The 56,208-nt window shown below is 69.6% G+C and carries 49 protein-coding genes and 3 tRNA genes (1 of these 52 only partly in view); 30 read left to right on the top strand and 22 right to left on the bottom strand.

From position 1 onward, the window contains the following. A protein-coding gene (locus FIF60_RS09890) for a GGDEF domain-containing protein (protein ID WP_144185911.1) crosses the window boundary here: on the top strand, positions 1-543 show its 3' portion. Its footprint begins 132 nt before the window's first position; 543 of the gene's 675 nt are visible here — the last part of the coding sequence; the start codon falls outside the window, past its left edge; the stop codon is at positions 541-543. Positions 544-567: 24 nt separating this feature from the next. On the opposite strand, the gene aspS is transcribed toward FIF60_RS09890, so the two are convergent. Beyond that, positions 568-2,361: an aspartate--tRNA ligase gene (gene aspS / locus FIF60_RS09885; RefSeq protein WP_144185910.1), complete on the bottom strand. Its 1,794-nt coding sequence runs from the start codon at positions 2,359-2,361 to the stop codon at positions 568-570. Positions 2,362-2,494: 133 nt separating this feature from the next. On the opposite strand from aspS, the gene rnd reads away from it, so the two are divergent. Continuing rightward, positions 2,495-3,676 (top strand): ribonuclease D, encoded by a 1,182-nt coding sequence (rnd, locus tag FIF60_RS09880; protein ID WP_144185909.1) that lies wholly within the window; start codon positions 2,495-2,497, stop codon positions 3,674-3,676. Here rnd and FIF60_RS09875 read toward each other — a convergent pair. After that, positions 3,657-5,054, bottom strand: coding sequence for a hypothetical protein (locus FIF60_RS09875; RefSeq protein ID WP_144185908.1), 1,398 nt, complete (start codon positions 5,052-5,054; stop codon positions 3,657-3,659). The genes rnd and FIF60_RS09875 overlap by 20 nt on opposite strands. A 209-nt stretch (positions 5,055-5,263) precedes the next feature. Between FIF60_RS09875 and FIF60_RS09870 the strand changes: the two genes are divergently transcribed. Continuing rightward, positions 5,264-5,743: a GNAT family N-acetyltransferase gene (locus FIF60_RS09870; protein ID WP_158639155.1), complete on the top strand. Its 480-nt coding sequence runs from the start codon at positions 5,264-5,266 to the stop codon at positions 5,741-5,743. 31 nt (positions 5,744-5,774) lie between these two features. On the opposite strand, the gene FIF60_RS09865 is transcribed toward FIF60_RS09870, so the two are convergent. Together FIF60_RS09865 and FIF60_RS09860 are read right to left on the bottom strand one after the other, a co-directional pair. Further along, entirely contained in the window at positions 5,775-7,721 is a 1,947-nt protein-coding gene (locus FIF60_RS09865; protein WP_158639154.1) for a hybrid sensor histidine kinase/response regulator, read from the bottom strand. Between the two features lie 5 nt (positions 7,722-7,726). Beyond that, complete coding sequence (locus tag FIF60_RS09860) at positions 7,727-8,443, bottom strand: response regulator (protein ID WP_144185905.1); 717 nt, start codon at positions 8,441-8,443, stop codon at positions 7,727-7,729. A 226-nt stretch (positions 8,444-8,669) separates the two neighbouring features. On the opposite strand from FIF60_RS09860, the gene FIF60_RS09855 reads away from it, so the two are divergent. Genes FIF60_RS09855 through FIF60_RS09845 form a run of 3 tightly spaced genes read left to right on the top strand, consistent with a single transcriptional unit; the run spans position 8,670 to position 12,025 of the window. Beyond that, positions 8,670-8,876, top strand: a complete 207-nt coding sequence (locus FIF60_RS09855) for a DUF1127 domain-containing protein (protein WP_158639153.1) — start codon at positions 8,670-8,672, stop codon at positions 8,874-8,876. 44 nt (positions 8,877-8,920) lie between these two features. After that, the gene (locus FIF60_RS09850) at positions 8,921-10,258 is read left to right on the top strand and encodes a tetratricopeptide repeat protein (RefSeq protein ID WP_144185903.1); all 1,338 of its coding nucleotides are present in this window, start codon (positions 8,921-8,923) and stop codon (positions 10,256-10,258) included. 27 nt (positions 10,259-10,285) lie between these two features. After that, the gene (locus tag FIF60_RS09845) at positions 10,286-12,025 is read left to right on the top strand and encodes a tetratricopeptide repeat protein (RefSeq protein ID WP_144185902.1); all 1,740 of its coding nucleotides are present in this window, start codon (positions 10,286-10,288) and stop codon (positions 12,023-12,025) included. On the opposite strand, the gene FIF60_RS09840 is transcribed toward FIF60_RS09845, so the two are convergent. From FIF60_RS09840 to FIF60_RS09805, 8 genes are all read right to left on the bottom strand, one after another. After that, the gene (locus FIF60_RS09840; RefSeq protein WP_144185901.1) at positions 12,026-13,291 is read right to left on the bottom strand and encodes a hypothetical protein; all 1,266 of its coding nucleotides are present in this window, start codon (positions 13,289-13,291) and stop codon (positions 12,026-12,028) included. Next, positions 13,288-14,259 carry an ABC transporter ATP-binding protein gene (locus tag FIF60_RS09835; RefSeq protein WP_204251157.1) on the bottom strand — a complete coding sequence of 324 codons (972 nt, stop codon included), beginning with the start codon at positions 14,257-14,259 and terminating at the stop codon, positions 13,288-13,290. The genes FIF60_RS09840 and FIF60_RS09835 overlap by 4 nt, the downstream gene beginning before the upstream one ends. After that, entirely contained in the window at positions 14,256-15,449 is a 1,194-nt protein-coding gene (locus FIF60_RS09830; protein WP_144185900.1) for a CaiB/BaiF CoA transferase family protein, read from the bottom strand. Before FIF60_RS09830 ends, FIF60_RS09835 begins: the two co-directional genes overlap by 4 nt. Continuing rightward, positions 15,446-16,381, bottom strand: a complete 936-nt coding sequence (locus FIF60_RS09825; RefSeq protein ID WP_144185899.1) for a hydroxymethylglutaryl-CoA lyase — start codon at positions 16,379-16,381, stop codon at positions 15,446-15,448. Before FIF60_RS09825 ends, FIF60_RS09830 begins: the two co-directional genes overlap by 4 nt. Positions 16,382-16,473: 92 nt before the next feature. Beyond that, positions 16,474-17,442, bottom strand: coding sequence for a Bug family tripartite tricarboxylate transporter substrate binding protein (locus FIF60_RS09820; protein ID WP_144185898.1), 969 nt, complete (start codon positions 17,440-17,442; stop codon positions 16,474-16,476). Positions 17,443-17,475: 33 nt separating this feature from the next. Then, positions 17,476-18,114, bottom strand: a complete 639-nt coding sequence (locus FIF60_RS09815; protein ID WP_158639152.1) for a TIGR04282 family arsenosugar biosynthesis glycosyltransferase — start codon at positions 18,112-18,114, stop codon at positions 17,476-17,478. Positions 18,115-18,144: 30 nt separating this feature from the next. Then, a complete protein-coding gene (locus tag FIF60_RS09810) occupies positions 18,145-19,539 on the bottom strand; it encodes an amidase family protein (protein WP_144185896.1) in 1,395 nt (464 codons plus the stop codon). Then, entirely contained in the window at positions 19,536-20,522 is a 987-nt protein-coding gene (locus tag FIF60_RS09805) for a nitrile hydratase subunit alpha (RefSeq protein ID WP_158639151.1), read from the bottom strand. The genes FIF60_RS09810 and FIF60_RS09805 overlap by 4 nt, the downstream gene beginning before the upstream one ends. Positions 20,523-20,604: 82 nt before the next feature. Here FIF60_RS09805 and FIF60_RS09800 point away from each other — a divergent pair, with 82 nt between their 5' ends. Genes FIF60_RS09800 through FIF60_RS09790 form a run of 3 tightly spaced genes read left to right on the top strand, consistent with a single transcriptional unit; the run spans position 20,605 to position 23,223 of the window. Then, on the top strand, positions 20,605-21,591 hold the full coding sequence (locus tag FIF60_RS09800; protein ID WP_158639150.1) for a Bug family tripartite tricarboxylate transporter substrate binding protein: 987 nt from the start codon (positions 20,605-20,607) through the stop codon (positions 21,589-21,591). A 13-nt stretch (positions 21,592-21,604) separates the two neighbouring features. Next, positions 21,605-22,297 carry an isochorismatase family protein gene (locus FIF60_RS09795; protein WP_144185893.1) on the top strand — a complete coding sequence of 231 codons (693 nt, stop codon included), beginning with the start codon at positions 21,605-21,607 and terminating at the stop codon, positions 22,295-22,297. A gap of 5 nt (positions 22,298-22,302) precedes the next feature. Next, complete coding sequence (locus FIF60_RS09790; RefSeq protein WP_144185892.1) at positions 22,303-23,223, top strand: polysaccharide deacetylase family protein; 921 nt, start codon at positions 22,303-22,305, stop codon at positions 23,221-23,223. Between the two features lie 72 nt (positions 23,224-23,295). On the opposite strand, the gene FIF60_RS09785 is transcribed toward FIF60_RS09790, so the two are convergent. Further along, positions 23,296-24,870 carry a gamma-glutamyltransferase gene (locus FIF60_RS09785; protein ID WP_144185891.1) on the bottom strand — a complete coding sequence of 525 codons (1,575 nt, stop codon included), beginning with the start codon at positions 24,868-24,870 and terminating at the stop codon, positions 23,296-23,298. A gap of 134 nt (positions 24,871-25,004) precedes the next feature. On the opposite strand from FIF60_RS09785, the gene FIF60_RS09780 reads away from it, so the two are divergent. Together FIF60_RS09780 and FIF60_RS09775 are read left to right on the top strand one after the other, a co-directional pair. Next, positions 25,005-25,481: a (2Fe-2S)-binding protein gene (locus tag FIF60_RS09780; RefSeq protein ID WP_144185890.1), complete on the top strand. Its 477-nt coding sequence runs from the start codon at positions 25,005-25,007 to the stop codon at positions 25,479-25,481. 3 nt (positions 25,482-25,484) lie between these two features. Next, complete coding sequence (locus FIF60_RS09775; RefSeq protein WP_144185889.1) at positions 25,485-27,725, top strand: xanthine dehydrogenase family protein molybdopterin-binding subunit; 2,241 nt, start codon at positions 25,485-25,487, stop codon at positions 27,723-27,725. 39 nt (positions 27,726-27,764) lie between these two features. On the opposite strand, the gene FIF60_RS09770 is transcribed toward FIF60_RS09775, so the two are convergent. Genes FIF60_RS09770 through FIF60_RS09750 form a run of 5 tightly spaced genes read right to left on the bottom strand, consistent with a single transcriptional unit; the run spans position 27,765 to position 32,373 of the window. Continuing rightward, positions 27,765-28,700, bottom strand: a complete 936-nt coding sequence (locus FIF60_RS09770; RefSeq protein ID WP_144185888.1) for a branched-chain amino acid ABC transporter permease — start codon at positions 28,698-28,700, stop codon at positions 27,765-27,767. Between the two features lie 2 nt (positions 28,701-28,702). Then, positions 28,703-29,587, bottom strand: coding sequence for a branched-chain amino acid ABC transporter permease (locus FIF60_RS09765; RefSeq protein WP_144185887.1), 885 nt, complete (start codon positions 29,585-29,587; stop codon positions 28,703-28,705). A 47-nt stretch (positions 29,588-29,634) separates the two neighbouring features. After that, complete coding sequence (locus tag FIF60_RS09760; RefSeq protein ID WP_144185886.1) at positions 29,635-30,876, bottom strand: ABC transporter substrate-binding protein; 1,242 nt, start codon at positions 30,874-30,876, stop codon at positions 29,635-29,637. Between the two features lie 46 nt (positions 30,877-30,922). After that, a complete protein-coding gene (locus FIF60_RS09755) occupies positions 30,923-31,615 on the bottom strand; it encodes an ABC transporter ATP-binding protein (protein ID WP_144185885.1) in 693 nt (230 codons plus the stop codon). After that, positions 31,615-32,373, bottom strand: coding sequence for an ABC transporter ATP-binding protein (locus FIF60_RS09750; protein WP_144185884.1), 759 nt, complete (start codon positions 32,371-32,373; stop codon positions 31,615-31,617). Before FIF60_RS09750 ends, FIF60_RS09755 begins: the two co-directional genes overlap by 1 nt. Before the next feature lie 235 nt (positions 32,374-32,608). Between FIF60_RS09750 and FIF60_RS09745 the strand changes: the two genes are divergently transcribed. Together FIF60_RS09745 and FIF60_RS09740 are read left to right on the top strand one after the other, a co-directional pair. Then, positions 32,609-33,673, top strand: a complete 1,065-nt coding sequence (locus tag FIF60_RS09745) for an acyltransferase family protein (protein ID WP_158639149.1) — start codon at positions 32,609-32,611, stop codon at positions 33,671-33,673. Then, positions 33,670-34,722: an SGNH/GDSL hydrolase family protein gene (locus FIF60_RS09740; protein ID WP_144185882.1), complete on the top strand. Its 1,053-nt coding sequence runs from the start codon at positions 33,670-33,672 to the stop codon at positions 34,720-34,722. The genes FIF60_RS09745 and FIF60_RS09740 overlap by 4 nt, the downstream gene beginning before the upstream one ends. A 140-nt stretch (positions 34,723-34,862) precedes the next feature. Here FIF60_RS09740 and FIF60_RS09735 read toward each other — a convergent pair whose 3' ends face one another. After that, entirely contained in the window at positions 34,863-35,309 is a 447-nt protein-coding gene (locus FIF60_RS09735; RefSeq protein ID WP_144185881.1) for a hypothetical protein, read from the bottom strand. Between the two features lie 177 nt (positions 35,310-35,486). Between FIF60_RS09735 and FIF60_RS09730 the strand changes: the two genes are divergently transcribed. After that, positions 35,487-36,197 (top strand): S1 family peptidase, encoded by a 711-nt coding sequence (locus tag FIF60_RS09730; protein WP_144185880.1) that lies wholly within the window; start codon positions 35,487-35,489, stop codon positions 36,195-36,197. 52 nt (positions 36,198-36,249) lie between these two features. Here the strand turns inward: FIF60_RS09730 and FIF60_RS09725 are convergent, their stop codons facing one another. The 3 genes from FIF60_RS09725 to rlmB are packed head-to-tail and all read right to left on the bottom strand — an operon-like array spanning position 36,250 to position 38,698. Next, positions 36,250-37,092: an LOG family protein gene (locus FIF60_RS09725; RefSeq protein WP_144185879.1), complete on the bottom strand. Its 843-nt coding sequence runs from the start codon at positions 37,090-37,092 to the stop codon at positions 36,250-36,252. Next, positions 37,089-37,880 carry a 2-keto-4-pentenoate hydratase gene (locus FIF60_RS09720; protein ID WP_144185878.1) on the bottom strand — a complete coding sequence of 264 codons (792 nt, stop codon included), beginning with the start codon at positions 37,878-37,880 and terminating at the stop codon, positions 37,089-37,091. Before FIF60_RS09720 ends, FIF60_RS09725 begins: the two co-directional genes overlap by 4 nt. A gap of 14 nt (positions 37,881-37,894) precedes the next feature. Next, positions 37,895-38,698, bottom strand: coding sequence for a 23S rRNA (guanosine(2251)-2'-O)-methyltransferase RlmB (rlmB, locus tag FIF60_RS09715; protein WP_144185877.1), 804 nt, complete (start codon positions 38,696-38,698; stop codon positions 37,895-37,897). Positions 38,699-38,821: 123 nt separating this feature from the next. Between rlmB and FIF60_RS09710 the strand changes: the two genes are divergently transcribed. The 16 genes from FIF60_RS09710 to tuf (FIF60_RS09635) all read left to right on the top strand — a co-directional run. Then, positions 38,822-38,907 (top strand) — tRNA-Tyr (locus tag FIF60_RS09710). Between the two features lie 57 nt (positions 38,908-38,964). Further along, positions 38,965-39,038 (top strand) — tRNA-Gly (locus tag FIF60_RS09705). A 64-nt stretch (positions 39,039-39,102) separates the two neighbouring features. Continuing rightward, positions 39,103-40,293, top strand: coding sequence for an elongation factor Tu (tuf, locus tag FIF60_RS09700; RefSeq protein WP_144185876.1), 1,191 nt, complete (start codon positions 39,103-39,105; stop codon positions 40,291-40,293). 203 nt (positions 40,294-40,496) lie between these two features. Next, positions 40,497-40,573, top strand: a tRNA-Trp gene (locus FIF60_RS09695). 117 nt (positions 40,574-40,690) lie between these two features. Continuing rightward, positions 40,691-40,888 carry a preprotein translocase subunit SecE gene (gene secE, locus FIF60_RS09690; protein WP_144185875.1) on the top strand — a complete coding sequence of 66 codons (198 nt, stop codon included), beginning with the start codon at positions 40,691-40,693 and terminating at the stop codon, positions 40,886-40,888. A gap of 13 nt (positions 40,889-40,901) precedes the next feature. After that, positions 40,902-41,495 carry a transcription termination/antitermination protein NusG gene (gene nusG, locus FIF60_RS09685; protein WP_144185874.1) on the top strand — a complete coding sequence of 198 codons (594 nt, stop codon included), beginning with the start codon at positions 40,902-40,904 and terminating at the stop codon, positions 41,493-41,495. Beyond that, complete coding sequence (locus FIF60_RS09680) at positions 41,492-42,463, top strand: metallophosphoesterase (RefSeq protein ID WP_204251156.1); 972 nt, start codon at positions 41,492-41,494, stop codon at positions 42,461-42,463. The genes nusG and FIF60_RS09680 overlap by 4 nt, the downstream gene beginning before the upstream one ends. A 170-nt stretch (positions 42,464-42,633) precedes the next feature. Beyond that, on the top strand, positions 42,634-43,068 hold the full coding sequence (gene rplK, locus FIF60_RS09675) for a 50S ribosomal protein L11 (RefSeq protein ID WP_144185873.1): 435 nt from the start codon (positions 42,634-42,636) through the stop codon (positions 43,066-43,068). Between the two features lie 3 nt (positions 43,069-43,071). Continuing rightward, a complete protein-coding gene (gene rplA, locus FIF60_RS09670) occupies positions 43,072-43,788 on the top strand; it encodes a 50S ribosomal protein L1 (protein WP_144185872.1) in 717 nt (238 codons plus the stop codon). Positions 43,789-44,185: 397 nt separating this feature from the next. After that, entirely contained in the window at positions 44,186-44,704 is a 519-nt protein-coding gene (gene rplJ, locus FIF60_RS09665; protein WP_239451576.1) for a 50S ribosomal protein L10, read from the top strand. A gap of 105 nt (positions 44,705-44,809) precedes the next feature. Continuing rightward, on the top strand, positions 44,810-45,196 hold the full coding sequence (rplL, locus tag FIF60_RS09660) for a 50S ribosomal protein L7/L12 (RefSeq protein ID WP_144185870.1): 387 nt from the start codon (positions 44,810-44,812) through the stop codon (positions 45,194-45,196). A gap of 141 nt (positions 45,197-45,337) precedes the next feature. Beyond that, on the top strand, positions 45,338-49,531 hold the full coding sequence (rpoB, locus tag FIF60_RS09655; protein ID WP_144185869.1) for a DNA-directed RNA polymerase subunit beta: 4,194 nt from the start codon (positions 45,338-45,340) through the stop codon (positions 49,529-49,531). 79 nt (positions 49,532-49,610) lie between these two features. Then, the gene (gene rpoC / locus FIF60_RS09650; RefSeq protein WP_144185868.1) at positions 49,611-53,780 is read left to right on the top strand and encodes a DNA-directed RNA polymerase subunit beta'; all 4,170 of its coding nucleotides are present in this window, start codon (positions 49,611-49,613) and stop codon (positions 53,778-53,780) included. 326 nt (positions 53,781-54,106) lie between these two features. Beyond that, entirely contained in the window at positions 54,107-54,478 is a 372-nt protein-coding gene (gene rpsL / locus FIF60_RS09645) for a 30S ribosomal protein S12 (RefSeq protein ID WP_144185867.1), read from the top strand. Between the two features lie 17 nt (positions 54,479-54,495). After that, complete coding sequence (gene rpsG / locus FIF60_RS09640) at positions 54,496-54,969, top strand: 30S ribosomal protein S7 (RefSeq protein ID WP_144185866.1); 474 nt, start codon at positions 54,496-54,498, stop codon at positions 54,967-54,969. Positions 54,970-55,024: 55 nt separating this feature from the next. Then, on the top strand, positions 55,025-56,208 hold a 1,184-nt coding region (tuf, locus tag FIF60_RS09635; protein ID WP_144185865.1), incomplete at its 3' end, for an elongation factor Tu.

Here is a 56,208-nt window from a genome sequence, read left to right as displayed (position 1 = left end):
ATCGCGCGGGCCGCGGGCCAGGTGATCCGCGGCCAGGCCGCACGCATCCGCATGCTCGAGCATCTGGCCGACACCGACCCGCTGACGGGGCTGCTCAACCGCCGCGGCCTCGCTTCGCGGCTCGCCGAGCGGCTGGCCGAGGCGCGGCGGCACAGCGAGCCGGGCGTCGTGCTCTTCATCGACATGGACGGTCTCAAGCGGATCAACGACCGCTTCGGCCATGCCGCCGGCGATGCCGCCATCCGCATGGTGGGCGAGGGTCTTCGCAACACGGTGCGCGCGCATGACAGCGTCGGGCGAATCGGCGGCGACGAGTTCGCCGTGCTGGTCAGTCGCATCAGCCATGACAAGGGGCTTGCCTCGGCCGCCCGCATCAGCCGTGCGATCGGCCGGCTGACGCTGGTTCAGGATGGCGCGGCGGTGCCGCTGTCGATCTCCGTCGGCCTCGCGCCCTTCACCGGAGACGAGACGCCCGACGAACTGCTCGACCGCGCCGACAGCGCGATGTATCGCGACAAGCGCGGCGCCCTGGTTCCCGCCTAAGGAGACGCGCGTCGAGACGCGCTCTCAGGCCTTCTTCGTGTCCTTCGCCGGCGGCAGGTCGAGCCTGATCGAGAGTTCCTTCAGGCGCTCGGGCGGAACCGTCGCAGGCGCGCCCATCATCAGGTCCTCGGCCTGCTGGTTCATCGGGAACAGGATCACCTCGCGGATGTTCGGCTCGTCGGCCAGAAGCATCACGATGCGGTCGATCCCCGGCGCCGAGCCGCCATGCGGCGGGGCGCCGTAGCGGAAGGCGTTCAGCATGCCGCCGAACCGTGCCTCGACCTCGGAGGCGGGATAGCCCGCGATCTCGAAGGCACGGATCATGATGTCGGGCCGGTGGTTGCGGATCGCGCCCGACGAGAGCTCGATCCCGTTGCAGACGATGTCGTACTGGAACGCTTTGATCTCCAGCGGGTCCTTCGTGTTCAGCGCCTCGAGCCCGCCCTGCGGCATCGAGAACGGGTTGTGGCTGAACTCGATCGCGCCCGTGTCCTCGTTCCGCTCGTACATCGGGAAGTCGGTGATCCAGCAGAAGCGGAACGCGTTCTTCTCGTTGAGGTCGAGCTCGGTGCCGAGCCGCGTCCGCACCGCGCCCGCGAACTTCGCCGCTGCCGCTTCCTTGTCGCAGGCGAAGAACACGGCATCGCCGTCGCCGAGGTCGAAGGCCGCGCGGATCGCTTCACAGCGCTCTGCCTCGAGGTTCTTCGCGATCGGTCCCTTGGCCTCGCCATCCTCGAAGGTGATGTAGCCGAGGCCGCCCGCGCCCTGCTCGCGCGCCCACTCGTTCAGCTTGTCGAAGAAGCTCCGCGGCCGGCCGCCCGCGCCAGGGGCGGGGATGGCGCGCACCACAGCGCCGGCGTTGATCGCGCGCGCGAACAGCCCGAACCCGCCTCCGCGGAAGGCCTCCGTCACGTCCTTGATGCGCAGCGGGTTGCGCAGGTCGGGCTTGTCGGAGCCAAACTCGAGCATCGCCTGGTCGAAGGGGATGCGCGGGAAGGGCGGCGGCGTCACCGCGCGTCCTGAGGCGAACTCCTCGAACACGCCGGCGAGAACGGGCTCGATGGTGGCGAACACGTCCTCCTGGGTCACGAAGCTCATCTCGAAGTCGAGCTGGTAGAACTCGCCCGGCGAGCGGTCTGCCCGGGACGCCTCGTCGCGGAAGCAGGGGGCGATCTGGAAATAGCGGTCGAACCCCGCGACCATGGCGAGCTGCTTGAACTGCTGCGGCGCCTGCGGCAGCGCATAGAACTTGCCGGGGTGGAGCCGTGCCGGCACCAGGAAGTCCCGCGCCCCCTCGGGCGAGGAGGCGGTCAGGATCGGCGTCTGGAACTCGGTGAAGCCGGCCTCGATCATCCGGCGGCGGATCGAGGCGATGACGTTCGAGCGAAGCAGGATGTTGCGGTGGATGCGCTCGCGGCGGAGGTCGATGAACCGGTAGGTGAGGCGAAGCTCCTCGGGGAACTCGGCCTCGCCCGCCACCTGGATGGGCAGGACCTCGGCGGCCGACTGCACCTCGATGGCGCGGACGCGCACCTCGACATGCCCGGTCGGAAGCTTCTGGTTCACCGTGTCGGCCGAGCGGAGAACCACCTCGCCGGTGACGGTGATCACGCTCTCGGGGCGGATGCGCTCGGCTTCGGCGAGCGCGGGGTTCCCCTGGTCGAGCACGAGCTGGGTGATGCCGTAATGGTCGCGCAGGTCGATGAAGAGCAGTCCGCCATGGTCCCGCTTGCGATGCACCCAGCCGGAGAGACGGACGGTCTTGCCCGCATCGCTCTCGCGAAGCTGGCCGCAGGTATGGGTGCGATACGCATGCATGGGATGTTGGCCGCTCCGGGCGGTTGGGGTGGCGTCGGTGTGGCGCGGAAGGAACCGGCAGGGGCACGGGCTGTCAAGTTCGGCCTCTCTCTCCCGGTTGGTGCCGCGCCGCGCCCCGTGTAGAAGGGCGGCCATGAACCGCCCCGCCAAGGCAGGCTTTCCCCCGCCGCAGCTGATCGAGACGACCGACGCCCTCGCCGCCCTCTGCGCGCGGCTCGCCGGCAACGAGTTCGTCACCGTCGACACCGAGTTCATGCGCGAGCGCACCTACTGGCCCGAGCTATGCGTCATCCAGATCGCCGGGCCGGAGGACGTCGCGGTGATCGACGCCGAGGCCCCGGGGCTCGACCTCGCGCCCCTCTACGCGCTGTTCGACGACCCATCCGTGACGAAGGTGTTCCACGCCGCGCGCCAGGACATCGAGATCTTCGTCCTCCGCACCGGACGGGTGCCGACGCCGCTCTTCGACACCCAGATCGCCGCGATGGTGGCCGGCTTCGGCGACCAGGTGGGCTACGATGCGCTGGTCGGCGCGCTGACGGGGGCAGGGATCGACAAGGCCTTCCGGTTCAGCGACTGGTCCGCCCGCCCGCTCACGCCGGAGCAGATCGCCTATGCCGCGGCGGACGTGACGCATCTCCGGCGCGTCTACGAGAAGCTGAAGGCGCGGCTCGAGCGGGAAGGCCGGCTCGCCTGGGTGGCCGAGGAGATGGCCGTGCTTGCCGACCCCGCGACCTACCGCACCGAGCCGGAGGATGCCTGGCAGAGACTGAAGCCGCGCACCTCGAACCGCCGCTTCCTTGCCGTTCTGCGCGCCGCCGCCGCCTGGCGGGAGCGCGAGGCGCAGAGGATGAACATCCCCCGCCAGCGCGTGGTGAAGGACGAGACGCTTCTCGAGGTCGCCGCCCAGGTTCCGAAGGACGCAGCGGGCCTTCTCCGCTCGCGCGGTTTCTCGCGCGGGCTGGCGGAAGGCAAGTCGGGCGCGGCCTTGCTCGCCGCGATGGCCGAGGCACAGGCCCTGCCCGAGAGCGCGCTCCCGGAGGTTCAACTTCGCGGCAACGGCATCAAGCCGAGCCCGGCGATGGTGGCGCTGCTCAAGGTGCTCCTGCAGGCCAAGTGCGACGAGCATGACGTGGCGCAGAAACTTCTCGCCTCCTCCGAGGACATCGACCGGCTTGCCACGGAGGCCGAGCCCGACATCCCCGCCATGCATGGCTGGCGCCGCCAGGTGTTCGGCGACGCGGCGCTCGACCTCAAGGCCGGCCGCGTCGCGCTCGCCGCGGAGGGGCGGCGGATCAGGCTCGTGCCGCTGTAGCCGCCACGCCGCTCGCCGGGCCCTCCGGCGCGACGGCCGTGACGAGGCGCGCCGCCTGCCCGATCAGCAGGTCGAAGAAGCGGAACACGACCTCGACGGAGTAGCCGGCGAGGAAGGCCAGTGCCGCGATCGAGAGCGTCACCTCGTTCCCCGAGGAGCCGACCGCCGTGCCGTCGGAGCGGAAGAACAGGCCGATGCAGCCGCCGATCAGGAAGGCCATGAAGATTCGGAGCACAGCGTGCCGCCAGTCGCGCGGGTGCAGTTCGCTGCCGAGGATCTTCTGGTTCAGCCGCCTGACGGCATAGACCGCGCCGCCGAGCATGCCGAACAGCACCGGGAGGTAGTAGACCGCGAGCGCCCCGATCAGCGCCCAGCCCACCTGCTCGGAGGTGTACTGCGTATGCTTCGATGGGTCGCGCACCGACAACCCGGGGAGCCAGCTGATCCACGAGCCGAAGGAGAAGCCGGGCTCCTCCAGCCGTAGTTCGGGTGGTGCTGTCTCCTCGCTCGTCGATGCATGCGCGGCGCCGAAGCGCGGGCGTTCGCGCGGCTCTTGCCGCCGCGTCATCCCCGTCGTCGCGTCGATCCAGGTCGCGAGCTCCGACTTGGCGACGTCGTTGCGCAGCTTCGCCTCGCGCCGGCGGTCGCACAGAAGCCAGTGCTCTGGCCCCTCGAAGCCATGCACGATGCTGTCGGGCCTTGAGGCCATGCCCGCCATCAGCGCCATCCTGTCGCAAAGCCTCGGCATGGTGGCCGACCAGATGCCCGGCTTCTGCTCCATCGACGAGAGAGCCCGCACATCGGCGACCGCGATCTCACGGTCGATCGCCGCGAGCGCCGCATCGGTCCGCGCGACCTGCTCGAGCACGGTCTTGCCGACCGTCGCGTGAACGGAGAGATGGACCGCGAGTACCACCAACACGACACCGACGGCGGCCATCGCGCCGAGCACGAGCTTGCTGATTCGTGCCTGAGTGCGCATCTCCGCAAAATCCTTGCGGTGGCGCAGAACGCCGGCCTCCGGCAGCGCGCCCGTGTAGAAGCCGGTGAAGGCGATCGTGTAGGCATCGGCCGGCGCGGCGACGGCGTTGAGCGTGTCGCGCGCGCCGAACAGGAAGGCGGTCGCCCCCGGGTCGCGCGCGACGGCGTCGGCACCCGCGCGCTCGATCTCCGCGAGGCGGGTGAGGAAGGCGTGCTTGGTCGCTGCCTCTGCCGGCGGCGGCACGGGAAAACCCGGGGCGAAGGCGCGGTCGAGCGTGATCTCGTTCCGGCTCGAGACGAAGGTCCGCAACAGCGCGACGTCGATCAGAGCGCGTTCGACCTGGACATGCTGCATCGCCTGGAGCGGCGCTACGCTGTCATCCGTTGCATCGGCCATCGAACCCTCCTGGGTGATGGACGTGCCGCCTCGCCCGTTCGGCCAGTGCTGGCGACGGTGCCATCATTCCGACACAGGTGATGTGCGCCAGATCACGCCGCTGTCACGATTGAAATCGGTTCGGCGGAAGTCCGACACGGGCGTGCAATCTTGTCTCGGCAGCATCCATTCCGTCACCGGGGCACAGGCCCCGCTGGATGGAGCGTGTCATGCAGTTTCGTATCCGCACCGCATCGCTTGCCGACGTGCCGGGCCTTGCCATGATCCAGCGCGACGCGATCGATGCGATCGACGACGGTTCTTACGCCCCCGAGGCGCGCCGTGCCTGGCGCAATCGGCCGGCGGAGGAGCTTCGCGCGCTCGTCGCGGCCGGGCGCTATCGTGTCGCAGAGCAGGGCGGCGCGCTGATCGGCGGCGCCGGCTGGCAGGAGGCCGAGGACGGCGGGACGGCGACGATCCGCGCCGTGTTCGTGCACCCTTCCGTGCACGGCCAGGGCGTCGGCGCTGCACTCGTCTCGGCGATCGAGGCCGAGATCGTGTCGCGCGGCATCGCCCGGCTGATCGTGCCTGCCGCGTTGAACGCAGTCGGCTTCTACGAGCGTCTCGGCTACGCGCCGCGCGAGCTCGCCGAGGCCGAGTTCGACGGCGTGAGGCTCGCGTATCGCCGCATGGTAAAGCAGGCGGCCTGATCGGCCCCGTGATTGCGCGGCCGCCGCTGCCTCAGGCCGCAGCGATGCCGCGCACCACGCGCCGCACCTCTGCGGGCGCGAAGGGCTTGGCCAGCACCGGCCGCTTCGTCGCCGCGAGCAGCGCATCGGCGCCTGCCCCGAGCCTGTCGCCGGTGACGAACACGACGCGCGCGGCGAGGTCCGGCCGCGCCTCGGCGAGCCAGGCATGCAGCGCCGCGCCGTCGAGCCCGGGCATCCGGAGATCCGACAGCACCACGTCGAAGTCGCGCGTGGAGAGGCGCTCGCGCGCGGCGAGCCCGTCCGAGACCGTCTCGACGACGAAACCGTCGCTGCGGAGAATCTCTGCGAGCACGGCGGCCACCTCGTCCTCGTCATCGACGACGAGGGCGGACAGGACGCGGCGGACGACGAGGCCGGGCAGCGCATCCGCCTCTGCTGCCTCGGCACTCCGCGCCGGCTCGAGCGTTCCGGGGGGAAGGGTCACGCGCACCGTCGCGCCGCCGCCCTCGGTTTCCTCGAGCGCGATCGTCCCGGCATGGGCGGAGATGATGGCGCGGCAGAGGGAGAGGCCGACCCCGGTGCCCCCGCCCTCCTGGCGGGTCGTGAAGAACGGGTCGAACACCTTGCCGCGCAGTGCAGGGGGAACGCCCGGGCCGTTGTCCGCGACGGTCAGTACGATGCCGCCATCCTCTCCCGGACGCGCGGCGATGGCGATGCGCCGCGGTCCCTGCTGGCCGGCGAGCGCCTGCTGCGCATTGGTGATGAGGTTGATCAGCACCTGCATCAGCTGGTCCTGGTCGGCGGCGATCTCGGGCACGTCATCGGGCAGGTCGCGCATCGCGACGATGCCGCTGCTGCGGAGCGCATAGCCGATGAGGTCGAGCGCCGCCTCGACGACGGAGGCGATGCGCACCGGCCGCCGCTCTGGCGCCTTGCGCCTCGCCATGCCGAGGAAGGTCTGCACGATGCGGCCGCAGCGTTCCGCAGCCGACTTGATCTTCGTCGCCCTGCCTGCGAGGCCGGGTTGGGACGCCGCCTGCTCCTCGAGCAGCGTCGCATGCGCGATGACGATCGAGAGCGGGTTGTTCAGCTCATGCGCCACGCCTGCAAGGAGCGAACCCAGAGCGGACAGGCGCTCCGCCTGGCGCACGGCATCGCGCTGGCTGCGCACCTCCCGCTCCGCCTCCTTCACCGCGGTGACGTCGGTGTAGGTGGAGAGCAGCCCGCCATCGGGAAGGCGGCGTCGGCGGACCTCGAAGATGCGCCCGTCGGGCCGCGCCTCCTCCACCGTCTCATTGCCTGCGGTGCGGATCGCCGCGGCGCGGCGCGCGACGAGCGCATCGAGCGGCTCGGCCGGGTTCTCGTGCGCGTAGAAGGCACCATGCTCGAGGCGCCAGCGCACGAACCGCTCGAGCGGCGTGCCTGGCTGGCCGAACTCTGTCGGGTAGCCGTACATCCGCAGGAACCCGTCATTGGCGAGCACAATGTTGCCCGCGGCATCGACGATGTTCACGCCCTCGGCGATGTGGCCGAGGATGGCCTCGAGCTGCGCGGTGCGGCGGGCAAGGTCCTCCTCACGCTGCTTGAGCTCGGTGAGGTCGCGAACGATTGCGAAATAGCCCTGCACCGTTCCATCCGCCCCCGGAACGGGGCGGTACACGCGCTCGACGTAGCGGCGCCGCTCGCCCGCATAGGTGATCCAGCCGAGCCAGCGAACCGTCTCGCCCGCGAGCGCACGGTTGGCGAGCGGGGCGAGCTGGCGCGCTGCGTCCTCGCCGAGCACCTCGCCGATCGTGCGGCCTATGATCGCCTCCACGGTCGTTCCCATGAACGCGGCGTATTCCGGGTTGACGTAGCGGTGGCGGTAGTCGCGGTCGACGAAGGCGATGCGCGTGAAGGCGCGGTCGAGCACGCTCTTGAAGAGCGCGGGATCCATCGGCGGAAAGCCCGGGCCCTCCACCGCCGCCGCGCCCTCCACCGTTGTCATCCCTCGAACACGTAGCCAGCGCCGCGCACCGTGCGGATCAGCTCCGGCGCATCGGCGTTGCGCTCGATCTTCCGCCTGAGCCGGGTGATGCGCACGTCGATCGAGCGGTCGAACGGGTCCGACCCACCGGGGTGGGCGATGTCGAGAAGCTGCGCCCGCGTCAGCACCCGGCCGGGGCGCTCGGCGAAGGCCTGCACGAGGTCGAACTCCATCGCCGTGAGCGCGATCTCGGCACCCTTCTCGTCGAGCAGCTTGCGCGCGGCGAGATCGACCGTGTGCGGCCCGAAGGGAATGCGCTCGGCCGGCTTGGCGGGAAGCGCGATCGCGGCGCGCGAGGCGTGCACGCGCCGCAGCACGGCGCGGAGCCGGGCGAGCAGCTCGCGCAGGTCGAACGGCTTGGCGACGTAGTCGTCCGCGCCGATCTCGAGCCCGACCACCCGGTCAACCACGTCGGACGCTGCCGTGACCATGATGATGCCGACGCCCTGCCCGTGCGCCGAGCGGAGTGAGCGGGCGAGAGACAGCCCGTCCTCCCCTGGCAGCGCGATGTCGAGCATCGCGACATCGGGCAGTGCCTCTGCGACCAGCCGCCGTGCCGTCTCGACATCGCCAGCGCTGCGGACGGCGAAGCCGTTCGCAGCCATGTACTCCGCCACGGCCTCGGCGATGTCTGCCTCGTCCTCGACGACGAGAAGGGAAGGAAGCTGGCTCATGCTGCCGGTGCCTGGATTGCGGAACGATCCTGATCCGGCCTGCGTGTAGCCCCCGGGGCCATCCGTTTCAAGCCGCAGACCGCGCGATGTGACGCGGCGCACCCGGCCGAAACACCAGAAACATGTTTCGGCGACCCCGGAAACACGCATGCAACCGCCAGCGGCAATACAGGTCGTCGACGCGGAGGGCCGCCCTTGGCCGCCCGCCCCAGAAGGAGAAACGACGATGACAGAGACCGCTACGCTTTCGCTATCGAAACCTGGCCGGATGGCCGCCCTCCTCGCCTCGCTCGCCACGACGCTCGGCGCCTGGCGTGCGGAGCGGGCGACGCTCGCGGCCGTCGAGGGGCTCGATGCGCACCTCCTGCGCGACATCGGGTTCGAGGTCTCGCCCGGCCCCGAGGCCGTGCGCCGGCGCCTGATGATCCTCTGACCCGGCCCGAAGCAGCGCCGACACCCCCTGCCGGAGACAGGACCATGCACGCCACCGACAAGCGCGGCTGCCCCATCAGCCGCACCAGCGACAGCGCCCTCGAGGGGTTCGAGCAGGCGCTCTCGCTCTTCAACGGCTACTTCGCCGACCCGCTCGCGCGGATCGACGCGGTGCTCGCCAAGAGCCCCGACATGCCGATGGCGCTCGCACTCAAGGGCGGGCTGTTCCTGTGCTCGACCGAGGCCGGGGCGAACGGACCGCTCGGCGAGGTGATCGCTGCCGGCGAGGCCCTTTCCGGCCGGATGAACGGGCGCGAGCGCGGCCACTTCGCCGCGCTCGCGGCCTGGCATCGCGGCGATTTCGCCGGCGCGGGCGACCACTACGCTCGCGTGCTCGCAGACCATCCGCGCGACCTGCTCGCGCTTCAGGTCGCGCACCAGGCCGACTTCTTCCAGGGGCGCAGCGTCCTTCTTCGCGACCGCCCCGCCTCGGTCTTGCGCGCCTGGGACGGCTCGGTTCCCGGCTTCGGCTACGTGCTCGGCATGCATGCCTTCGGCCTCGAGGAGATGGGCGAATTCGGCCGGGCAGAGGAGCAGGGCCGCCGCGCGCTGTCGCATTGCCGCGCCGATGCCTGGGCCGTGCATGCCGTCGCGCATGTGATGGAGATGCAGGGCCGCCGCGACGAAGGGGCCGAGTTCCTCGAGGAGCGCGAGCAGGACTGGGCGCCGGACAACATGCTCGCCTACCACAACTGGTGGCATCTCGCCCTGCACCATCTCGACGTCGGCGCGTTCGACCGGGTGCTCGCGATCTACGACGCGGGCATCCGCCCCTCGGCAAGCACCGTCGCGCTCGAGCTCGTCGATGCATCCGCCATGCTCTGGCGGCTCTGGCTCCGCGGCGCCGATGTGAGCGCGCGCTTCGAGGCCGTGGCGGATGCGTGGGAAACCTTCGCCGACGATGCCTGGTACGCGTTCAACGACGTGCACGCGATGATGGCCTTTGTCGCGACCGACCGGGCCGCTTCGCAGGCCCGCGTGCTCGCCTCGCTGCACCGCGCGATGCAGGGCGGGGGAACGAACGCGATGATGGCGCGCGAGGTCGGGCTGCCTGTAGCCCGCGCCCTGCTCGCCTTCGCCAGCGGACGCTATGCCGAGGCCGCAGCCGCGCTCGCCGCGGTCCACCCCGTGGCGCATCTCTTCGGCGGCAGCCACGCGCAGCGCGACATCATCCACCTCACCGCGCTCGATGCGGCGATTCGCGCCGGCGATGGCGGCCTCGCCCGCGCTCTCGCCGGCCAGCGCCTCGCGCAAAAGCCGCACAGCCCCTTCAACCGCGCGGCCTTTGCCCGCGCCGCCGCCATCCCGGCGATCGCCGCCTGAGCGGACGCCGGAAGGAGATCAAGAGCGATGCAGTACGATTCCCCCTACGCGCGGCGTCGCGCCGCCGTCCTGATCGGCGCGATGGCCGGAGCCCTCATCGGCACCTGGGCCGCGTCGGCGCATGACCGGAACGGCCGATCGACCGAGCTCGGCATCGTCCGGGTCATGCCCGAGGCGCCACGCGGCCACGCGGTGCTGCGGCTCGCCGGAATGGGGCCGCTGAGCTGGACGGTTACGGCCAATGCCGAAGCCCAGGCCTGGTTCGACCAGGGGCTCAATCTCGCGTGGGGCTTCAACCATGCCGAGGCCGTGCGCGCCTTCCGTTCCGGCCAGGCGGCCGACCCTGGCTGCGCGATGTGCTTCTGGGGCGAGGCCTGGGCGCTCGGGCCGAACATCAACGCCCCGATGGCGCCGGGGGCGCTTCCCCAGGCGCGGGAAGCGATCGCGCGGGCGCGTGCCGCCGCGGGCGGTGCGAGCGCTGCCGAGCGCGCATTGATCGATGCGATGGCCGAGCGCTACGGCCCCGATGCGCTGGTCGATCCCGCCGCGGCGGCCACCGCCTATGCCGAGGCCATGCGTACGGTGGCCGCCCGCTTCCCGGCCGATCGCGAGATCACGCTCCTGGCCGCCGATGCGCTGATGAACCTCAGCCCGTGGGACTACTGGGCAGAGGGCGGGCGCGTGGCCAAGGGCGCGACGGAGGAGATCATCGCTCATCTCGAGGCGGTGCTCGGGCTCGTGCCGCGGCCCGGTCTCGTTCCGGCACCCGACCATGTCGGCGCGATCCATCTCTACATCCACATGGTGGAGGCATCGGATCGCCCTGAGCGCGCCCTGCCGGTGGCCGAGCGGCTTGCCTCGCTCGCGCCGGCGGCCGGGCACCTCGTGCACATGGGAAGCCACATCCTTTACCGCGTCGGCCGATACAAGGAGTCGCTCGCGCTCAACCGCGAGGCGGTGGCGGCCGATCGTGCCTACATCGCCGCCGCGGCGCCGGAAGGCCTCTACCCCCAGGCCTACTACCCGCACAACATCCACATGCTGCTTGCCAGCGCGCAGATGGCGGGCGATGCCGCGACCGTGCTCGCCGCGGCGGACGAGCTGGCCGCGACGGTGACGGAGGATGCCGCGCGTGACATCGCCTGGGTGCAGCCGATCATGGCCGCGCCCTGGTTCGCCCTGGCGCAGTTCGGCACCAGCGATGCCATTCTGGGCACGCACCATTCCGATGGCGGTCTCCCCTACGTCCAGGCCGCGCGCCGCTATGCACGCGCGATCGGCTTGGCCCGGGCGGGCGACACGGCTGCGGCGTCCGGCGAGCGTGATGAGCTCGCCCGCCTGGCCGAAGCGCCCGAGATCGCCGCGCTCGAGCAGGGTGGGGTTCCGGCGCGCGCGCTCATCTCCCTGATGGGGGCCGTCGCCGAGGGGCGGATCGCCCAGGCCGAGGGGCGGGCAAGCGACGCCATCGCCGCCTTCCGCGAGGCCGCGTCGATCGAGGAGGGCCTGCCCTACACCGAGCCGCCCTTCTGGTACTACCCGGTGCGGCAGAGCCTCGGGGCGGCGCTGCTCAGTGCGGGCGACATCGCCGGTGCCGAGGCCGCGTTCCGCGACAGCCTGCGCGGCGCGCCGCGCAATGGCTGGGCGCTGTGGGGCCTCGCCGAAGCGGCACGCCGGCGCAACGATGCCGCCGCCGCCGAGGAGGCCGAGCGCCTGCTGAGCGAGGCCTGGGTGGGCGAGCGGTCGCTGCTGCGCCTCGAACGCCTCTGATCAGGCAGGCCGCGGTGCGGCGGGGGCAAGGCCCTGCCGCACCGCACGCGCGAGCAGTGCCCAAAGGATCGCGGCCTGCGCCGCGGGTGCCCCGAGGGCGAGCGCGGTCGCCACGTCCGCGCCCTCGACCGGTACCGGATAGAACAGCACCAGCAGCATCTCCGCCCCGGCGGAGGCGAGCAGCACCGGAAGCATGCCGTAGAGAACGGCGAACCAGACGACCGCCGCGATCGCCCCGCGCAGGCCCCCGCGCCGGAGCGAGAGGAGGCGGATCAACGCAATGTCGCGCGCGAGGAACAGCACGCCTGCGACGGGCAGGAGGGTGGTGAAGTCGGACCCGTAGGACGGCGCCTGGACAGGCCCGAACCCGAGCAGCACCGCGACCACGGACGTGGCGGCGAGCGCCTGAATGGAGGGAGGGATCTCTCCGAGGCGGCCCGCGAGGAGGCGCGCGATCTCGACGCGCGATTTCGGCTCCACGAGCGCCGTCGTCGCCGTCAGCAGGCCGAGGGCGAGGAAGGCCGCGCGGAGTGGCCCGTGCTCGCTGTCGCCCGAGCCGAAGCCGGCGGCATAGGCGGCGACGAACAGGATGAACGCCGGCCAGGCCGGGGCGCGCCGCGGCACGTTCAGCTCCCGCGCAATGAGGGCCGTGCAGCCCACGACGCTCCACGCCCACAGCAGCAACCCGGAGAGGAGGCCGAAGGCCGTTCCCTCGAGCGCGAGCCCGTACCAGCCGGTCGCGTCCGAGACGGCGGCGAGTGGATACTCGATGCCTGCGCCAGCGAGCATGCCGAGGAGATGCGGCAGGCTGGTCAGGACGAGCGCGCGGCCGCCGAGGCCGAGAATCACGAGCGAGGCGAACAATGCCGCGCCGTGCGAAAGCGCGGTGCGCAGGGCGAGCGTCGCCGCATCGGCCGGCGCGCCGCCGGTGGCGAGAAGCACGGCGATGCAGGGCGCGACGCCGTACCAGGCATACGCGGTGGCGCCGAAGAGCTTGCCGAGCGCCATCTGCGCCGGGCCAAGCGCGCTCGCCCGCTGCGCGTCCCAAGTGCGCGCTGCAACCTCGCCCATCACCGCGCCCGCGGCCTGGCGCGCGCCCCAGACGACGCCGATGGCGATGCCGGTCCACCACGCCGCGTCGGGCAGTTCACCCACGCCTTCGGACAGCCACACCACGCCGAACAGGAGGAACAGCACGGCCGGCATCGCGGCGAGGCGTTGCGGCGTGATCTCGAGCCAGATGTTGCGGAGAAGCTCGGGGTTCATGCCGCGGCTCCACCCTGGTCCGCACTCTGGTCCGCACCCTGGCCGCGCGCCTCGCGAAGCCGCGAGAGGTAGAGCTCCTGCATCGAGCTACGCCTCTCAGCGAATGTCGCGACGGGAACGCCCTCGCGAACGAGGCGCGCGAGCAGCGCCGCCTGCGCCGCCTCGTCACCCGCGAAGGCGAAGCTGAGTTCCTGGCCCGTTGTGGTGACGGCGCCAATGCCCTCCTCGGCGCTGAGGCGGGCCGCGAGTGAAGCCGGGTCGCCGCCCGCGAGCGTCAGCGCGATCTGCCGCTCGGCGCGGCCGACCGGCCCATGGCCGATCACCTGGCCGGCTTCCAGCATCAGCACGTCTGTCGAATAGTCCTCGAGCTCGGCGAGGATGTGGGAGGAGACGAGAAGCGTCACGCCCTTTGCCGCGAGCGCACGGATCAGCGAGGCAAGCTCTGCCCGCGCCTCGGGGTCGAGGCCCGCCGCTGGCTCGTCGAGGATCAGCACATCCGGCCCGTGCACGATGGCGGTGCCGATCGCCACGCGCTGGCGCTGCCCGCGCGAGAGTGCCGACGGCGTGCGCTCCAGCAACTCGGTGAGGCCGAGCGAGGAGGCGACCTCCGCCACGCGCAGGTCGCGCTCGGCCTCGGGCACCAGGCGCGCCCGCGCGGCATAGTCGAGGCAGCGGCGCACGCTGAGCCTGTCGTAGAGGCCGAAGAAATCCTGCAGGAAGCCCGTGCGCGCGCGCGCGGCCCGCGGCTCGGCCACCACGTCGATGCCGGCGACGGCGAGCGCCCCGCGCTCTGGCGGCTCGAGCCCGGCGATGCAGCGCATCAGCGTGGTCTTGCCGGCACCGTTCGGGCCGACGAGCGCGGTGACGGTTCCCGTACCGGCCGCGAAGCTGACCCCCGCGAGGGCGACGGTGCCGTCATAGCTGAAGTGGAGATCGGCGACGGAGATGGCCGGCGCGGGCTCGCTCACCGCCGGTCCTCGCGCACCACCACGATGCCGTCCGCCACCAGCGCCTCGATCTCGGCCGGCGCGAGCCCGGCTTCGGCGAGCACCTCGCGGCCATCGGCGCCGATCGTCGGCGAATCGCGCCGCAGCGGCATGCGCGCGCCGTCCATCGCGACGGGAAGCGCGGGAAGCCGCGTCGCCTTGCCGTCGGGCAGGGTGACCGGGAGCAGGCCGCCCGAGGCGTTCAGGTGCGGGTCGTCGAACAGCTCGTCCGGCCGTGCGATCGGGGCGAAGGGAAGGCCGCATGTTTCGCAGGCCTCGGCCAGCGCCGCGCGCGTCTGCCTCCCGAAGCGTTCGGCAAGCGCCGGGATCAGCCACTCCCGGCCGCGCACGCGGTCATTGTTCGTGCGAAACCGAGGGTCTGCCGCGAGGTCGTCGAAGCCGAAGGCGCGGCAGGCGGCCTCCCATTGCGTATCCGTGACGATGCCGATGAAGATCTGCTCGCCATCGGCGGTGTGGAAGATGTCGTACACGCCCCAGGCCGGCGTGCGCACCGACATCGGGTTTAGCTTCTTCCCCGTCATCGCGTGCATTGCCATGTGCTGGCCCATCAGGAACACCGTGTTCTCGAACAGCGAGGAGACGACGCGCTGGCCGCGCCCGGTGCGCTGGCGTTCGATCACCGCGGAGAGCACGCCGATGGCGCCGAACATGCCGCCCATCACGTCGTTCAGCGAGGCGCCGGCACGAAGGGGCTGGCCGGGCGGACCGGTCATGTACGCGAGCCCGCCCATCATCTGCACCACCTCGTCGAGCGCAGTGCGGTCCTGGTACGGCCCGTCCTGGAACCCCTTGTGCGAGACGTAGATCAGCCTCGGGTTGCGCCCCGACAGCGCCTCGTAGCCGAAGCCCATGCGGTCCATCGCGCCGGGGCGGAAATTCTCGACGAAGATGTCGGCGCGATCGACCAGCTTCAGGAGCGCCGCCTTGCCGCGCTCGGTCTTGAGGTCGATCGCGAGGCTCTTCTTGTTGCGATTGTACATCGCGAAGAACCCCATGCCCGAGCCGAGCAGGCGGCGCGTGTTGTCCCCTTCCGGTGCCGGTTCGACCTTCACGACATCGGCGCCGAGATCGCCGAGCACGAGGCCGCAGGTCGGCCCCATGACCATGTGGGTGAGCTCGACGACGCGAAGCCCGGCGAGCGGCGCGCTCATGCCGCCTGCCTGCCCGCGCGCCAGCGCGCCGCCGCGCCATGCAACACCTCGCCGGGCAGCGCCTCCGCAAGGATGGCGCGCGCGGCGATCAGCCGGTCGAGGTCAATGCCCGTTTCGACACCGAGATCATGGAACATCGAGACGAGATCCTCCGTCACCGCATTGCCCGAGGCGCCGGGCGCAAAGGGGCAGCCGCCGAGGCCGGCAAGCGAGCCGTCGAACGTGCCGATGCCCTCCTCCCAGGCGGCAAAGGCATTGGCGAGCGCCAGCCCGCGCGTGTCGTGCAGGTGCACGCCCGAGAGCCTGTGCCCGATCGCCGCACGCACGCGGCGCACGAGCCGCTTCACCTGCGCGGGATTGGCCATGCCGGTGGTGTCGGAGAGGCCGACCTCGTCGGCGCCGGCCTCGACCATCATCGCGGCGAGCCGCACGACATCGTCCTCCGGCACCTCGCCCTGGAGCGTGCAGCCGAACGCGGTCGACAGCCCGCCCTCGACCGAGGGGCGCTTGCCCTCAGGTGCGGCGTCGCGCAGCGCGCAGACCGACCGCAGCGCCTCGACCGACTGCTCGACCGTCATCCCGACATTGGCGAGCGCATGCGCGCGGCTCGCGCTCACCGGCACGGTGATCTTGTGCGCGCCGGCAGCGATCGCACGCTCCGCCCCCTTGGCGTTCGGCGCGAGCACAGCAACGGTGAGGCCGGGAATGGTCAGGGCATGCGCCACCACCTCGGCGGTGTCGGCGAGCTGCGGCACGCGGTCAGGCCTGACGAAGGAGCCGACCTCGATCTCCTGCAGCCCCGCTTCGGCGAGCGCGGTGATCCAGCGCTGCTTGGCCTCCGTCGGCATGATGCCGTGCGCGTTCTGCAGCCCATCGCGCGGGCCAACCTCGCTGATCAGCACGCGGCCTTTCGGTTCCACTGTCTCCGTCATCGCGCATTCTCCAATGCCGCGCGGGGCGGCCGACTCACGCATGCCACGGACGGAAGGCGGCGTGAAGCATCGGGGCCACCCGGGGTGCCTCGCTACTCGACCTTGCCGATGGCGCGGACCGCCGTGAGAAGCCGCGCGCTGTCAGCGGCGACGAAGCGGGCGAAGTCGGGCTGGTCGAGCCAGGCGGGTGGGCTCCCTGCCGTCTCGAAGGCGCGGACGGCGATGGGGCTCCGCATCGCCGCGGCGAGGCCCTCCCGCAGCTTCTCTTGCACCGGCTGCGGCGTTCCGGCGGGAGCGAACAGCCCTGCCCAGATGTAGAACTCGACGCCCGCGAAGCCGCGCTCGAGGAAGGTCGGCACCTCGGGGAAGGCGGGCACGCGCTCCGCCCCCCAGCAGGCGAGCACGCGCATGCGCCCCTCGCGCACGTGCTGCGTCAGGGTTCCAGGCGCCGAGGCGAGCGCGCGCACTTGGCCGCCGATCAACGCCGTCAGCGCGGGGCCAGCACCCTGGAACGGAACGTGCAGGAGACGGATCGACGCGGCGTGAGCGAACATCTCCATCGCCACATGCAACGTGCCGTAGGTGCCGGAGCTTCCATAGGGGATGGAGCCCGGCGCTGCCTTCGCAGCGGCGACGAACTCCTCGAGCGTCGTCCACGGGCTGTCGGCGCGGACGGCGAGCATCGTCGGGTCCGCCAGCACGCGGCCGATGGGGACGAGCTGGTACATCTCGTATTGCGGCGGGCGGCCGAACAGGCGATCGGCCTCCGGCAGGACCGCGAGGGAGGAGAGCGCCATCAGAACCGTGTAGCCATCCGCGGGCGCACGCGCGACGGCGGCGTTGCCGATCGCACCGCCCGCGCCGCCGCGGTTCTGGATGACGACGGCCTGGCCGAGCGCCTGCTCCATCCCGGCAGCGACCGGCCGTGCGGCAAGGTCTGCCTGGCCGCCGGGAGGGAAGGGAACGATCATCGTGATCTGCCGCGTCGGGAAGGCTTGCGCCCGTGCGGCCGTCGGCAGTGCGAGGAAGGGCAGGGCGAGGGAGAGGTCTCGGCGTCGCATGCGTGTCCCCTGGCGTTCTTTGTTGAACACAGACTAGCGAAACGGGCGAAGCCTCGCGAGCGCGGCGCGCGTTGCCGGCGCGGCCGCCTCATCCTCCGCGAGCTGGCGCGCGAGAAGCTCGAGATCGGCAGGCTCGTCGATGTCGTGCCAGGGCGGGGCGAGCGCGACGGCGATGCCTGCGCGCGCCGCGGCGCGCTGCGTGTCGGCGAGCACCTGCGGCGTGCTCCAGGCGATGCCTTCGAACAGGGCAGGGCGTGGCACGGACAATCCCACGGTCCAGTATCCGCCATCGCCTGTGGGGCCGAACACGGCGCGTCCGGGCTGCTCGGCGAGAAGCGCGATCGCGGCCTCGAGATGGGTGCGCGGCAGCGTCGGCGTGTCGGCGCCGATCAGGAGCACCGGCGCGTGGCCGCGCGCGAACAGCGCCGCGAAGGCGGAGACGATGCGCGCGCCAAGGTCACCCTCGCCCTGCGGCAGCGCGGGAAGCCCGATCAGGTCGGCGAGCGCGCCGCGCGCCTCGTCAGGGCTCGCGATGACGTAGGCGTCAGCCACGTCGCGCGCGAGCGCCGCGCTGTCCTCGAGAAAGGCGCGGGCAAGCGCGGCAGCGCCGTCGCCCCCGAGCGCTGGGATCAGGCGCGTCTTGACGAAGCCCGGACGCGGTGCCTTGGCCATCACCCCGATCGCCGGCCGCGCCATGGCGCCTCAGCCGAGCGGCGCGAGCGTTGGCGCGGCGAGCGCTGCCTCGATTACCGCTGCGCCCGCGAGCGCCAGATCGTCGCGGTAGAGCGCGGCCGCGACCTGCACGCCTCTCGGCAGGCCGTCCGAGTCGAGGCCCGTCGGTACCGCGATTGCCGGCTGGCGCGAGAGGTTGAAGGCGAAGGTCCACGGCGCCCAGCGCTGCCAGAGGTCCCGCTCGGGATGGGTGAGCTCCTCCTCGCAGGGAAGCGCGGCCTGCGGCACGGCCGGGCAGAGCACGAGGTCGTAGCGGCGGTGGAAGGCAGCCATCGCATGGGCGGTTTCGATCACCGCCGCCTGAACGGCGAGGAAGGCCTCCGCCGGCATCGGCTCGGTGCGCTGCGCCATGGCGACGAGCGGGGCGTCGAGCAGCGCGCGCCTCTCCTCGGGAAAGGAATCGACGAGCCGCTTCAGCGCCTGGCCCCACACCGCGCCGAACAGGGTGCGCGTGTCGGGAAGGGAAGGATCTGCCTCCGTCACGATCGCGCCCGCTGCCTCGAGCGCGCGCGCTGCCCGGGAGACGGCCTCGACGGAGGCAGCATCTGCGGGCGGCTCGTAGCCGAGGTGGCGAACCACGGCCACGGTCATCCCGCGCACGCCGCCCGCGGCGCGGCCGAGCCAGTCCGGAGGGGGGGAGGGGAGGCAGAGCGGGTCGCGCCAGTCGAACCGCCCGATCGCATCGAGCATCAGCGTGGCATCGGCCACCGTGCGCGTCATCGGCCCGGCGACGGCGACCTGCGCGAAAGCGCCGAGCGGCCATTGCGGAACGCGCCCGAAGCTCGGCTTCAGCCCGACGATGCCGCACCACGAGGCGGGGATTCGGATCGACCCGCCGGCATCGGTGCCGATATGCAACGGGGCGTAGCCGGCGGCCGCGGCGGCACCGGCGCCGGACGACGACCCCCCGGTCGTCATCGCGCGGTTCCAGGGGTTGCGCGTGATGCCGTGCAGCGGGCAGTCGCCCGGGGACTTCCAGCCGAACTCCGTCGTCGTCGTCTTGCCGAGGATCACGACGCCGGCCGCCTTCAGCCCGAGCACGACGGGGCTGTCCTCGGCGACCGGAGCTGTATCCGTCGCGCGGCTGCCGCGCCGCGTCGGGTGGCCGGCGAGATGGAGCAGGTCCTTCACGGTCGCCGGCACGCCATCGAGCGGGGAGAGCGGGCGGCCCGCATGCCAGCGACGCTCGCTCTCGGCCGCCGCCGCCATCGCGCCCGCATCGTCCACCACCGCCATCGCGTTCAACGCGCCGTCGTGACGCCCGATGCGGTCGAGGCAGGCGCGGGTGGCCTCGCGCGGCGACAGCGCGCCGCGCGCGTAGAGCGCGGCGAGATCGGTGGCCGAGAGCGTTGCCGCGTCGGTCATGCCGCCTCGCCTGCGCGGGCGACGCCGATCATGCTGTCGCGCGTGACGAGCGCGGCCAGCCGCTCCTCGCTCCAGCCTTCCGTCCCGGCCGGGCGTTCGGGGATGACGAGGTAGCGGTTCTCCGCGGTGCTGTCGTGGACGCGGATCTCGACAATCTCGGGAAGCGACAGGCCGAACTCGGCGAGCACGGCGCGCGGCTCGCGCACCGCGCGGGCGCGGTAGGAGCGGCTCTTGTACCAGGCGGGAGGCCGCCCGAGCACCGTGCGCGGATAGCAGGAGCAGAGCGTGCAGACGACGAGATTGTGCAGCGCCGGCGCGTTGAACAGCGCGGTCAGCCGCGTCGCCGCGGCGGGAATGCCGAGCTCCTCGCCCGCCGCGTTGCCGTCCTCAGCCAGGCGCCTCGCGTAGGCGGGGTCGGTCCAGGCGCGGGCGACGATGCGGGCACCGAGATGCTCGCCCCGCCCGTCCATCCGCGCGATCTCCGCGGTGATCTCCTCGCGGCTGATGATGCCGCGTGCGACGAGGCGCTCACGCACCGCCACTGCGCGAAGTCTCAGGGGTGAGAGAACCGTCTCGCCCTCGTCATGGTCACGCTGGTGGCCGTGATCATGGTCGTGGTCGTCATGATCGTGGTCGTGATCGTGGTCATGCGCGATACGGTCCGCCCTCGCCTCGCGAAGCCGCGCGATCTCGGCTTCGATCTCCGCCTCGCCGAGCACGCCCTTCGTCACAAGCAGGCCGGAAAAGGCGTGGATCCAGCGCTCGTAGTAGGGCAGCGCCCAGTAGGTCGCGTCGTCGAGCCGCTCCTGCAGGGTGCGGGTTTCGTCCGTCGTGAAGAAGTTCCGCTTCGCATCCGCGAGAACCATGCGGATGGCGTCGGCCTCCTTCTCCCAGTGCGCATAGTCATGCTCGTCACGGTGGATCGTGCCGGAAGCCAGGCCGCCGATGTCGTGCGGCCCGCTGCGTGGGGGGAGGTCGGGCATGGCGGGGCTCCTTCGGGTCGTGTCTCGACAGGGCGGGCGCTCGGAGGCAGTGTGCCAGCGAGAAATGTCGGGGAGGTTGGCCATGGATGCAATCGGTCGTCGGAGCGTGCTCGCTCTTGCCGGGGCTGCCGCCGTTTCCGGTGCCGCGCGCGCGCAGGCCTGGCCTGAGCGGGACCTGCGGCTCGTGGTTCCGTTCCCCCCCGGCGGAACGACGGATGTGGTCGCGAGGCTTCTCGCCGAGGCGATGCGCGAGCAGCTCGGCCGGGCAGTGATCGTCGAGAACCAGCCCGGCGCGGGTGCGACGCTCGCGGCCGGCCGCTTCGCTTCGCAGGCGTCGGACGGGCACTCGCTTTTCCTGAGCCAGATCGCCTCGCACGGCATCGCGCCGGCGCTCTACCGGAACCTGACCTACGATGCGCGGGCGGATTTCCGGTCCGTCGCGCTTGTCGTCACCGTGCCGAACGTGTGGGTGGCGAACCCCCGCAAGCTTGCCGGGCGTGACGTGCGCGGCGTGTTGCGCGATGCCCGTGCCAACCCGGACACGATCACCTTCGCCTCTGCCGGAAACGGGACGAGCACGCATCTGACGGGCGAGCTCATCAACATGCTCGCGGGCACGAAGATGACGCATGTGCCCTATCGCGGCGCGGGCCCTGGCATGACGGCAGTGATCGGCGGCGAGGTCGACACCTTCATCGACAACCTGCCCACGGCGCTGCCGCAGATCCGCGGCGGCACCGTCACCGCCCTCGCCGTCACGGCGCCGGAGCGCGTGCCGGAGCTCCCCGATGTGCCGACGCTCGCCGAGCTCGGCGATTTCGGTATGCAGGGCGTGCAGGCCGAGGCGTGGTTCGGCCTGTCCACGCACAAGGGCACGCCCGATGCGGTGGTCGCTGCGATGAACCGCGCGGTAAACGCCGCGCTTGCCCAGCCTGCGCTTCGCCAGGCGCTGGCGGAGCGTGGCACGGTGCCCCGTGGGGGAACGGCCGAGGCGTATGGATCGCTCATCGACAGCGAGCTGACGCGCTGGGCCAAGGTGGTCGCGGAAGCCAAGGTTACGGTGAACTGAGGAGGACACGGTGATGGCCGACAAGCTCGCTCGCTGGCAGGGCATCATTCCGGAGGAGGATCTCGCCGCCTACCGCAAGGGGTCGTTTGGGCGGCGCATCGGCCTCGGGTCGCGCCCCGCCCTGCTCAACATCGACACGACCTACATGTTCGTCGACCCCTCCTACGACATGTGCGGCCGCGAGATGCCGGAGTTCATCGCCGCGGTGACGCGCGTGACGGAGACGTTCCGCCGCCTCGGCCTGCCGATCTACTACTCGCGGCGCGATGACCGAAGCCACCCGGCATATCGGGGCATCTGGAACCTCAAGCTCGGCAACGCCACGGAGTTCCAGTACGTCGCCGACCCGAAGGCCGACCAATGGCCCGACGCCTACGGCCCGCGGCCGGAAGACAGGATCGTCTTGAAGAACAAGCCCTCGGCCTTCTTCGCCACGCCGCTCGAGAGCTTCATGCGCTATGACGGGGTGGACAGCGTGGTCGTCATCGGCGTCTCCACCTCGGGCTGCGTTCGCGCGGCGGTAACGGATGCGTTCTCGCACAATTTCCGCGTCACCGTGATCGAGGAGGCGGTGGGGGACCGGAGCCCGGCCGCACACACCGCGAACCTGTTCGACATGGACATGAAGTTCGCCGACGTCGAGCCGATCGACGCCGTGCTCGCCGAGCTCGCGGCACGGTTCGGCACGCGCGCTGCGGCGGAGTAGCGACGATGAGCGATGCGCCCGTGCCCGAGCCGCTGAAGCCCTGGCAGTGGCCTGAGGAGAAGTGGCGCGCCGTCGTCGAGCGCGGGCGGGCAGGGCGCTCGCTGAAGCCGAAGACCTGGCCTGGTGGCGCGCGCTGTGCCGTCTCCCTCTCCTTCGACGCGGACCACGAAACGATCCCTCTCCGCGACGCGGACGAGAGCCCGATGCGGATCAGCCAGGGCCAGTACGGTTCGCGCGCAGCGATCCCGCGTATCCGCAAGCTGCTCGACCGACACGGCGTGCGCGCGAGCTTCTTCTACCCTGCCGTCTCTGCGCTTCTGCATCCCGAGGAGGTCCGCGCGCTCGCAGACGAGGGGCACGAGATCGGCATCCATTCCTGGATCCACGAGGCGAACACCACCGTTCCGCCTGAGGCCGAGCGCGACCTCAACTTCCGCGCGGCCGACGTGCTCGAGAAGATCAGCGGGCGGCGGCCCGTCGGGATGCGGACGGCGAGCTGGGATTTCTCCTCCGCAACGCTCGATATCATCCGCGAGCTTGGCCTCCTTTACGACAGCTCGCTGATGGCCGATGACGAACCCTACGAGCTGATGGACCGTGGCGAGGCGACCGGCATCGTCGAGTTGCCGCCGGAGTGGATCCGCGACGACGCGGTGTACTTCAATATGGTGCGCTTCTCGGGCCTCCGCCCTTACACGCCGCCTTCGGCCGTGGAGGAGATCTTCCGCGCCGAGTTCGACGGTGCCCATGAGGAGGACGGGCTTTTCCTTCTCACGATGCACCCGCACGTGATCGGGCATCGCTCGCGACTGCCGCTGCTGGACAGGCTGATCGCCTACATGAAGTCGAAGCCTGGCGTGTGGTTCGGCACGCACGAGGAGGTGGCACGGTGGTGTGCCACGCAGGCGACACCACCGCTGCCATGATCTTCCTCAGGCTTGCGCGACCGCTCAGCTAACCCTGCGCGACAGCTCCGTTAGGCCTGAGCAAACACTCCGCTAAGCCTGTGCAACTGCTCCGCTCCAGGGGCTCATCACGTCGCTGATGCCGGTGAGCGAGCCGTCGGCCTCGCGGCGGATCAGGTTCGGGCAGGCGAAGTTCACCGGCAGCACGGTGTGCTCGACGAGCTCGGTCCTGAACCGCCCCGTGAGCGCTGAGAGGATCGACGGCGAGAGGCGCTTGTCTGCCGTCACCGTGTCGGGGCCGGAGACGTCGACGCGCGGGTGATGCGCGGCGCGCTCGGGCTCCATGCCGTAGTCGAGCACGAACATCAGCATCTGCAACACCGAGGCGAGGATGCGCCTGCCGCCCGAGGCGCCTGCGGTGATGATCGGCCTGCCGTTCTCTGTCACGATCACCGGGCTCATGTTGCAGAGCGGCCGCTTCGAGGGGCCGATCGAGTTGGCTTGGCCTGGCCGCGGGTCGAACCAGAATACGCCGTTGTTCATCATGATGCCGGTGCCGGGAAGCGTGGTGCGGCTGCCCATCGAGGAAAGAAGCGTGGTGGTGACCGACACCATCGTCCCCTCGGCATCGACCACCGTGAAATGCGTGGTGCAGGCCTCCGCCGCGCGCGGGTTCGCATCCGTCGTGTCGCCGAGGCCGGCGAGCCGCTCGGCATAAGCCTTCTGCATCGCCGCGGCGAACGCGGTGAAGAAGGCGGCGTCGGGCTCCTTCCCGAAGCCGTGCGCGGCCATCTGATCGAGAACGCGCTGCATGGTCGGCGCCGCGGTCAGCCCCCCTGCGCCCTGGATCACCCGCCCATGCCAGGGATGCTGGCTCGAGGCCGTGGTGCGCGTCGCGCAGCCGGCGAGATCGGCCGCTGACAGCACGCCGCCCATGGCGGCGACGTCGGACGCGATCGAGGCGGCAATGTCGCCCTTGTAGAAATCATCGATGCCTGCCTCGGCGATGCGCGCGAGCGTGTCGGGCAGGCGGCCGAGAATGAGCCGCTTTGCCGGCCCGACATAGGGTGGCGTCGGCGGCAGGCCATCGGGCAGGTAGATGCGCGCGCTCTCGGGGTAGCGGCGGAGGTCGACCGCGGAGGAGGCGATCTTCATTGCGCCGAACCAGTCCGCCGGCAGGCCACCCTTGGCGAGGGCAATGGCCGGGGCGAGCACGTCCTTCCACGGCAGCCGCCCGCCCCTCGCATGCAGAGCGGCATAGCCCGCCGGGGCGGAGGGGATGCAGAAGGAGAGGGGGCCGTGGACGTTCTTCTCGCCCTCGACGTTCGGCCAGGCGAAGAGATGCTCCGACACGCCCTCGACGATGGGGAACAGCTTGGGCTTCAGCCCGGCGGGGGAGACGGGCCCGAAATCGATCACCTCGGCCTGCGCCGCGCCGGCCCTGTGCACGAGCGCGAAGCCGATGCCGCCGAGGCCGCTGTTCCACGGCTCGAGCGCTGCGAGGGCGAAGGCGGTGGCTGCGGCGGCATCGAGCGCGGTGCCGCCCGCATCCAGCATCGCCACGCCCGCTTCGGCCGCCGCCTTGACCTGCGACGCCACCATGCCCTTGCGGCCATGCGCTGCGGGTTTCGCCACCACCCAGTTCTGCGTCTGATGCGAGATCGCCATCGTGTCCGGCCTTCCTTCCCTCGAGAGGGCGGCAGTGTGGAACGCACGCGCTCGTGCGGCAACGCCCCCTTGCCGCGGGGGGGCGGCCGGGCGCACCATTCCCGTAACGATAACGCCCTCGGGAGGAACGGACGATGGCGACCGACGTGGCGCTCACCGTGAACGGGAGCGCGCGCACCGTACGGGTCGAGGACCCGCAGACGCCGCTTCTCTACGTGCTGCGAAACCAGTTCGCGCTGAACGGGCCGAAATACGGCTGCGGCCTCGGCCAGTGCGGTGCCTGCACGGTTCTTGTCGACGGCGAGGCGCGGCGCTCCTGCTCGCTGCCGGCCGCCCAGGCGGCGGGACGGGCCATCACCACGCTCGAGGGCCTGGGCACGCCGGAGAACCCGCACCCGATCCAGAAGGCCTTCATTTCCGAACAGGCGGTGCAGTGCGGCTACTGCATCAACGGCATGATCATGCAGTCGGCGGCGTTCCTCGCGAAGAACAAGGCGCCCTCCGAAGCGGAGATCCGCGAGGCGCTGAAGGACAATCTCTGCCGCTGCGGCACGCATGTGCGCATCCTCGCCGCCGTGCAGCGCGCGGCCTCCGACATGGGGAGGGGCTGAGCCATGGACGGAACCCCCGGCACGCTGCCGCGCCGCGGCCTGCTGGCCGCCGGCGCGGCGCTCGTCGTCGCCTTCTCGCTTAGGAACGAGGCGGAGGCGCAGGAAAAGCCCGTTCCCACCTCCGGCCCGCGACCCGTGCCGCTCGGCCGCGCGGAAAGCTTCCTCGCCTTCCATCGCGACGGGCGCGTCGAGGTGTTCACCGGAAAGGTCGATCTCGGAACAGGCATCCGCATTGCCATCATGCAGATGGTCGCCGACGAGCTCGACCTGCCTCTCTCCCGCGTGTCGCTCATCGAAGGCGACACGGACCTCACGCCCGACCAGGGCCCGACCTGGGGCAGCCTTTCCATCCAGGTGGCAGGCGCTGCGATCCGCCAGGCGGCGGCGACCGCGCGCCACCACCTTCTCGCCCGCGCCTCGGCGCATCTCGGCGTGCCGGCGGCCAATCTCATCGTGCTCGACGGCAACGTCCACCCGCGCGTCGGCGGGGCGTCGGTGTCCTTCGCGGAGCTCCTCGGCGATGCGCCGCTTGCGCTGGCGGTCGACCGCGAGGCGCCGAGGAAGCGGGCGGCGGACTACCAGGTCGTCGGCAAGTCGATCCCGCGCCCCGACGTCCCGGGCAAGGTGACCGGCACGCACACCTACATGCAGGATCTCCGGCTTCCCGGAATGATCCATGCGCGCATCGTGTTCCCGCCAGCGGTGGGCGCGCGGCTCGTCTCGCTTGACGAGGGCTCGGTACGCGGTATTCCCGGCGTCCTGCGCGTGCTGCGGCGCGAGAGCTTCATCGCGATCCTCGCCGAGGACGAGTGGGCGGCGATCCGCGGCCACGACACGCTGCGGGCGGAATGGACGCGCTGGGAGGGGCTCCCGGAGCAGGCGAAGCTCTACGAGACGCTGCGCGCCGGCCCCTTCGCCAAGACCGACACCGCGGGTGCCAAGGGCGATGCCGCTGCCGCGCTCGGCACATCCGCGCGGCGCTTCGAGGCGACCTACGACTTCGCGATGCAGTCGCACGCCTCGATGGGCCCGTCCTGCGCCGTCGCGCAATGGGACGGACGGCGCATGACGGTGTGGAGTGCGACGCAGGCGACGCACTGGACGCGGCTCGAGGTCGCGCGGATGCTCGGGCTCGAGCAGCCGCAGGTGCGCGTCCTCTACCTCGACGGCGCTGGCTGCTATGGCCGGAACGGGCATGAGGATGCCGCAGCGCAGGCAGCGTTGATCGCGCACATACTTGCCGGAACCGAGCTCGCAGGCCGCCCCATCCGCGTGCAGTGGATGCGGGCAGACGAGCATGGCTGGGACCCGAAGGGCCCGCCGACGCTGATCGCGCTGAAGGCGGGGCTCGACGCCTCGGGCAACATCGCCGCCTGGTCGTCCGAGTACTGGATCCCGCAGACGACTGAGCTCGCGCCGATCGAGAACCTCGCACTCAGCTTCGCGGGCATCGCGCAGAAGACGGTGATCAACCCAGGCAACATCCACAACAACGCCGTGCCGGGATACGAGATCCCCAACCACCTTGCGACCTTGCATCGGTTGACCGAGCCGCCGCTGCGCGCGAGCTGGATCCGCAGCCCGGGGCGGATGCAGAACGCCTACGCGATCGAGGCGTTCATGGACGAGCTCGCCCATGCTGCGGGGGCGGACCCCGTTGCCTACAGGCTTCGCCACCTGAAGGACGAGCGCGGTGCTGCGGTGCTGCGCGCGGCAGCGGAGAAGGCGGGTTGGCGCGAGGGGCAAGCCGCGCAGGGGCCGAAGGATGACGCCATTCTGCGTGGCCGCGGCGTCGCCTACGCGCGCTACGAGGCGCGCACCTACATCGCCTGCGTCGCGGAGGTGGAGGTGGAGCGGGCCAGCGGGAAGATCCGCGTCACGCGCTGCGTCGTCGGGCATGATTGCGGCCAGGTGATCAACCCGGACGGTCTCGCCAACCAAATCGAGGGCCAGGTGGTGCAGACCGTCTCGCGCACCCTGATCGAGGAGGTGACGTTCGACCGCTCGCGCGTGACCAGCCTCGACTGGGCCTCCTACCCGATCCTCACCTTCCCCGACGTGCCGAAGGTGGAGATCGCCTCGATCGAGCGGCAGGACGAGCCCCCCTGGGGCGCGGGCGAGATGGCGGCCGTCGTCATTCCGCCGGCCGTGTCGAACGCCGTGTTCGACGCGACGGGGGTGAGAATGCGGAGCATCCCCTACACGCCCGAGAAGGTGCGCGCCGCGCTCGCCGGCCGCGCCTGAGCCGTCACGCTGCCCGCCGGGTGCGCGGCGGGCAGCGTCTCAGAGCGGCTTGCCGAGCTTGGCCTGGATCTCGCCGACGATGCCGCGGCGGAAGGCGAGCACGCAGGCGACGAAGATGCCTCCCTGCACCACCGTCACCCACGCGCCGAGGATCGTGGCGAGCTCGTTCTGCATGGTGATGATCACGAGTGCCCCGACGGGCGGGCCGAAGATGGTGCCGATGCCGCCGACCAGCGTCATCAGCACCGCCTCGCCACTCATCGGCCAGTTCACGTCCGTCAGCGTCGCGAGCTGGAACACGATCGCCTTGGTTCCACCCGCCACGCCAGCAAGCGCGGCGGAGAGCACGAAGGCGATGAGCTTGTAGTCGTCCACCCTGTAGCCGAGCGAGACGGCCCTCGCCTCGTTCTCGCGGATCGCCTTCAGGACCTGGCCGAATGGCGAGTGCACGACGCGGTAGAGGAACAGGAACCCCGCGAGGAACACGGCCGCAACCACCCAGTAGAGCGCGAAGTCGCTCGAGAGGTCGACGACGCCGAAGAGGTGCCCGCGTGGCACGGCCTGGATGCCGTCCTCCCCTCCCGTGAACGGCGCCTGCACGCAGACGAAGTAGACCATCTGCGCAAGCGCGAGCGTGATCATCGCGAAGTAGATGCCCGAGCGGCGGATGGCGAGCCAGCCGAAGGCCGCGCCGAGCAGTGCGGCCACCACGGCGCCGGAGAGGATGGCAAGCTCCGGCGTGAAGCCCCACACCTTCGCCGCGTGCGCCGAGACGTAGCTGCCCATGCCGAAATAGGCGGCATGGCCGAAGGAAAGCAGCCCGACGAAGCCGATCAGGAGGTTGAAGGCGACGGCGAACAGGGCGAAGCACAGCACCTTCATCAGGAACACGGGATAGAGGACGAAGGGGCTCGCGACGATCAGCACGAGCATCGCCGCGAAGGCGATGCGCTGCGACAGGGGAACCGCGTTCATGCTCACGCCCGCCCGAACAGGCCCGCGGGCCGGAGAAGGAGCACGATCGCCATGATGACGAAGATCACCGTCGCCGAGCCTTCCGGATAGAACACCTTCGTCAGACCCTCGACGAGGCCGAGCCCGAAGCCGGTGACGATCGAGCCCGCGATGGACCCCATGCCGCCGATCACCACCACCGCGAACACGACGATGATGAGCTGCGAGCCCATGTTCGGGTTCACGCTGTAGATCGGCGCTGCAAGCACGCCGGCGAAGGCCGCGAGGGCGACGCCGAACCCATAGGTCAGCGTGATCATCCTCGGCACGTTCACGCCGAAGGCCTGCACGAGAAGCGGCCGCTCGGTCGCGGCGCGGAGATAGGCGCCGAGCTTCGTGCGCTCGATCACGAACCAGGTCCCGAAGCACACCACGACGGAGGCGACGATCACCCAGCCGCGGTAGTTCGGCAGGAACATGAAGCCGAGATCCATCGCGCCCTGGAGCTGGTCGGGGATGCGGTAGGGGATGCCGGAGGAGCCGAAGAGGTTGCGGAACACCCCCTCGATGATCAGCGCCAGGCCGAAGGTGAGCAGAAGCCCGTAGAGATGGTCGAGCCGGTAGAGGCGCGAGATCATCAGCCGCTCGATCACCACCCCGGTCGCGCCCACGATCAGCGGCGCGAGAAGGAGCGCCCACCAGTAGCTGAGGCCGAGCCATTCGAGCAGCATCCACGCCACGAACGCGCCCATCATGAACTGCGCGCCATGGGTGAAGTTGATGACGTTCATCATGCCGAAGATCACGGCGAGGCCGAGTGACAGGAGCGCGTAGAACGCACCGTTGATCAGCCCGAGCATGAGCTGGCCGTAGAGGGCGACGGCCGGAACGCCGAAGATCGTGTCCATGCGGTTTGGCGGATGCTGGGGGCGGGCTGCTGCCCGCCCCCGTCCGATCAGGTGCGCACGAGCGAGCAGCCGCCCTCGGCGAGCGGCCGCCAGGCATCGGCGATCGGGATCTCGCGGATCAGCTTGTAGTAGTCCCACGGGCCCCGGCTCTCGTTCGGGGCCTTCACCTCGTAGAGGAACATCGGGTGGAGCTTCCGGCCATCTGGGCGGATCTCGCCCTCGCCGAACAGCGGATCGGCCGTGCGAAGTTCCTTCATCTTGGCGACGACGGCCGCGCCGTCCGCCTTGGCCTTCTCTGCTCCAACCGCCTCGACCGCCTTGAGGTAGTGCAGCGTCGAAGCATAGACGCCGGCATGCGCCATGGTGGGGCGGATGCCGCGGTTGCGCGGGTGGAACTTCTCGGAGAAGGCGCGGCTTCCGTCGTTTCGGTCCCAGTAGAACGCATCGGTTAGCGTCAGGCCCTGCGCCGTCTGCAGGCCGAGCCCATGCACGTCGGTGATGAAGACGAGCAGCCCCGCAAGCTTCTGGCCGCGGCGGGTGATGCCGAACTCGCCAGCCTGTTTGACGCAGTTGATGAAGTCGCCGCCCGCGTTGGCGAGCCCGATGACCTTCGCGCGCGAGGACTGCGCCTGCAGAAGGAAGGACGAGAAGTCCGTCGTGCCCGGGAAGGGCGTGCGCACCTTGCCGAGGACGCGCCCGCCCGAGGCAGTGACGAATTTCTCGGTATCGGCCTCGAGGGCGTGGCCGAACGCATAGTCTGCCGTGATGAAGAACCAGCTGTCGCCGCCGGCGGCGACCATCGCGCGGCCCGTGCCGGCGGCCTGGCTGAACGTGTCGTAGGTCCAGTGGATCGTGTTCGGCGTGCACGACGCTCCCGTCAGCGCGGTCGTCGCACCGGCGGAGACGAGCATCACCTTGTTCTTCTCCCGCGTGATCTGGTTCACCGCGAGTGCGACGCCGCTGTTCGGCACGTCGACGATCGCATCGACGCCGTCGCGGTCGTACCAGGTACGGGCTGTCGTGGAGCCGACATCCGCCTTGTTCTGGTGGTCCGCCGAGACGATGTCGACGTTGAAGCCCTTGGCGCCCGGGTTGAAGTCCTCCACCGCCATCCGGGCGGCAAGCACCGAGCCCTGGCCCGCGAGGTCGGTGTAGAGGGAGGAGAGGTCGGTCAGCACGCCGATCCTGATCGTGTTTCCGGCCTGGGCGCGTGGGGCGCGCATGGGCGTGACCAGCGGCAGCGCGCCGGCCGCGGCCGTGCCAAGAAGCGTGCGTCGGTTCAATGTCATCGGTGGTCTCCTGTCCTTTCGTAGCCTTCCCGTGTGGCGAGCCGCATCAGACGCCGAGATAGCCGTGCAGCTTCTCCATGTTCGCATCCAGCGCATCGTTGCCGATCATGTCGACCATGCGCCCGTGCTCCATCACATAGTGCCGGTCGGCCACCGTGCGCGCGAAGCGGAAATTCTGCTCGACGAGAAGCACGGTGAGGCCGCGCTCCTTCAGCGCGCGGATGGTGCGGCCGATCTGCTGGATGATGACGGGGGCGAGGCCCTCCGTCGGCTCGTCGAGCAAGAGCAGCCTCGCACCCGTGCGCATGATCCGCGCGATCGCCAGCATCTGCTGCTCGCCGCCGGAAAGCTTCGTCCCCTGGCTGCCGAGCCGTTCCTTCAGGTTCGGAAAGAGCGTGTAGATCTCCTCGAGCCCGACGCCGCCCTCGGCGATGACCGGTGGCAGGGTGAGGTTCTCGCGCACGCTCAGCGAGGCGAAGATGCCGCGCTCCTCCGGGCACCAGGCGATGCCGAGCCGGGCGATGCGGTCAGGGCTCAGCGCCGCCGTCTCGGTGCCGAGGTAGCGGATGCTGCCCTTGCGTTTCGGCAGCACGCCCATGATCGCCTTGATCGTCGAGGTCTTGCCCGCGCCGTTGCGGCCGAGCAGGGTGACGACCTCACCCTCGGCGACGTCCAACGAGACGCCGTGCAGGACGTGGCTTTCCCCGTACCAGCCCTCGAGGTCGCGCACCTCGAGCATCAGGCGGCCTCCTCGCTGCCGAGATAGGCCGCGCGGACCTCAGGGTTGGCCGAGACGGTTGCGTAGTCTCCCTCCGCCAGCACATGGCCGCGCGTCAGGACCGTGATCGTGTCCGAGAGGCCCGAGACGACAGAGAGATTGTGCTCTACCATCAGGATAGTGCGCCCGGCGCGGATCCGCCGGATCAGCGCCACGACATGCTCGACATCCTCATGCGTCATCCCCGCCGTCGGCTCGTCGAGCAGGAGCATCTCCGGCTCGAGCGCCAGCGTCGTGGCGATCTCGAGCGCGCGCTTGCGGCCATAGGGCAGCAGCCCCGCCGGCACGGCCTCGTACTCGGAGAGGTGGACATCGGCGAGCAACTCGCGCGCCCGATCGTCGAAGCGGGACAGGACCCGCTCGGAGCGCCAGAAATCGTAGGAGCTGCCGCGCGCCCGCTGCAGCGCCACGCGCACGTTCTCGAGCACGGTGAGGTGCGGGAAGACGGCGGAGATCTGGAACGAGCGCACGAGGCCCATGCGCGCGACCTCCGCCGGCTTGGCGCGGGTGATGTCGCGCCCCTGCCAGGTGATCGTGCCGCGCGTTGGCTCGAGGAATTTCGTGAGCAGGTTGAAGCAGGTCGTCTTGCCCGCTCCGTTGGGGCCGATCAGCGCATGGATCGCACCGCGATGGACGCGCAGCGACACGTCGTTCACCGCGACGAAGCCGCGGAACTCCTTTGTAAGCCCCTCCGTCTCGAGAACGACGTCCCCGGCCACTTCATCCCCTTGTGATCGGCAGAGCTTCGCAGACGCAGCGAAGGGGCCGCAAGGGCGGTGTTGAGCAACGAGGCCAACAAACACGTCAGGACGCGACGCCACTCGCAACAGTTGTGCAACAAGTTCTATTACACTTCGGTCTGCTGTGATATTCGACCAACAGGGGAATAGCGTTGACGAATACAATCATAGTCATACGCCTGATCGATTTGGGGGGATCATGCGATCATCTGCGTTGCATCAGCCCAAGATTGAGGGCATCGAAGCCGCGCGCGGGCTCGCGGCAGTCCTTGTCGTCCTATATCATGCGGCACGCCATGTAGCGCAGTATTCGGGTGCGCTTCCATTCGGAAACTTCTCTGCATTCGGCCATGTCGGTGTCGATTTCTTCTTCGTTCTCAGCGGTTTCATCATCGTCTTCGTGCATGAGCGCGATATCGGCAAGCCGGCGCATGCCGGGCGCTACCTGCAGCGTCGGTTGACGCGGATCCTGCCGCTCTACTGGGTCGCGCTCGCGACGGAGACGGCCATCCTCGCGCTCTCCCCGACGCGCGACGTGCCCTCCCCCGGCCTACTGCTGCTTAACGCCTCTCTCGTCCCGATTGACGGCGCCATCGTCGGCGTCGCGTGGACGCTGCATCTCGAGATGCTGTTCTACGCCGTCTTCCTCGTGCTGATCCTGAACCGAACGATCGGCGCAGCGCTTCTTCTGGCCTGGGCCTGTCTCGCGGCCTCGTCGCTCTTCGGCGAGCGGGACTGGGGCGGGGAGCCGCTCGACTCGCTTGCCTCCTCCTACTGCATCCAGTTCTTCATGGGGATGGCTGCCGCCTGGTTCGTCCGCCGGGCCGCCGTGCCCCGGCCTCAAGTTCTGCTTCTCGCGGGCGTCTCCGCCTTCCTGGTCGCTGGCACGCTGCAGAACCTCGACGTGATGGACGGCTATGCCGCCTGGCCCGCCCGGGTCGTCTATGGCCTGTCGGCGATGGTCGCGCTGGTCGGCATCGTCGGAAGCGAGGCGCAGGGGCGGCTTCGGGTGCCGTCAGTGCTTGTCGGGCTCGGTGATGCGTCCTATGCGATCTACCTGTTCCACCTGGTGGCAATCGGCATGGCGTCGCAGGTCATTCGCGCGCTCGGGCTCAGGGGCGTGGTGCCGGCAGAGGCCCAGTATGTCGTTCTCGTTGCTGCCGGCATCATCGGAGGGATCGTGATCTCGCGCCTCGTCGAGAAGCCTCTCCTCGCCCTCGTACGCCGGCTCGTGACCGGACGCGGCGAAGGCCTGGTCGTCGCGACCGCCGGGCGGTGACGGCGCCGCGCCGCGCCTCCCGGGTCGGCCTCGGGGCGGCGCTTCTCGTCCTTGCGCTCCTTGCAGCCGAACTCGGCGCCGGATGGATTCACTTCCAGCGGTCTCCCGAGGGGGGAAGCGCGCTCGTCTGGATGGCAGAACGGGCGATCGACCGTGCCGGGCGCGCGTGGCGCGACCGCGCGCTTGCACGCGAGCTCGGCCCCGTGACCGTCGCGGACTATGAGCGCGCGGTGTTCAGCCCCGAGGGCGCTGCCGTCTTCGCGGAGCTGCAGCGCCGCTACGACGCCGAGTTCCAGGCGCTGCACGACACCGTCCGCCGCCGCGGGGCCCGGCTCGTGCTGTTCTACGTCCCGTCCGATCAGGCAAGCCGGGGAGAGGGCGAACGGTTCTTCCGCGCGATGGCTGAGAAGCACCAGGTTCCCTTCGTCGCTGCCTCCCGCCTCGGCGAGCTGCCGCCAGACGTCGCGTTCCTCCTGCCGTGGGACAGCCACCCGAGCAGGCTCGGTCACAGGATCATGGCCGACGCGCTCGCACCGGCGCTCGATGCGCTTCGCTCCCATCGCGCCCCGACGCCCGTGGTGACGGGGAGGAACCCGCTGCTCGGGGACTTCCCGCCGGGCATGAACGAGATCCTGCGCACCCAGCCGCTCGCGCCTTTCGTTCTGCGCACGAACGCCCAGGGCCTCAGGATGGACAGCGACGTGCCGCTCTCGCCGCCGGGGCAGGTGGTTCTGCTGCTCGGCGATTCCTTCACCTTCGGCACCCCGTTGCCTGTCGAGGATGCCTACCCCACACGGCTTGCCGGGCTCCTGCCGGGGAGACTCGTCGTCAACGCCGGCGTCGGCGGATACGGCATCCGCGAGGAGCGTGCGCTCTACGAAGAGCGCTGGGGCGAGGCGCGGGCAGACATCGTCGTGCTGCAGGCGCTCGACAATGATCTCACGAGCCTGTTGTGGCTTGCGCCGCAGCTCTGGACGCGGGCGATGCCGCGTCGCGAGGCCTCGGAAGCAGAGCGGGCGTTGCTCGAGGCGCTGCGCGCCCGGCGCTAGAGCAGCGCCCGACCTGGTGGAACCGATCCTGGTTCCATCAGGTCTGGCTGAGCTGCCCTACTCGTTTGTGGTTTGGTGCACGACCTTCGGTTCGATGGCGTCCAATCGTTCGGACCGTGCTCCAGGGGCGGCTCGCCGCTTCACTCGCCCCAGGACAGGAAGAAGCCGACATCGCCCGGCATCCCGCCGGGGAAGTCGACGATGCTGGCCCTGAGCTTCAGGTCCTTCGGCGCGAGATGCGTCTCCCAGAACCGGTAGAGCTGCAAGGGCCGGCCCGTGAGCGTGTTCGGCCAGCTGGGTTCTCCGTGGTTGATGGCGCGGCCCTTGTCGGTCGTCAGCACGTTCGGAAAGCGGAACACGAGAACCTCCGTTCGGCCTCGTTCCGCAGCGGCCTGCACCATGGCGGTGACGCGCTGCAGACCGCGGGAGATCGTCTCCTCGTTCACCGGAAGCGGCGTGGCGAGCTCGTCGAGCAGCGCCTTGCGCTTGGCCGCCTCCGCCTCCTGGTGCCGCTGCTCCTCGGCCGCCTTGCGCGCCTCTACCTCGGCCGCGATGCGCCGCAGCGCCCCCACATCAAGTTCCGCCATCCCCGCTCTCCATTCCTGCGACGAACCGAATATACACGACGGTCGGAGCGTGGCGAGGGGCAAACATGCCCCGGCATGGTTTGCCGCGCGGCAGAAACTGCCGGGACATTAACCGAACTTTCAACTACCCCGCCTTAACCTTCCTCGTCGGTTGTCGAGACGTGGAAGCGAAATATCATGATTCGTCTCAGGAACATGATCACCGTCGCGCTGGCAGGGATGCTGGTCCTGGCGTCTGGCCAGGACACGCAGGCCACGCAGAAGGTCAAGGGCGCCGTCGCCGCCTCCTATGCCGCCGTGCACGTCGGCGGCAACGGGCTTCCCCGCACCATCGGCTCCGCCGTCGCCTTCGATGACACCCACGTCCTCACCAACGCGCATGTCCTCAAGGCAGGCGGCACCGCGGTCGACGAGGCCGTGCTCGTCCGCCAGGACGGCGAGCGCGCCGCCGTGCGCGTGCTCGCCCGTAGCGAGCGGATGGACCTCGCCGTCGTTGTCGCGCCGAAGGGCTTCCTCCGCCCGGCAGAGCGGATCAGCGCCGGGCTGCGCGAGGGCATGCCGGTCTGGGCGGCCGGGTCGAACGCGCAGGGGCCGGTCTCGGCCGATGGCTGGTTGACCCGCCTCGGCATGCACATTCCCGCCTTCGGCCCGGGCATGGTGGCGCGCATGGATGCGGCGCTCGGCTTCTCCGGCGGCCCGGTGCTCGACGCCGAGGGGCGCGTCGTCGGCATCACGACCGCCGTGCGCGACGCTGGGCCCGCCTCCGTCGCCGGCCCTGCCGGCCTGCCCGAGGGCGCCCGCTCTGAGGCGCGCCGCCCCCGCCGCGAGGTGTTCCTGCTCGAGATCGCAGCCGTCGAGGCCGAGGCGCGGCGCCTGATCGGACGCTGAGGGGCGAGAGACGGCTCGAGCCTTCACTACGGCCGCAGCAGCAGAAGGCTTATCAGGTGGTGTCTGTCCGATAGAAGCGCCGGATCGCCTCCGCCCCTTCCTCGGCGGTCTCGACCCAGGTGATGAGCTCGACATCGCCTGGCGAGATCATTCCGTCCTCGACGAGCATGTCCCACCGCACAAGCTTCTCCCACCATTCCCGGAAGAACAGCAGCAGCGGCATGCGCTTGATCTTGCCGGTCTGCACGAGCGTCAGCGTTTCGAAGAGCTCGTCGAGCGTTCCGAACCCGCCGGGGAAGAAGGCGCAGGCGCGGGCGCGCATCAGGAACTGCATCTTCCTGATGCCGAAATAGTGGAACTGGAACGAGAGGGACGGGGTGATCCACCGGTTCGGCGCCTGCTCGTTCGGCAGCACGATCGAAAGCCCGATCGAGGGCCCCGCCGCCTCGGCCGCGCCACGGTTGCCCGCCTCCATGATACCCGGCCCGCCGCCTGTGACGATCGCGAAGTCGCACCGGCCTTCGCGCTGGCTTCCCTCCGTCATCAGCCGCGCGAAGCGGCGTGCCTCCTCGTACCAGCGCACCTGCCGCGCCGCGCGGGCGGCGTGTTCGGGAGAGGCGGCGACGCGCTCGGCCATCTCCGGCGAGGCGACGCGGGAGGAGCCGAACAGAGCCACCGTCGAGCCGATGCCGGCCTCGTCCTGCAGGATCTCGGGCTTGGAAATCTCCAGCGCGAGGCGGACGGCCCGCATCTCCTCGCGCCGGAGGAACTCGGTGTCGGCGAAGGCGAGGCGGAAGGCGGGGTCTGCCGTCTGCGGCGTGTTCGGCGCTGCCTCTGCCTGGGCGACCGCTTCCTCTGCCGTCGGATAAGGCTCGCCACGATGCGCGGTGGTCATGCGAAGCGCACCGTCACGGCACCGAGCGTAGCGAAGACGACCTCGACCTCCGCCGGCCCCTCGAGCCAGGCCGGCGGCGTAACGGAGCCGCACATCACCACCTGGCCGGCGCGGAGCCCGCCGAATGCCTTCGCGGCGCCGCTCGCGGCGAGGAAGCGAAGCACCTCAAGCGGGTCTCCGAGCAGGTCGGCTCCCTTGCCCTCGCCGAACAGCCTGCCGTCGATCCGCATCGCGCCGGCGAGCTCGCGCAGCGCACCGGCCGCAAGCGCCTCCGGAGAGAAGCGCGTTTCGGGGCCGAGCACGGCGCCGCCGTGGAAGAACTGGTCGGCGATCAGCGTCGGGGTGCCGACCGCGCGCATGTCGGCGTAGCGCTGCTCGACGATCTCGATCGCAGGTAGGACGGCGGCGACGGCGCGCGCGGCCTCCTCCCGCGAGGGGGGGGAGCCGGTGAAGGGAAGGTCTGCGCCGAGGCGAAGCGCGATCTCGCATTCCGTGCCAGGGGCCACCCAGTCGCCGAACCGTGTCGCGAAGCCGGACGGATGGAGGTTCTCGCGCGCCATGAAGCCGGCCGCGGGGGCGCCGACGCCGAGATAATCCTGCATCGCCCTGGCCGTCGCGCCGACTTTGAAGCCGGCCGGCGGCACAGATCCTTCCGCCTTGGCGAGCGCGGCCTGCGCGGCGTAACCCTCCTCCTCCGTCGTCGGCGCGATCGCGCCGAGAGGGGCGAGCGTGCGCCGCGCGCGGCGAGCCTCCTGCAACGCGGCTGCCGCCGTGTGCGGATCGATCATCGTCGTTCCTCCCGTTATTCGAGCCGCTCGGCCATGACGGAGTAGAGCGCGACGGCGGCGGCGACAGAGACATTCAAGCTCTCCACTGCGCCCGTCTGCGGCAGGCGCACGAGCGTGTCGCACGCCTCCCGGGTCAGTCGCCGCATTCCCTCGTCCTCCGCGCCGAGAACGAGCGCGAGGCGACGGTCGCCGAGGCCCGCGCCGGCGAGCGTCGTCTGCGCCTCGCCGTCGAGCCCGACGACCCAGAGCCCCGCCTTCTTCAGCGCCTCGAGCGTGCGGGCGATGTTCACCTCGCGCACCAGCGGCACGCGTTCGAGCGCGCCTGCTGCCGCGCGGGCCATCGCCCCGCCTTCGCCCGGGGCGTGCCTGTCCTGCACCACCACCGCGGCGGCGCCGAAGGCTGCGGCCGAGCGCAGGATGGCGCCGACATTGCGCGGGTCCGTCACCTGGTCGAGCACGAGGACAGGGCCGTCGGTCGCCTCGACGATCTCTGCGAGCGGCGGCGGCTCCAGCGGGTCGGCGAGCAGCGCCAGGCCCTGGTGCACCGCGCCGGGAGGAAGCAGGGCCGCGATCGCCTGCGCCTCGACCCGCTCCGGCTGGATCGTCCAGGGGTCCACCACCGTGGTGGCCAGGGCGGGAAGGGCCTCCGCCGTCGCGAGAAGCCGCCTCGCCCTGCGGGCAGGATTGGCGAGCGCTGCGGCGACGGCGTGCAGCCCATGCAGCCAGTACGCCGCGCCTGCTGCATCGGCGCCGCGGTCATGCGTCCGGTCGTGTGCGCGCCTGCCGCCGTGGCGGCGATGGTCCTTGCCCTGCCTCATTGCCCCACAATGGGCCGAGGCGGGGGCATCGCGAAAGTGGCGGCAGCCAAGGCGAGAGGCGCGTTGACAGCGCGGCGGAAATGCCCCATTCCGCCGCCCTGCCGCTGCAGGCAGCGGGGCCTCGGAGGGGTGCCCGAGTGGCTAAAGGGGACGGACTGTAAATCCGTTGGCGCACGCCTACGTTGGTTCAAATCCAACCCCCTCCACCACCCCGCTTCTGGACGGCAAGACCGGACTTCATTCTGGACGCGTTGTCGCTCAACGGTGCGGGTGTAGCTCAATGGTAGAGCCCCAGCCTTCCAAGCTGGTTGTGCGGGTTCGATTCCCGTCACCCGCTCCAGTCTGAGCGCCCGAGTCTTCCTCTCCACCCCGAACGTCAACACCGAACACGGCAGGCAACACCCATGGCGAAGGCGAAGTTTGAGCGGAACAAGCCGCACTGCAACATCGGGACGATTGGTCACGTGGACCATGGGAAGACGTCGTTGACTGCGGCGATTACGAAGGTTCTGGCGAAGAGTGGTGGTGCGACGTTCACGGCGTATGACCAGATCGACAAGGCGCCTGAGGAGCGTGCGCGCGGGATCACGATCTCGACGGCGCATGTGGAGTACGAGACGAAGAACCGCCACTACGCGCATGTCGACTGCCCGGGCCACGCCGACTACGTGAAGAACATGATCACGGGTGCGGCGCAGATGGACGGGGCGATCCTGGTGGTGTCGGCGGCGGACGGCCCGATGCCGCAGACGCGCGAGCACATCCTGCTTGCCCGCCAGGTCGGCGTTCCTGCGCTGGTGGTGTTCATGAACAAGGTGGACATGGTCGACGACCCCGAGCTTCTGGAGCTCGTGGAGCTCGAGGTTCGGGAGCTTCTGAAGAGCTACCAGTTCCCTGGCGACGACATCCCGGTGATCAAGGGCTCTGCGCTGTGCGCGCTGGAGGACCGGGAGCCTGAGCTTGGCGAGCAGGCGGTTCTGAAGCTGATGGAGGAGGTTGACCGCTACATTCCGCAGCCTGAGCGTCCGAAGGACCGTCCGTTCCTGATGCCGATCGAGGACGTGTTCTCGATTTCCGGCCGCGGCACGGTCGTGACGGGCCGTGTCGAGCGCGGGATCATCAAGGTTGGCGAGGAGGTCGAGATCGTTGGCCTGAAGCCGACGGTGAAGACGACGGTGACGGGCGTTGAGATGTTCCGCAAGCTTCTGGACAGCGGCGAGGCTGGCGACAACATCGGCGCGCTGTTGCGTGGCACGAAGCGCGAGGACGTGGAGCGGGGTCAGGTTCTGGCGGCTCCTGGGTCGATCACGCCGCACACGAAGTTCATGGCGGAGGCCTACATCCTGACGAAGGAGGAGGGCGGTCGTCATACGCCGTTCTTCACGAACTACCGTCCGCAGTTCTACTTCCGGACGACGGACGTGACGGGTGTGGTGACGTTGCCCGAGGGCACCGAGATGGTGATGCCTGGTGACAACGTTCGGATGGAGGTTGCGCTGATCGCGCCGATCGCGATGGACGAGGGGCTCCGCTTCGCCATCCGCGAGGGCGGACGCACCGTCGGCGCCGGCGTGGTGACGAAGATCGTCCAATAGGACGCTGAGCCCGTTCCGGGAACCGGAAGACCCCCGCCCCGCAGAGGCGGGGGTTTTTCATGCCCGGATGCGGTCCGGGCAGGGGTCAGTCCTGTCAAATTCAGGGCTGACGGCGGGCGCGCGCTGGTATATGGAACGCGCCTTCCCGGTCAGCGACGCGCCTTCCCGACCATCCGGCAGGGGAGGTGCGCGGCGATCCGGCTAGGGGTGTAGCTCAATTGGCTAGAGCGCCGGTCTCCAAAACCGGAGGTTGGGGGTTCGAGACCCTCCACCCCTGCCAGGCCGGGTTCGGTGCGCGCGCCGGGCTGTTCCGGGCGCTGCGCGGTTGCGGCCCGGGCAAGGCCAGTGGCGTCGGTAAACCAATGGCGTTCCCGGCCGTTTGACGAGAAGGCAGACGATGGCTCGACCCGATCCCGCACTGTTCGTGCGCCAGGTGCGGCAGGAGTTGGCGAAGGTCACATGGCCCTCGCGCAAGGAGACGCTGATCACCACCGGCCTGGTGTTTGCGCTTTCGATCGCTGCGGCGATCTTCTTCTTCCTGGTCGACCAGGTCATCGGATTCGGCGTCCGGACGCTGTTCGGCTTCGGCGCCTGAGGAGGGCAAGCCCATGAACACGAGTACCGATCAGGGTCTCCCCGCGGTTCGCCCCGTCGCGCCGCCGTCTTCGGCCGGCCGCAAGCGCTGGTACGTCATCCATGTCTACTCGGGCTTCGAGAAGAAGGTCGCGCAGGACATCAAGAAGCAGGCGGAGCAGAAGGGCCTCGGCGAGAAGTTCGAGGACGTGCTCGTGCCAATGGAGGAGGTCGTCGAGGTTCGCCGCGGCCAGAAGGTGGCGGGAGAGCGGAAGTTCTTCCCCGGCTACGTGCTGGTGCGGATGGAGATGACCGACGACACCTGGCACCTCGTCAAGAACACGCCGAAGGTCACGAACTTCCTCGGCGGCAAGGGCCGCCCCTCGCCGATCACGGATGCAGAAGCTGACCGCATCGTGAAGGCGGTGCAGGAAGGCGTGGAAAAGCCGCGCCCATCTATCACGTTCGAGGTCGGCGAGCAGGTGCGCGTCGCCGACGGGCCGTTCACGAGCTTCAACGGCGTCGTCGAGGAAGTCGACGAGGAGAAGGGAAGGGTCAAGGTTTCCGTGTCGATCTTCGGCCGCGCGACGCCGGTGGAGCTGGAATACGGCCAGGTGGAAAAGGTGTGACGACGCTGAGAACACAGGGGATCCGCGCCGCACGCCGCGTGCGCAGGGCCAGGCCGGGCGCTCCGGCCGTCAGGATGCCGACGCGGCGGAAGCTGATGCGGGGCCTCGCTGCCGTCGGCGTCTCGCTCTTCGCTGGCGCGTCGAAGGCATTCGGCATCGAGCCGGCGTTCCGTCTCGCCGTCGTCCCCTATCGCGTGCCGATGGTTGGCTGGCAGGGCGCGCCGCTTCGCATCGCCGTGCTTGCCGACCTGCACGCCTGCGAGCCGTTCATGCCGCCCGAGCGCGTGGCCGAGATCGTCGCGCGCACCAATGCCCTCGCCCCTGACCTGATCGTGCTGCCGGGCGATTTCGCCCCGGGCCTTCGGCGGATCCGCCCCGAGGAGGGCAGGCCTGAGGTCTGGGCCGCAGAGCTCGCCCGACTTCGCGCGCCGCTCGGCGCCCACGCCGTGCTCGGCAACCATGACTGGTGGGAGGCAGGCGGTCCTGGCCCCATTCGGGCCGCGCTGCGCTGGGCAGGCGTGCGCGTCTACCAGAACGAGGCAGAGCCGCTTCACCATGGCGGCCAGCGCTTCTGGCTCGCCGGAACCGACAGCGCGATGGCCCGCCCCCTCGGCGGTGGCCGCTATGCCGGCGCCGATGACCTCCCCCGCACGCTCCGGGCGGTGACGGACGATGCGCCCGTGATCCTGATGGCGCACGAGCCGGAGCTGTTTCGCCGGGTGCCGTGCCGGGTGGGCCTGACCATCTCCGGCCACACCCATGGCGGCCAGGTTCGGATTCCCGTCCTCGGCGGGCCGGTTGCGCACCTGCCCGAGGCCGGTCGCTACGCGCATGGCCATGTGACGGATCGGGGTCGCCACCTCGTCGTCTCCGGCGGGCTCGGCTTCTCGGTCCTGCCTGTGCGCTTCGGCGTGCCGCCCGAGATCTCTCTGATCGAGGTCACCGGCACCGGGGCGGCGACCGCCTGATCCACGCACCCGACGGCCCCGGCGCAGGTCTCCCCTGCGTTTTGTGGCTGGACACGCCCCCGGCGCGGCTCTATATCCCCGCTCCTCGCAGACATACACGGGACGCGGGAGGGATGCGTTCGCGCATCCCGTCAGCACCGCGGCCCCCTGAAACCAGGGGTTGAACGCCTATGGCGAAGAAGATCGTCGGCTACATCAAGTTGCAGATCCCGGCCGGGAAAGCCAACCCGTCGCCGCCGGTCGGCCCTGCGCTCGGCCAGCGCGGCCTGAACATCATGCAGTTCTGCAAGGAGTTCAATGCCGCGACCCAGGGCATGGAGCCCGGCACGCCGACGCCGGTGGTGATCACCGCCTATGCCGACCGAAGCTTCACCTTTGTCACCAAGACGCCGCCGAACACCTACTTTTTGCTGAAGGCCGCCAAGCTGGACAAGGGCAGCCAGACGACGGGCAAGGGGGCGAAGGTCGGGCGCGTGACACAGGAGCAGCTGCGCGAGATCGCCAAGGTCAAGATGAAGGACATGAATTGCTACGACGAGGAGGCCGCGATGCGCATGCTCGCAGGCTCGGCCCGCTCGATGGGCCTCGACGTGGTGGAGGGCTGAGCGATGGCGCAGGCAACCGAAGCTCGCAAGGTTGGCGGCAAGCGTCTCCAGGCGCTGCGCAGCGGCGTCGACACCGGCCGCGCCTATCCGCTCGCCGAGGCGGTGAAGCTCGCCAAGGCCGGGGCGAAGGCGAAGTTCGACGAGACGATCGAGATCTCGATGAACCTCGGCATCGACCCCCGCCACGCCGACCAAGCGGTGCGCGGCATGCTGAGCCTGCCGAACGGCACGGGCAAGACGCTGCGCGTCGCCGTGTTCGCCAAGGGCGCGAAGGCTGACGAGGCGAAGGCGGCCGGGGCCGACATCGTGGGCGCGGAGGATCTCGCCGAGGTCGTCCAGGGCGGCACGATGGATTTCGACCGCTGCATCGCGACGCCGGACATGATGGCGCTCGTCGGCCGGCTCGGTAAGGTTCTCGGGCCGCGCGGCCTAATGCCGAACCCGAAGCTCGGCACCGTCACGATGGACGTGAAGGGCGCCGTGCAGGCCGCCAAGGCCGGCCAGGTCGAGTTCCGCGCGGAGAAGGCGGGCATCGTCCATGCCGGCATTGGCAAGGCCTCGTTCCCGGAGGACAAGATCCTCGAGAACGCCCGCGCCTTCATCGAGGCCATCCAGCGCGCGAAGCCCACCGGGGCGAAGGGCACCTACGTGAAGAAGGTGTCGCTCTCCTCGACGATGGGCCCCGGCGTGAAGGTGGACGTCGCCTCGCTGACGGGCTGAGGCAAGGGTTTCGGCAGGCCGGGCTAGGCGCCCGGCTTGCTGCTGGTTTGCCGTGCTCCGCCTTCGGGCGGGCGCGGCGAAGGCAGGGTGGCGGCGAAGTGTGGCTGTCACCCGCACCTGTCCGAGACCGCATGTCCCGCGCCTTCGCGAGAGGGCCGGGTTGAAGGGGGCTTCCCCGCACGCGGTAGACAGGGAGAACGGGATCCGGCGCCGCTCTCCGCCTTTCGGGGCGGACAGAGTGGTGCGTGCCGGTTCCTGGTCTTCTGCGTCTGGACAGGCGAACCGGGCCAGGAACCCGGCTGGGCCAGTCCAGTCGGGGTCGTGGTCCATGGGAACGCGGCCGTGTGGGGTGCCCCATCGTGGGGTCCTCCGGCGGCCGCAGCGATGGAGACGGGACGTGGACCGTATCGAGAAGAGGGAAGCCGTTGCCTCTCTCGCCTCGGTGTTCGCCGAGACGTCGATCGTCGTCGTCACCCGCAACGCGGGGCTGACGGTGGCGGAGGTGTCGGAGCTGCGCCGGCGGATGAGGGATGCGGGGGTGACCTACAAGGTGGCCAAGAACCGCCTTGCCCGTCTCGCCCTTCAGGGCACCCGGTTCGATGGCATCTCTCCGCTGCTCCAGGGTCCGACCGCCCTTGCCTGGGCCAAGGATCCCGTTGCCGCGGCGAAGACCGCCGTCGAGTTCGCCAAGACCAACGAGAAGCTGGAGATCGTGGGCGGCGCGCTTGGCGCGCAGACGCTGAACGCCGATGGCATCAAGGCACTTGCCGAGCTGCCGTCGATCGAGGCGCTGCGGGCGAAGCTGCTCGGCCTCCTGGTCAGCCCGGCGACGCGTGTGGCGGGCGTGCTGCAGGCCCCGGCGGGGCAGGTGGCGCGGGTGCTCTCGGCCTACGCCAAGAAGGACGAGGCAGCCTGAGAAGGCGCACCCGGCGCGGGGCGATGGTCGCCTCCGCCAGCAGAAGCAGGAACCGAATGGCGTACGGGGCACAGCCCGGCGCCGAGATACGAAGGATGATGACCAATGGCTGATCTCGCGAAGCTCGTCGACGAGCTGTCGAACCTGACCGTTATCGAGGCCGCCGAGCTCTCGAAGATGCTCGAGGAGAAGTGGGGCGTCTCCGCCGCAGCGCCGGTGGCGGTTGCTGCCGCCGCTCCCGCTGCCGGTGGCGGTGCCGCCGCTCCGGCCGCCGAGGCGCAGACCGAGTTCACCGTGATCCTCGCCAAGTCGGGCGAAAAGAAGATCAACGTGATCAAGGAGATCCGCACGATCACGGGTCTCGGCCTGAAGGAGGCCAAGGACCTCGTCGAGGGCGCGCCGAAGGAAGTGAAGGCCGGCGTGAACAAGGACGAGGCCGAGAAGATCAAGAAGGTGCTCGAGGAGCAGGGTGCGACCGTCGAGATCAAGTGATTTCGACAGACCTGACGATCGGCGCGGCTGCGGCCGCGCCTGGCACCCGGGCGGGGGCGACCCTCCTCCGCCCGGGGATTGCCATTGGCGCAACCGGCCGCGCGCGTGCGGGCCGGGAAGGGACCGGGTTTTCGAAGATGCATGGCTGACGCGGGGGTTGCGATGACGGGCTCGTTCACAGGCCGCAAGCGTATCCGGAAGAGCTTCGGGCGCATTCCCGAGGTCGCGCCGATGCCGAACCTCATCGAGGTGCAGCGCGCCTCGTACGAGGCCTTCCTGCAGATGCACACCTCGGTCGATGCGCGCACGCACACCGGCTTGCAGGAGGTGTTCAAGGGCGTCTTCCCGATCGACGATTTCGCCGGCCGCGGCCGGCTCGAGTTCGTGCAGTACGAGCTCGAGGAGCCGAAGTACGACGTCGAGGAGTGCATCCAGCGCGGGCTGACCTTTGCCGCGCCGCTGAAGGTGCGCCTGCGCCTGATCGTCTGGGACGTCGACGAGGACACCGGCGCCCGCTCGATCCGCGATATCAAGGAGCAGGATGTCTACATGGGCGACATGCCGCTCATGACCGACAACGGCACCTTCATCATCAATGGCACCGAGCGCGTGATCGTCTCGCAGATGCATCGTTCGCCCGGCGTGTTCTTCGACCACGACAAGGGCAAGACGCATTCCTCGGGCAAGTACCTCTTCGCCGCGCGCGTCATCCCCTATCGCGGCTCCTGGCTCGATTTCGAGTTCGATGCCAAGGACCTGCTCTACGTGCGCATCGACCGCCGCCGCAAGCTGCCGGTGACGACGCTGCTCTACGCGCTCGAGAGCGCGGCGAGCGAGGCGCTTCGCCTCGACCGCGAGGGACGCGGCGAGCAGGTGGAGCCGGGCGAGATCCGCGGCATGGACGCCGAGGAGATCCTGGCGATCTTCTACGGCCGCGTGGCGTTCACCCGCGGGCCGAAGGGCTGGTCGCGCCCGTTCGACCCCGAGCAGTTCAAGGGGCTGAAGCTGTTCGACGCGCTGATCGACGCGGCGAGCGGCCAGGTCGTCGCCGAAGCCGGCGCCAAGCTCACGCCGCGCGCGGCGCGTAAGATCGCCGAGGCGGGCACGACCGAGGTGCTGGTCGGCCGTGCCGACATCATCGGCCGCTTCGCAGCCGAGGACATGGTGAACGTCGAGACGGGCGAGATCTATCTCGAGGCCGGCGAGGAGATCACCGAGCCGAAGCTTCTCGCCGTCGAGGAAGCCGGCGCCGAGACGCTCGCGACCCTCGCGATCGACCAGAACACCGGCCCGTGGCTTCGCAACACGCTCTCCGTCGACCGCAACACGAACCGCGACGAGGCGCTGCTCGACATCTACCGCGTCATGCGCCCGGGCGAGCCGCCCACGCCGGAGACGGCAGAGGCGCTGTTCAAGGGCCTGTTCTTCGATCCCGAGCGCTATGACCTCTCGGCCGTGGGCCGCGTGAAGATGAACATGCGCCTCGGCTTCTCGGCGGAGGACGCGCCCGACACGCTGCGCACGCTGCGCAAGGCGGACATCCTCGCCGTGCTCAAGACGCTGCACGAGCTGAAGGACGGCCGCGGCCAGATCGACGACATCGACAATCTCGGCAACCGCCGCGTCCGTTCCGTCGGCGAGCTGATGGAGAACCAGTACCGCGTCGGCCTGCTGCGGATGGAACGCGCGATCCGCGAGCGGATGAGCTCGGTCGACATCGACACGGTGATGCCGCACGACCTGATCAACGCCAAGCCTGCGGCGGCTGCGGTGCGCGAGTTCTTCGGCTCCTCGCAGCTCAGCCAGTTCATGGACCAGACCAACCCGCTCTCGGAGGTCACGCACAAGCGCCGCCTCTCGGCCCTCGGCCCGGGTGGTCTCACGCGTGAGCGCGCCGGCTTCGAGGTGCGCGACGTGCACCCGACGCATTACGGGCGCATCTGCCCGATCGAGACGCCGGAAGGCCCGAACATCGGCCTGATCAACTCGCTCGCCACCTATGCCCAGGTGAACAAGTACGGCTTCATCGAGACGCCGTACCGCATGGTGAAGGACGGCAAGGTCGCAGGCAGCCCGCGCTACCTCTCCGCGATGGAGGAGGAGCGTCTCGTCGTCGCGCAGGCGAACGCGACCATGGCCGATGACGGCGCGCTGACCGACGACCTCGTCTCGGTGCGCAAGAACGGCGACTACGCGCTCGTGCCCGCCGAGCAGGTGACGGCGATCGACGTCTCGCCGAAGCAGCTCGTCTCGGTCGCTGCCGCGCTCATCCCGTTCCTCGAGAACGACGACGCGAACCGCGCGCTGATGGGCTCGAACATGCAGCGCCAGGCGGTGCCGCTGATCCAGGCCGAGGCCCCGCTCGTCGGCACCGGGATGGAGCTGCCGGTGGCGCGCGACAGCGGTGCCTCGATCATCGCCCGCCGCCCTGGCGTGGTCGACCAGATCGACGGCGCGCGCATCGTCGTGCGCGCGACGCGCGAGGACGGCTCGACCGAGGGCGTCGACATCTACCGCCTGCGCAAGTTCCAGCGCTCGAACCAGAACACCTGCATCAACCAGCGCCCGCTCGTGAAGGTGGGGGATGCGGTGCAGCCCGGCGACATCATCGCCGACGGGCCCTCGACGCAGCTCGGCGAGCTCGCGCTCGGCCGCAACGTGCTCGTCGCGTTCATGCCCTGGAACGGCTACAACTTCGAGGACTCCATCCTCATCTCCGAGCGCATCGTGCGCGACGACGTGTTCACCTCGATCCACATCGAGGAGTTCGAGGTGATGGCCCGCGACACCAAGCTCGGGCAGGAGGAGATCACCCGGGACATCCCCAATGTCGGCGAGGAGGCCCTGAAGAACCTCGACGAGGCGGGCATCGTCTATGTCGGGGCAGAGGTGAACCCGGGCGACATCCTCGTCGGCAAGGTGACGCCAAAGGGCGAGAGCCCGATGACGCCAGAGGAGAAGCTGCTCCGCGCCATCTTCGGCGAGAAGGCTTCCGACGTGCGCGACACCTCGCTGCGCCTGCCGCCTGGCGTTGCGGGAACGATCGTCGACGTGCGCGTGTTCTCCCGCCGCGGCGTGGACAAGGACGAGCGCGCGCTCGCGATCGAGCGGGCCGAGATCGAGCGTCTCGCCAAGGACCGTGACGACGAGAAGGCGATCCAGGAGCGGTCGTTCCTCGGCCGGGTGCGCGAGCGCCTGCTCGGCAAGAAGGCGGGCGCCGGCAACAAGGGCATCAAGGCCGGCACCGAGATCAACGAGGCGGTGCTCGCAGAGATCCCGCGCGGCGCCTGGCGGAACATCGTGGTGGCAGAGGATGCCGCCATGGCCGAGATCGAGCAGCTCAAGCGCGAGTTCGACGAGGCGGTGCGCAAGCTCGAGGCGCGCTTCGTCTCGAAGGTCGAGAAGCTGCAACGGGGCGACGAGCTTCCGCCGGGCGTGATGAAGATGGTCAAGGTCTTCGTCGCGGTGAAGCGCAAGCTTCAGCCGGGTGACAAGATGGCCGGCCGCCACGGCAACAAGGGCGTAGTCAGCCGTGTCATCCCCGTCGAGGATATGCCGTTCCTCGAGACGGGCGAGGCCGTCGACATCGTGCTGAACCCGCTCGGCGTGCCCTCGCGCATGAACGTGGGCCAGATCCTCGAGACGCATCTCGGCTGGGCCTGCGCTGGCCTCGGCCGGCAGATCGGCGAGGTGCTCGACGCGGCGCGCCAGACCGGGCAGTTCGGGCCTCTGAAGGAGAAGCTCAAGGACGTCTACGGCGATGATGTCTACAAGGACATGATCGAGGAGATGGACCGCGGCGAGCTCGGCGAGCTTGCCGACAATCTCCGCCCCGGCGTCCCCATCGCGACGCCCGTGTTCGACGGCGCGCGGATGGACGACATCGAGGGCATGCTCGAGAAGGCGGGCCTCGAGCGGTCGGGCCAAGTCACGCTGGTCGATGGCCGCACGGGGGAGCCGTTCGAGCGGAAGGTGACGGTTGGCTACATCTACATGCTGAAGCTGCACCACCTGGTGGACGACAAGATCCACGCGCGCTCGATCGGGCCGTACAGCCTCGTCACCCAGCAGCCGCTCGGCGGCAAGGCGCAGTTCGGCGGCCAGCGCTTCGGCGAGATGGAGGTCTGGGCGCTCGAGGCCTACGGCGCCGCTTACACGCTGCAGGAGATGCTGACGGTGAAGTCGGACGACGTGTCGGGCCGCACGAAGGTCTACGAGGCCATCGTGCGCGACCAGGACAATTTCGAGGCCGGCATCCCCGAGAGCTTCAACGTTCTGGTCAAGGAGCTGAAGTCGCTCGGCCTGAACGTCGAGCTCGAGAACCGCGGCAGCTGAGCAGCGATACGGGAATCCCTTCGGAGGCGGGCGCGGCGACGCTGACCGCGCCCGCTCTCCGGCAAAGGCGAGGACGACGATGAACGAGCTGATGAAGATCCTGGGCACGCAGCCTGGCGCGCTCACCTTCGACCAGATCAGGATCTCGATCGCGAGTCCGGAGCAGATCCGCTCCTGGTCGTACGGCGAGATCAAGAAGCCCGAGACGATCAACTACCGCACGTTCAAGCCCGAGCGTGACGGGCTGTTCTGCGCGCGCATCTTCGGTCCGATCAAGGACTACGAGTGCCTGTGCGGCAAGTACAAGCGGATGAAGTTCCGCGGCATCATCTGCGAGAAGTGCGGCGTTGAGGTCACGCTCGCGAAGGTGCGCCGCGAGCGCATGGGCCATATCGAGCTCGCCTCGCCGGTGGCGCATATCTGGTTCATGAAGTCGTTGCCCTCGCGCATCGGCCTGATGATCGACATGACGCTGAAGGATCTCGAGAAGGTCCTCTACTTCGAGAGCTACGTCGTGCTCGAGCCGGGGCTGACCGACCTCAAGCTGTACCAGCTCGTCTCGGAGGACCAGTACCAGGCGAAGGTCGACGAGTTCGGCGACGATGCATTCTCCGTCGGCATCGGCGCAGAGGCGCTGAAGCAGATTCTCTCCGGCCTCGACCTCGATGCGGAGAAGACCAAGCTGCGCGTCGAGCTGAAGGAGACGACGTCCGAGGCCAAGCGAAAGAAGCTCGTCAAGCGCCTGAAGCTCCTCGAGTCGTTCCTCGAGAGCGGCACGCGGCCCGAGTGGATGATCCTCGACGTCGTGCCGGTGATCCCGCCCGAGCTTCGCCCGCTCGTTCCGCTCGACGGCGGCCGCTTCGCGACCTCCGACCTGAACGACCTCTACCGCCGCGTCATCAACCGCAACAACCGCCTCAAGCGGCTGATCGAGCTGCGCGCGCCCGACATCATCGTGCGTAACGAGAAGCGCATGCTGCAGGAGAGCGTCGACGCCCTATTCGACAACGGCCGCCGTGGCCGCGCCATCACGGGTGCGAACAAGCGGCCGCTGAAGTCGCTGTCCGACATGCTGAAGGGCAAGCAGGGCCGCTTCCGCCAGAACCTGCTCGGCAAGCGCGTCGACTATTCCGGCCGTTCGGTGATCGTGGTCGGGCCGGAGCTGAAGCTGCACCAGTGCGGCCTGCCGAAGAAGATGGCGCTCGAGCTGTTCAAGCCGTTCATCTACTCGAAGCTCGAGAAGTACAACCTCGCCACCACCATCAAGGCCGCGAAGCGGATGGTAGAGAAGGAGCGTCCCGAGGTGTGGGACATCCTCGAGGAGGTCATCCGCGAGCACCCGGTGATGCTGAACCGGGCGCCGACGCTGCACCGCCTCGGCATCCAGGCCTTCGAGCCGGTGCTGATCGAGGGCAAGGCGATCCAGCTTCACCCGCTCGTCTGCACCGCCTTCAACGCCGACTTTGACGGCGACCAGATGGCCGTGCACGTGCCGCTGTCGCTCGAGGCGCAGCTCGAGGCGCGCGTGCTCATGATGAGCACGAACAACATCCTCAGCCCCGCCAACGGCAAGCCGATCATCGTGCCGAGCCAGGACATCGTACTCGGCCTCTACTACCTCTCGCTCGAGACGCCCGAGTTCAAGTCGATCGCGGACGACCAGGCACCCGCCTTCACCGGCATGGGCGAGATCGAGCAGGCGCTCGAGGCGAAGGCGATCGGGATCCACTCCAAGATCCGCACCCGCCGCGAGACGGTCGACAAGGACGGCAGCACGTACATTGCGCGCGTCGTGACGACGCCGGGGCGGATGATGATCGGCGCGATCCTGCCAAAGCATCCGAACCTGCAGTACGACCTGGTGAACCGGCAGCTCACCAAGCGCTCGATCTCCGACGTGATCGACGCCGTCTACCGCCATTGCGGCCAGAAGGAGAGCGTGATCTTCGCCGACCGGCTGATGGGCTTGGGCTTCCGCAACGCGGCCAAGGCCGGCATCAGCTTCGGCAAGGACGACCTGATCATCCCGGCCGAGAAGCAGGCACTGATCGCCAAGACCGCGGCCGAGGTGAAGGAGTTCGAGAACCAGTACCAGGAAGGCCTGATCACCTTCGGCGAGCGCTACAACAAGGTGGTCGACGCCTGGACGCGCTGCGCCGAGGACGTTGCCGAGGCGATGATGAAGGAGATCCGCCGCCAGGAGGTGGGGCGCCCCACCAACAGCGTGTGGATGATGAGCCACTCCGGCGCCCGCGGCTCGCCGGCCCAGATGCGCCAGCTTGCCGGCATGCGTGGCCTGATGGCCAAGCCATCGGGCGAGATCATCGAGACGCCGATCATCTCGAACTTCAAGGAAGGCCTCACCGTGCTCGAGTACTTCAACTCGACGCACGGCGCCCGCAAGGGCCTGGCCGACACCGCGCTAAAGACCGCCAACTCGGGCTACCTCACGCGCCGCCTCGTCGACGTCGCGCAGGACTGCATCGTCATCGAGGACGATTGCGGCACCGAGAAGGGCATCACCGTGCGTGCGGTGCTCGACGGCGGCGAGGTCGTCTCCTCGCTTTCGGAGCGCATCCTCGGCCGCACCGTCGCGAAGGATGTGCCGAACCCGATCACGGGCGAGGTCATCGTTCCGCGCAACGCGCTGATCGGCGAGCAGGAGGCCGACGCGATCGAGCAGGCGGGGGTGGACAGCGTCTATATCCGCTCCGTGCTGACGTGCGAGACGCGGATCGGCATCTGCGCCAAGTGCTACGGGCGTGACCTCGCGCGTGGCACGCCGGTCAACACCGGCGAGGCGGTGGGCGTGATCGCCGCGCAGTCGATCGGCGAGCCGGGCACGCAGCTGACGATGCGCACCTTCCACATCGGCGGCGCCGCCCAGCGCGGCGCGGAGCAGAGCCAGGTGGAAGCGGCCTCCGACGGCGTGGTGACGGTGAAGAACCGCAACGTCGTGCTCAACTCCCAGGGCACGCCGGTGGTGATGAGCCGCAACTGCGAGATCCTGCTGCTCGACGACCAGCGTCGCGAACGTGCGCGCTACCGCGTCCCCTACGGCGCGCGCCTGCTCGCCGACGAGGGCGCACAGGTGGCCCGCGGCCAGAAGCTCGCGGAGTGGGATCCGTACACGCTGCCGGTGATCACCGAGCGGTCCGGCATCGTCGACTATGTCGACCTCATCGAGGGCGTGACCGTCGTCGAGCGGATCGACGAGGCGACGGGCCTGTCCTCCAAGGTGGTGGTCGACTGGAAGCAGCAGGCCAAGGGGGCTGACCTTCGCCCGCGCATCGTGCTGCGCGACGAGAAGGGCGAACTCGTGAAGCTGCCGAACGGCACCGAGGCGCGCTACTTCCTCTCGGTGGATTCGGTTCTCTCGGTCGACAACGGCTCGCGCGTGAACGCCGGCGACGTGCTCGCGAGAATTCCGCGCGAGAGCTCGAAGACGCGCGACATCACGGGCGGCCTGCCGCGCGTGGCGGAACTGTTCGAGGCGCGCCGGCCGAAGGACCACGCGATCATCAGCGAGATCGACGGGCGGGTGGAGTTCGGCAAGGACTACAAGGCCAAGCGCCGCGTCGTCGTGAAGAACGACGAGACGACGGAGGAGCGCGAGTACCTCATTCCGAAGGGCAAGCACGTCTCCGTCCAGGAGGGCGACTACGTCCGGATCGGCGACCCGCTGGTCGACGGCCCGCGCGTGCCGCACGACATCCTGAAGGTGCTCGGCGTCGAGGCCCTGGCCGACTATCTCGTGAACGAGATCCAGGACGTGTATCGACTGCAGGGCGTTAAGATCAACGACAAGCACATCGAGGTGATCGTTCGCCAGATGCTGCAGAAGGTCGAGATCCAGGACCCGGGCGACACGACCTTCCTCGTCGGCGAGCAGATCGACCGGGTGGACTTCGACATCGAGAACCAGAAGCGTCTCGAGGCGAACGAGCGGCCGGCGTCGGCCTTCCCGGTGCTGCAAGGCATCACCAAGGCGTCGCTGCAGACGCACAGCTTCATCTCCGCGGCCTCGTTCCAGGAGACGACGCGCGTGCTGACCGAGGCGGCGACGGCGGGCAAGGTGGACGAACTCTCCGGTCTCAAGGAGAACGTCATCGTCGGCCGCCTGATCCCGGCGGGAACGGGCAACGTGATGATGCGGCTCAAGGCGCTTGCCGCGCAGAAGGACCGCGGCCGTGCGGTCACCGGCGGCACGCCGGCGCTGCCCGACAGCGGCTCGGTCGCGGCCGAGTAGGAGGCGTTGCGGGGCTGGCACGGCCATGCCGGAGGCGTGGTCCTGCCATGCCCCGCCGTTTCGCCCGGCGCGGCGGGCGAGGCGATGCTTGACAGGGGGGTGACCCCCTCGTAGGTTCCGCGCCCTTGACCCCGGCCGCACAACGGTTCGGGTGAGAGGTTTTGGACATGCTTCGGCTCCGGTGCCGCCGCTCCTGATCGTCAGGGTGGCCGAGGTCGGGGACGGGTTGAGCCAGCGGGCGCCGGCCAGTGCCGGGGCCCGCATCGTTGCGTGGGTTCGAGTGCCGCATGGCCGGGTTGGCCGGCGGCCGAGGCAAGAGGGTCTGGATGCCGACGATCAGCCAGCTGATCCGCAAGGAGCGCCACGACAAGCGCAAGCGGAACAAGGTGCCCGCGCTGCAGGGCTGCCCGCAGAAGCGCGGCGTCTGCACGCGCGTCTACACCACCACGCCGAAGAAGCCGAACTCGGCTCTTCGCAAGGTGGCCAAGGTGCGCCTGACCAACGGCTACGAGGTGGTGTCCTACATCCCCGGTGAGGGCCACAACCTGCAGGAGCACTCGGTCGTCATGATCCGTGGCGGCCGCGTGAAGGACCTGCCGGGCGTGCGCTACCACATCCTGCGCGGCGTGCTCGACACGCAGGGCATCGCCAAGCGTCGCCAGCGCCGGTCGCTGTACGGCGCGAAGCGGCCGAAGTGATCGGGAGGAGCTGAGAGATGTCCCGCCGCCACCGCGCAGAGAAGCGCGAAGTCCTGCCCGATCCGAAGTTCGGCGACCTCGTGTTGTCGAAGTTCATGAATGCGCTGATGTACGACGGCAAGAAGTCCGCAGCCGAGGCGATCGTCTACGGCGCGCTCGACGTCGTGAAGCGCCGCGTGCCGAACACCGATCCTCTCCGCGTCTTCCACGAGGCGATGGAGAACGTGAAGCCGGCCGTGGAGGTGCGCTCCCGCCGCGTTGGCGGCGCGACCTACCAGGTGCCCGTCGAGGTGCGCGCCGAACGACGCCAGGCTCTGGCGATCCGGTGGCTGATCGACGCCTCGCGCAAGCGCGGCGAGCACACGATGCGCGACCGGCTGAGCAACGAGCTGCTCGATGCCGCGAACAACCGCGGCTCGGCCGTGAAGAAGCGTGAGGACACGCACCGGATGGCCGAGGCCAACCGCGCGTTCTCGCATTACCGCTGGTAAGACGAACCAACCCCTGAACTGGCGCTGCTGACCAGACGCCCGACGGAGAGAGACCATGGCGAAGGCGAAGTTTGAGCGGAACAAGCCGCACTGCAACATCGGGACGATTGGTCACGTGGACCATGGGAAGACGTCGTTGACTGCGGCGATTACGAAGGTTTTGGCGAAGAGTGGTGGTGCGACGTTCACGGCGTATGACCAGATCGACAAGGCGCCTGAGGAGCGTGCGCGCGGGATCACGATCTCGACGGCGCATGTGGAGTACGAGACGAAGAACCGCCACTACGCGCATGTCGACTGCCCGGGCCACGCCGACTACGTGAAGAACATGATCACGGGTGCGGCGCAGATGGACGGGGCGATCCTGGTGGTGTCGGCGGCGGACGGCCCGATGCCGCAGACGCGCGAGCACATCCTGCTTGCCCGCCAGGTCGGCGTTCCTGCGCTGGTGGTGTTCATGAACAAGGTGGACATGGTCGACGACCCCGAGCTTCTGGAGCTCGTGGAGCTCGAGGTTCGGGAGCTTCTGAAGAGCTACCAGTTCCCTGGCGACGACATCCCGGTGATCAAGGGCTCTGCGCTGTGCGCGCTGGAGGACCGGGAGCCTGAGCTTGGCGAGCAGGCGGTTCTGAAGCTGATGGAGGAGGTTGACCGCTACATTCCGCAGCCTGAGCGTCCGAAGGACCGTCCGTTCCTGATGCCGATCGAGGACGTGTTCTCGATTTCCGGCCGCGGCACGGTCGTGACGGGCCGTGTCGAGCGCGGGATCATCAAGGTTGGCGAGGAGGTCGAGATCGTTGGCCTGAAGCCGACGGTGAAGACGACGGTGACGGGCGTTGAGATGTTCCGCAAGCTTCTGGACAGCGGCGAGGCTGGCGACAACATCGGCGCGCTGTTGCGTGGCACGAAGCGCGAGGACGTGGAGCGGGGTCAGGTTCTGGCGGCTCCTGGGTCGATCACGCCGCACACGAAGTTCATGGCGGAGGCCTACATCCTGACGAAGGAGGAGGGCGGTCGTCATACGCCGTTCTTCACGAACTACCGTCCGCAGTTCTACTTCCGGACGACGGACGTGACGGGTGTGGTGACGTTGCCCGAGGGCACCGAGATGGTGATGCCTGGTGACAACGTTCGGATGGAGGTTGCGCTGATCGCGCCGATCGCGATGGACGAGGGGCTCCGCTTCGCCATCCGCGAGGGCGGACGCACCGTCGGCGCCGGCGTGGTGACGAAGATCGT

Source organism: Elioraea rosea, from assembly GCF_007644105.1.
In the GTDB taxonomy this organism is placed as follows: domain Bacteria; phylum Pseudomonadota; class Alphaproteobacteria; order Acetobacterales; family Acetobacteraceae; genus Elioraea_A; species Elioraea_A rosea.
This window is presented reverse-complemented; position numbering and strand designations above follow the sequence as displayed.

Bases quoted from the DNA above. Each gene is read 5' to 3' on its own strand.
- tuf (WP_144185876.1), top strand. From the start codon at position 39,103: ATGGCGAAGGCGAAGTTTGAGCGGAACAAGCCGCACTGCAACATCGGG.
- FIF60_RS09800 (WP_158639150.1), top strand. From the start codon at position 20,605: ATGGATGCAATCGGTCGTCGGAGCGTGCTCGCTCTTGCCGGGGCTGCC.
- rpoC (WP_144185868.1), top strand. From the start codon at position 49,611: ATGAACGAGCTGATGAAGATCCTGGGCACGCAGCCTGGCGCGCTCACC.
- FIF60_RS09845 (WP_144185902.1), top strand. From the start codon at position 10,286: ATGCAGTACGATTCCCCCTACGCGCGGCGTCGCGCCGCCGTCCTGATC.
- rlmB (WP_144185877.1), bottom strand. From the start codon at position 38,698: ATGAGGCAGGGCAAGGACCATCGCCGCCACGGCGGCAGGCGCGCACAC.
- FIF60_RS09840 (WP_144185901.1), bottom strand. From the start codon at position 13,291: ATGAACCCCGAGCTTCTCCGCAACATCTGGCTCGAGATCACGCCGCAA.
- FIF60_RS09725 (WP_144185879.1), bottom strand. From the start codon at position 37,092: ATGACCACCGCGCATCGTGGCGAGCCTTATCCGACGGCAGAGGAAGCG.
- FIF60_RS09810 (WP_144185896.1), bottom strand. From the start codon at position 19,539: ATGACCGACGCGGCAACGCTCTCGGCCACCGATCTCGCCGCGCTCTAC.
- rplK (WP_144185873.1), top strand. From the start codon at position 42,634: ATGGCGAAGAAGATCGTCGGCTACATCAAGTTGCAGATCCCGGCCGGG.
- FIF60_RS09735 (WP_144185881.1), bottom strand. From the start codon at position 35,309: ATGGCGGAACTTGATGTGGGGGCGCTGCGGCGCATCGCGGCCGAGGTA.
- rplL (WP_144185870.1), top strand. From the start codon at position 44,810: ATGGCTGATCTCGCGAAGCTCGTCGACGAGCTGTCGAACCTGACCGTT.
- nusG (WP_144185874.1), top strand. From the start codon at position 40,902: ATGAACACGAGTACCGATCAGGGTCTCCCCGCGGTTCGCCCCGTCGCG.
- FIF60_RS09790 (WP_144185892.1), top strand. From the start codon at position 22,303: ATGAGCGATGCGCCCGTGCCCGAGCCGCTGAAGCCCTGGCAGTGGCCT.
- rplA (WP_144185872.1), top strand. From the start codon at position 43,072: ATGGCGCAGGCAACCGAAGCTCGCAAGGTTGGCGGCAAGCGTCTCCAG.
- FIF60_RS09855 (WP_158639153.1), top strand. From the start codon at position 8,670: ATGACAGAGACCGCTACGCTTTCGCTATCGAAACCTGGCCGGATGGCC.
- FIF60_RS09785 (WP_144185891.1), bottom strand. From the start codon at position 24,870: ATGGCGATCTCGCATCAGACGCAGAACTGGGTGGTGGCGAAACCCGCA.
- rpoB (WP_144185869.1), top strand. From the start codon at position 45,338: ATGGCTGACGCGGGGGTTGCGATGACGGGCTCGTTCACAGGCCGCAAG.
- secE (WP_144185875.1), top strand. From the start codon at position 40,691: ATGGCTCGACCCGATCCCGCACTGTTCGTGCGCCAGGTGCGGCAGGAG.
- FIF60_RS09870 (WP_158639155.1), top strand. From the start codon at position 5,264: ATGCAGTTTCGTATCCGCACCGCATCGCTTGCCGACGTGCCGGGCCTT.
- FIF60_RS09850 (WP_144185903.1), top strand. From the start codon at position 8,921: ATGCACGCCACCGACAAGCGCGGCTGCCCCATCAGCCGCACCAGCGAC.
- FIF60_RS09795 (WP_144185893.1), top strand. From the start codon at position 21,605: ATGGCCGACAAGCTCGCTCGCTGGCAGGGCATCATTCCGGAGGAGGAT.
- aspS (WP_144185910.1), bottom strand. From the start codon at position 2,361: ATGCATGCGTATCGCACCCATACCTGCGGCCAGCTTCGCGAGAGCGAT.
- rpsG (WP_144185866.1), top strand. From the start codon at position 54,496: ATGTCCCGCCGCCACCGCGCAGAGAAGCGCGAAGTCCTGCCCGATCCG.
- FIF60_RS09770 (WP_144185888.1), bottom strand. From the start codon at position 28,700: ATGAACGCGGTTCCCCTGTCGCAGCGCATCGCCTTCGCGGCGATGCTC.
- rpsL (WP_144185867.1), top strand. From the start codon at position 54,107: ATGCCGACGATCAGCCAGCTGATCCGCAAGGAGCGCCACGACAAGCGC.
- FIF60_RS09775 (WP_144185889.1), top strand. From the start codon at position 25,485: ATGGACGGAACCCCCGGCACGCTGCCGCGCCGCGGCCTGCTGGCCGCC.
- FIF60_RS09765 (WP_144185887.1), bottom strand. From the start codon at position 29,587: ATGGACACGATCTTCGGCGTTCCGGCCGTCGCCCTCTACGGCCAGCTC.
- FIF60_RS09815 (WP_158639152.1), bottom strand. From the start codon at position 18,114: ATGGCCAAGGCACCGCGTCCGGGCTTCGTCAAGACGCGCCTGATCCCA.
- FIF60_RS09820 (WP_144185898.1), bottom strand. From the start codon at position 17,442: ATGCGACGCCGAGACCTCTCCCTCGCCCTGCCCTTCCTCGCACTGCCG.
- FIF60_RS09860 (WP_144185905.1), bottom strand. From the start codon at position 8,443: ATGAGCCAGCTTCCTTCCCTTCTCGTCGTCGAGGACGAGGCAGACATC.
- FIF60_RS09825 (WP_144185899.1), bottom strand. From the start codon at position 16,381: ATGACGGAGACAGTGGAACCGAAAGGCCGCGTGCTGATCAGCGAGGTT.
- FIF60_RS09755 (WP_144185885.1), bottom strand. From the start codon at position 31,615: ATGCTCGAGGTGCGCGACCTCGAGGGCTGGTACGGGGAAAGCCACGTC.
- FIF60_RS09875 (WP_144185908.1), bottom strand. From the start codon at position 5,054: ATGGCCGATGCAACGGATGACAGCGTAGCGCCGCTCCAGGCGATGCAG.
- FIF60_RS09760 (WP_144185886.1), bottom strand. From the start codon at position 30,876: ATGACATTGAACCGACGCACGCTTCTTGGCACGGCCGCGGCCGGCGCG.
- FIF60_RS09805 (WP_158639151.1), bottom strand. From the start codon at position 20,522: ATGCCCGACCTCCCCCCACGCAGCGGGCCGCACGACATCGGCGGCCTG.
- rnd (WP_144185909.1), top strand. From the start codon at position 2,495: ATGAACCGCCCCGCCAAGGCAGGCTTTCCCCCGCCGCAGCTGATCGAG.
- FIF60_RS09830 (WP_144185900.1), bottom strand. From the start codon at position 15,449: ATGAGCGCGCCGCTCGCCGGGCTTCGCGTCGTCGAGCTCACCCACATG.
- FIF60_RS09720 (WP_144185878.1), bottom strand. From the start codon at position 37,880: ATGATCGATCCGCACACGGCGGCAGCCGCGTTGCAGGAGGCTCGCCGC.
- FIF60_RS09730 (WP_144185880.1), top strand. From the start codon at position 35,487: ATGATTCGTCTCAGGAACATGATCACCGTCGCGCTGGCAGGGATGCTG.
- FIF60_RS09780 (WP_144185890.1), top strand. From the start codon at position 25,005: ATGGCGACCGACGTGGCGCTCACCGTGAACGGGAGCGCGCGCACCGTA.